Here is a 56,043-nt window from a genome sequence, read left to right on the forward strand (position 1 = left end):
TCGTCGTGTGTGTTGGAGGCGCCGCACATCACGCTCACCTCGGCGCCCGCCGCCGCGAGCTCGAGCGCGAGCGTCGCGGTCTTGGGCTCGAGCACGAGCACCAGTCCGATACGCAGTCCGTCGATCGAGCCGCTCTCGCGCAGCTGGCCGGCGACTCCGCTGGTCACGGGCATGAAGCGCGCAGCCCAGTCGATCTTGTCCTGCCCCTGGCGCCACAGCGACGCGTCGCGGATGCGGCCGCTCACGCGAGCACCTCGAGCGCGAGGGCGCGGTCGGCGCGTGCGCGGAGGTCGGCCCGATCCGCTCCCGGATCGGCCGCGCGGGCCTCGGCGAGCGCGGCGCCGAACGCGGAGCGCAGCTGATCGCGGGTCCGGCGCGCCGACCCGTCGACCACCTCGCGGGCCACGAGCACGAAGGCCTCCCGCGCGGCGCCGGTGATCCGGGCGATACCCGGGCGGCCGGAGGAGGGGTCGGTGACCGCCGTCACGGCCGGCACGTCCTCGGCCGCGTCGACGAGCAGCAGCGGTCCGCCGCCCCCGAGGACGGAGGCGTCGACCGCGGCGTCGAGCTCGCCGGTCGCGAAGGCGAGCACGACGTCGTCGAGCCGGGCTCCGCTCCAGGCCGCGACCGTGAGGCCGAGCTGGGCCAGCTCGACGAGCTCGACCGGGTCGTCGCCGACGACCAGGACCCGGGCGCCCATGGCGGCGGTCCTGGTGGCCAGCTCGCGTGCGAGCGGGCCCGAGCCCAGCACGGCGACGCGGGTGTGGGCGAACGAGAGGTTGCTGGCGGAGGCCGCGGCGCGGACGACGGCCTGAGCCCAGGCCGTCAGCGTCAGCGCGGTGACGACGCGAGACTCGGACGCCTCGACCGGACCGGGCTCCGCGACCCGCTCGTCGAGGAGCACCTGAGTGCGCTCGCGGCGCAGCGGGGTGAGGGTGGCGGACATCGGCGCTCCAGGGGATCGGTGGCTGCTCGCCTCCGCACGGACGCGGCGGTTCTAAGCGGTTAGCGTGCGACCATAGTCGCGCCGTGTTTCGGTGCCGCGCTCGTTTATTACGGCGACGTGAAACATTCGGAGCGGCGCCGGAGGCGCCGTCGTGCGACCGGTCGTCCGGACCCGGTCCGCGTGGAGCCGTGTCCTAGGCTGACCGGATGTCCCCCCGGCCCCGGCGACCGACCCTCGCCGACGTCGCGCGCGCGGCCGGCACGTCGAGCACCGTGGTCAGCTACGTCGTCAACAACGGACCGCGCCCGGTCTCGGCCGAGCTGCGCTCCCGGGTCGAGGACGCCATCTCGGCCCTCGGCTACCGCCGCAACTCGCTGGCGGAGGCGCTCAGCGTCGGCCGCTCGAATCTGGTCGGCCTCCTCGTCCCCGACTCCTCCAACGCCTTCTTCGGCGAACTGGTGCGCCACATCGAGCACGAGGCGCGCAGCCGCTCGCTGCTGACGCTGCTCGGGAACACCGAGTACGACCCGGAGGTGGAGCGGGGCTACGAGCGCACCTTCGCGGACCTCCGCACCGCCGGCATCCTGCTGGTCACGATCGACTCGGCGAGCGCCGCGGACGCGGCGCCGCGCGTCTTCCTGCACTCCTCGCCTCTCACCCGCGAGGAGCCGAGCGTCGTCTTCGACGACGAGCAGGGCACACGGGCCGCCGTCGAGCACCTGCTGGCCCACGGCTACGACGACGTGCACTGCGTCACCGGACCGGACGACTTCGGTCCGTCGGGGCTGCGCGCCCGTTCCTGGTCCGAGACGGTGGCGGAGCCGGCCGGACGCCTGCACCGCGTGCCGATGGACCGCGTCTCCTCCGAGCAGGCGCTGCGCGAGGTGCTCCGCGTCGAGCGCCCGCGGGCCGTCTTCGCCACGACCGACGAGCACGCCCTCGCGGTGCTGCGCGCGGCCTCGCAGGAGGGGATCCGCGTGCCGTCCGAGCTCGCCGTCGTCGGCTTCGACGCATCCGGGAGGCGCTGCTCGGAGGCGTCCGCGTCACGACCGTCGCCGTCCCGGTCCGCGACATGGCGCGCATCGCCTTCGAGCTCCTCGACGAGACCTACACCGACGCCCCGGTCCGCCACGTCCTGCTGCCGACCACGCTGATCCTCGGCGAGACCTGCGGCTGCGCCTCCCCGCGCGGATAGCCCCACCCTCCCCGGTCGAGTGCCTCCACTCCCGCCGGTTCAGCAGCCCCACCCCTGCTGGTCGAGCAGCCCCGGAGGGGCGTATCGAGACCCGCCCCCTCAGAGCATCGGTCGCTCCCGCGCGCTCGAACCGAGTCCCTCTCAGCCCAGCTCCCCCAGCCGCCCGATCACGCCCTCGCCCAGACGCGCGACGTACCCCTCCGGATCCGCCCCTGCGGCGCCAGCTCCACGAGCGTGATCCCGATCGCCGCGTACTCCTCCATCGCCCGCACGAAGCCGTCCGGGTCGCCGATCGGATCCCCGCCGCCGATGATCGTCTTCGTGATCGCGTCGTAGTCGCGACCGAGCTCGTCGCAGTGCCGCCGCAGCACGTCCAGCTTGTGCGCGACCGCCTCGGCACCCGTCGCGAACAGGTTGCACGCGTCGCCGTACTGCGCGACGAGCCGCAGCGTCTTCTTCTCGCCGCCGCCCCCGATCAGGATCGGCGGACCCGGCTTCTGGATCGGCTCCGGGTGGTTCAGCGTCTCGGCCAGCCGGTAGTGCTCGCCCGCGAACGGCCCGTCGTCCTCGCTCCACATCTGCCGGCAGATCCGCAGCGTCTCCTCGAGACGCTCGAACCGCTCCTTCAGCGGCGGGTACGGCACGCCGAGCCCGAGGTGCTCGCGCTCGTACCAGGCCGCGCCGATGCCGAGCATCGCCCGCCCGCCCGACAGCACGTCGAGCGTCGTGACGATCTTGGCGAGCAGCCCCGGGTGCCGGTAGGTGACCCCGGTCACGAGCAGCCCCAGTCGGAGCCGCTCCGTCCGCCCCGCGAGGAATCCGAGCGAGGTGTACCCCTCGAGCATCGGATCCTCGCTCGTCGCGAACTGCTCCATCTGGAAGTAGTGGTCCATCAGCGTGAACCACTCGCAGCCCACGTCCTCGGCCGTCCGCGCCGTGGCCCCGAGGATCGGGGCGATCCCCGCGCTGCCACCCGGCAGCGTGAAGTTCATGAAGTGGATGCCTACCTGCATGCGTGCTCTCCTGTCGTCCGCGAGGCGACGTCCGGATCCGCGCGCACTACGCAGAGCACCCGGAGGTCGGTGTCCTCCGAGCCTGGCACCCCTGCCCTCGCGGAGATCATCGCCCTGACAGCATTCACGGGTGCGCTCCGCACCGCTCTCAGGAAGAGCCGGTCACCGCACCGGCACCGCTCGACCGGCCATCAGTTCGGCAGTCGGTGTCACGCCGTGACGCGGAACCGCCGCCCGCCGATCTCGACGACGTCGCCGACGGCCAGCTGGCGCCCGCGCCGCCGGTCGACCTCGCCGTTCACCCTCACGAGACCGTCGGCGACGGCCTCCTTCACGTCTCCGCCCGTATCGAGGATCCCCGCGAACTTCAGGAACTGCCCGAGGCGGATGGACCCGCCGTCGAGCGGGACGTCCTCGATCGGCTGACGGCCCTTCACGAGCGTCCACCCACGAAAGCATCGGCAGTTTCGTCGTACTCCATCGGCAACTCCATCACCTCGAAGATGTCGGGCGAATACCAGTGCTCCTTTCCTCCACGCCCATGAGTGCCCAGTGACTTGAGCCATCCCCGTGCCTCGGCGTTGCGGATGAGATTCCTCGCTCCCTGGTTCGTGATGTCGAGTCGCATCTGGACATGTCGGACAGTGACGAACGGATTCCGAACGATGATCTCGACAAGTCGCGGCAGGCTCGACCTCTCCTTGATGGCCTCCTCGTAGTAGCGCTCACGGATTCGAATGAGCTTTCGAGAGCGCGCCACCGCATCGTCCGATTGCGCGCGTACGGCCCTGAGGAAGAACATCAGCCATCCGTCCACGTCGCTGGTCTCCCGAACGGCCTGCAAGCGCTCGTAGTACTCCTCGCGATGCGTCTCGAAGAAGTGGGAGAGGTACAGGAGGGGCAGGGGAAGTCGCCTCCGTTCCATGAGGAGCAGGTTGATCAGCAGACGCCCGATCCGCCCGTTCCCGTCGAGGAAGGGGTGGATCGTCTCGAACTGGTAGTGCATGAGACCCGCTTGGATCAACGCGGGGAGGTGGCGGCCGTCGTCGTTCACGAATCGCTCCCAGTCGGCGAGCAGATCACCCAGATGGACAGGTAGCGGAGGCACGAAGGTGGCGGTCTCCGGAGTCGCGCCGACATGCCCGACCCAGACGGGCGACGTCCTGAACTCACCGGGGCTCTTCTCCTCGCCTCGCACTCCCGTGAGAAGCGTCGCGTGCACCGCGAGGATCAGCCGCTGGGTGATGGGAAGGGTCTTCGCCAGCTCGTAGGCCTGGCTCGTCGCTTCGAGGTACCGGTGGACTTCGGCCGTGTCGTCGTTCCGTGAATCCTCATCGATCTCCGACTGGAAGACCTCGGAGAGGGACGCCTGGGTTCCCTCAATGCGGGAACTCGCCAGAGCCTCCCTCCGCAGATACGGCCCGATGAGCTGCCCGGGATCGGTGATGAGCATTCCCAAGCCCTGAAGATGGCCCAGCGCCGCGTCAGCCTCGGAGAGAGCCGAGACGACGTCCGCAGTGAGGTCGAGGGTGCGAGGTATCGGCTTCGGCAGGTAGTAGGTGAACGCCCACTTGTTCCCCGGTTCCCGAGTCGGACATCCGAACGGCGAGTCGGCGAAGCGGTGCTGATCCATGCACCGACGCTACAACGAAACTGCGGTTCGAGTTGGAACTGGCGGTGTTCGACCTAGTGCAGTTGGAGCGTCAACGGCACCCTCCAACTCGGCCTCCTGATCGTGGGAGCGTCAGACCGCCGGGATGTCGGCGAAGCGCGAGAAGTGGCCGTGGAAGCCCACGGTCACCGTGCGGGTCGGGCCGTTGCGGTGCTTGGCGACGATGAGATCGGCCTCGCCCGCGCGCGGGTTGTCCTTCTCGTAGGCGCTCTCGCGGTGCAGGAGGATCACCATGTCGGCGTCCTGCTCGATCGAGCCGGACTCGCGGAGGTCCGAGATCGCGGGGAGCTTGTCGGCCCGCTGCTCCGGTCCACGGTTCAGCTGCGACAGTGCGATCACCGGCACCTGCAGCTCCTTCGCGAGCAGCTTGAGCGCACGCGAGAACTCCGAGACCTCCTGCTGGCGGCTCTCGACCTTCTTGCCCGAGGTCATCAGCTGGAGGTAGTCGATGACGACCATCTTGAGGCCGATGCGCTGCTTGAGCCGGCGGCACTTCGCGCGGATCTCGACGAGCGTGAGGTTGGGAGAGTCGTCGATGTAGAGCGGCGCGTCGTTGATGCGACCGCGGGTCGACGCGATGGTCGTCCAGTCGCGCTGGTCGACGGTGCCCTTGCGCATGTGCTGCAGCGGCACGGAGGCCTCGGCCGAGAGCAGGCGCATCGCGATCTCGCTGCGCCCCATCTCGAGCGAGAAGAAGATCGTCGGCATCTGGTGCTTGATCGCGGCGGCCCGCGCGAAGTCGAGCGCGAGGGTCGACTTTCCGAGCGCCGGTCGCGCCGCGACGATGATCATCTGGCCGGGGTGGAAGCCGTTGGTGAGGTCGTCGAGGTCGGCGAACCCCGTCGGCACTCCGGTGAAGGCGCCGTCCTTGTGCGCGGCGGCCTCGATCTCGTCGATGGCGACGGTGACCGCGTCCGTCAGCGGGACGTAGTCCTCCGCCGCTTCGGATCCCGTGACGTTGTAGATCTCGGCCTGGGCCGTGTTGACCAGGTCGAGGACCTCGCCCTCGCCCTGGTACCCCATCTGCGCGATGCGGGTGCCGGCCTCGACGAGGCGGCGCAGCAGCGCGCGCTCGGCGACGATCGAGGCGTAGTAGCCGGCGTTGGCCGCCGTGGGCACCATCGCGGTCAGCGAGTGCAGGTAGTCGGCGCCGCCGGCGCGCTGCAGCTCGCCCTGCTTGGTGAGCTCGTCGGTCACCGCGATGACGTCGGTCGGCTCGCCGTGCGAGTAGAGCTGCAGGATCGCGTCGAACACGATCTCGTGCTTCGGGATGTAGAAGTCGGTGGCCTTGACGCTCTCGACGACGTCGGCGACCGCGTCCTTCGAGAGCAGCATGCCTCCGAGGGCCGACTGCTCGGCGAGCAGGTCGTGCGGAGGGGTGCGCTCGTGGCGCGGGGAGTCGCCCCGGCCCTCGCCTCGACCCTCGCTCCGTCCGTCCGAGCCGGGAACCGCCAGGTGCGCGATCGTCATGCCTCCTCCTGTCGGGTGCCTCGCGGGAACGCGCGGACCGTCGGCCGAGCCGCGGTCGCGAGCGTCGGATCCGGTCTACCAGCGACCTCCGACAGGGTCGGCGCCGGTGCTCCGGACGCCTCGTCCCGCTCCCCTCGCGGGGCGCTGCGCCACACTACGTACCGCTCGACACCGGGGTCAAACCGCCCTGTGGAGGAGAGTGTGGACAACTTCGGGGAAACGCCGCGCTCCGTGTGAGCAACGTGTGGAGAACCCTGTGGAAACAGAAGCGGAACCGATCTTTTTTCCAGAGCCTGACCAGGGCTTTCCCTCATTCCACAGGCGTGTGGGGAAAAGAGTCTCGAGACCACATTGAAGGTTGCCCGCGCGTTTGGGTGTATGTGGATGAAGCTGTGGAGAACGGGACGACGAAGGGCGGTGCAGCAGGACCCGGGGATCCCGCCGCACCGCCCTTCGAGGCGTGTCTCGCGGCCTTACTTGGCCGCGACCACCTGGAGCTTCACGGTGGCCTGGATGTCGTCGCGCAGACGCACCACGGCCTCGTGCTCGCCGACCGTCTTGATCGCGTTCACGATCACGATCTTGCGCTTGTCGAGCTCGCCGAAGCCGGCCGACGCCACCGCGTTCGCGATGTCGCTCGTCTTCACCGAGCCGAACAGGCGGCCGTCGCGGCCCGCCTTGACGGTGAGCTTCACCCGGTTGGCCTCGAGGACCTGCTTGGTGTGCTGGGCCTCTTCGATCGTCTTGTGCTCGCGCGCGGCGCGGGCCGACTTGATCTGCTCGACCTGCTTCTCGCCGCCTCGGGTCCACGCGACGCCGAAGCCCTGCGGGATGAGGTAGTTGCGGGCGTAGCCGTTCTTGACGTCGACGACGTCACCGGCGGAGCCGAGACCGTCGACCTCGTGGGTCAGGATGACCTTGGACATACCGTTACCTACCTTCCGCTGCCGGCGTAGGGCAGGAGCGCCATCTCGCGGGCGTTCTTGACGGCACGGGCGATGAGGCGCTGCTCCTGAACGGAGACGCCGGTGATACGACGGGCGCGGATCTTCCCGCGCTCCGAGATGAACTTGCGGAGGGTCGCGACATCCTTGTAGTCGATGACACCCACGCGGACCGACTTCGCGGGGGCCGCGTTCTTCGCGCCCTTGCCGCGGATCGGCTTGCGGCGGTCGCCGCTGCTCTTTCCAGCCATAGTGGTTTCCTTAGATTCTGGTTCGCCCCCGCCCGCTGCCGCTCGTGCGGACTGCGGAGGAGGCGTGATTCAGGTGAGGTCGCGTCCGAGCCCGAGGCTCAGAACGGCGTCTCGTCGTTGTAGCTGCCCGGCGTGCTCCAGACGTCGCCACCGGCGGGCGCGCTCGGCGCCCACGGCTCCTCGGCCTGGCCACCGCGGTTGCCTCCCGCGTTGCCGCCGGAGCCCCCCTGGTTGCCGCCGAAGCCGCCCTGACCGCCCTGGCTCCCGCCCTGACCGCCGCCGACCTGGCCGCGTCCACCGCCGCCGCCCGCGCCTCCACCGGAGGCACGCGTGACCTGAGCGGTCGCGTAGCGGAGCGAGGGACCGATCTCGTCGATCTCCAGCTCGATGCTGGTGCGCTTCTCGCCTTCCTTCGTCTCGTACGAGCGCTGCTTCAGGCGGCCGGTCGCGATGACGCGGCTCCCCTTCGTCAGCGATCCCGCGACGTGCTCGGCGAACTCGCGCCAGACGGAGGCCCGGAGGAACAGCGCTTCGCCGTCCTTCCAGTCGTTCGCCTGACGGTCGAAGGTGCGCGGAGTGGAGGCGATGGTGAAGTTCGCGACCGCGAGCCCGTTCTGCGTGTAGCGCAGCTCGGGGTCGGAGGTGAGGTTCCCCACCACGGTGATGATCGTCTCGCCGGCCATGAGCGCTACGCCTTGGGAGCGGCCGAGGCCTTGGCAGCCTTGCGGGCGGCCTTCTCGTCGGCGAGCTTCGCGGCGGCCGCGACCTGGGCGATGCCCTCTTCGGCCCGCAGCACCTTGGTGCGCATGACGGCCTCGGACAGCTTCAGCTGACGGTCGAGCTCGTTCGCAGCGGCGGAGGTCGACGTGAAGTCCACGACGGCGTAGATGCCCTCGGTCTTCTTGTTGATCTCGTACGCCAGACGACGGCGACCCCACACGTCCACCTTGTCGATGGATCCACCATCGGTGCGGATGACGTTGAGGAACTTGTCGAGACTCGGAGCGACGGTGCGCTCATCGATCTCGGGGTCCAGGATGACCATGATTTCGTACTGATGCGTCACTAACCCACCTCCTTCGGACTGAACGGCCACGGTATTTCCGTGACAGGAGGGTATGTAGCATCTGCCCACTCCCGCGGACGCGAGTGCGTCTGGTCGTGGACAACCTGAACACCCTACCATCGCGGCCGTTCCCGCGGTCAGGAGATCCGTGCCCGTTCGGGCGGTGCAGCGCGGCGCGCTCAGCGCGCCGCCCACCACTCCTTCAGCCGCTGCGTCGCGACCTCCTCGCCCAGCGGGCCCTCCTCGAGCCGCAGCTCCAGGAGGAAGCGGTACGCCGCTCCGACCTCGGGCCCCGGCGGCAGGTCGAGGATCCGCATGATCGCGGTGCCGTCGAGGTCGGGTCGCTTGGAGGCGAGCTCCTCCTTCTCGGCGAGCTCCGCGATCCTGTGCTCGAGGTCGTCGTAGGCGTGCGCCAGCCGGTCGGCCTTCCGCTTGTTGCGCGTGGTCACGTCGGCGCGCGTGAGGATGTGCAGCCGTTCGAGCAGGGGCCCGGCGTCCGTCACGTAGCGGCGCACGGCGGAGTCGGTCCACGCGCCGTCCGTGTAGCCGAAGAACCGCAGGTGCAGCTCGATGAGGCGCGCGACCTCCTTGGTCGTCTGATTGTCGAACTTGAGCGAGCGCATCCGCTTGATCGCGAGTTTGGACCCGACCAGGTCGTGGTGGTGGAAGCTGACCGCTCCGCCGGGCTCGAGACGGCGCGTCGCGGGCTTGCCGATGTCGTGCAGCAGCGCGGCGAGGCGCAGCACGACGTCCGGGGTCGCCCCGGGGTTCCGCGACTGCTCGAGCGAGATCGCCTGCTCCAGCACGGTCAGGCTGTGCACGTAGACGTCCTTGTGGTGGTGGTGCTCGTCCTGCTCCAGGCGCAGGGCGGGCAGCTCCGGGAGGAAGTAACTGGCCAGACCGGTGTCGACGAGGAGCTCGAGGCCCGCACGCGGGGACGCGGTCGAGAGCAGCTTCCGCAGCTCCTCCTGCACCCGCTCGGCCGAGACGTCGCGGATGCGCGGCGCGAGCTCGGCCATCGCCCACTCGACCTCCTCCGTGGTGCGGAACCCGAGCTGAGACGCGAAGCGCGCACCCCGCAGCATGCGGAGCGGGTCGTCGCCGAAGGACACCTCCGCGTCGGCGGGGGTCCGCAGGCGCCCGGCCAGCAGGTCCTCCACGCCGCCGGAGGGATCGACGAGGACGACCTCGGGGATCCGCAGCGCCATCGCGTTGACGGTGAAGTCGCGCCGCACGAGGTCGCCCTCGAGGGTGTCGCCGAACTCGACCTCCGGCTTCCTGCTCACCCCGTCGTAGCTGTCGCTGCGGTAGGTCGTGATCTCGACCGTCTCGCCGGCGAGGCGCGCGCCGATGGTGCCGAAGGCGCGCCCGATGTCCCAGTGCGCCTCGGCGATCGGGGCGACGATCCGCACGATGTCGTCGGGGCGGGCGGAGGTGGTGAAGTCGAGGTCGTGCACGCCGTGGCCGAGGAAGGCGTCGCGGACCGGGCCGCCGACCAGCGCGAGCTCGTGGCCCTCGGCGGCGAACGCCTCCGCCAGCCGGGCCACCGTGGGAGTGGCCGCCAGTGCGCGGAGGGTCTCGAGGGCCGCCTGGACGCTGTGCATTCGCACGAGTGTAGTCGCGGCGGGCGACGCGCTCAGGGGCGCTCGAGTGTCTAACCCCTCAGAACGGTTACAGGCCGTCCGGCGACCCCTCCGCCGCCCCCGTCGGGCCTGCACGTAGAATCACCCGCATGGAGGCCGAGTGAGTTCGATGCATCGGCGCGGCCCCACCCTCTCGGATCGATCCCCGGTCCCGCAGCTGCTCCGCGCCGTCGGCGCGGCGGCCCTCGCGGTCGCGCTCGTCGGCGTCGCCCCGTCGGCCTTCGCCACCACTCCGACTCCGGCGCCGAGCACTCTGAGCTCGCCGTCGCCCGACGACCCGGCCGACGGCACCGTCACCGCGACGGTCGGCGCGGCGAACGACGGGATCCTGCTCGCGGGGCAGGACCTCCAGCTGTCGGTCTCGGTGCGCAACGGCACGACCGAGTCGATCGAGGGCGCCCGCGTCGAGGTGACGATCGACTCCGACACGCTCGATTCGCGCGAGGAGCTGGCCGAGTGGCTCGGGGGAGAGGACGACGACGCGGGCCTCCGGATCGGTGACGGAGCGGACGTCCGCCTGCTCCCCTCGAGCTCCGCGCAGGTCTCGCTCACGATCCCCGCGGCCGCCGTGCCGTTCTCCGCCGACCCCGCCGCTCGTGGATCGCACGCGGTCGCCGTCACCGTGACCGGCCCGGGCGGCCCCGTCGCCACGGCACGCACGGCCGTGGAGCTGACCGACGGCGTCCCGTCCGAGCAGGAGACCGGCGTCTCCGTCCTCGTCCCGCTCACGGTGCCCGGCACCGGCGAGGGCCTGATCCCCGCCGAGACCCTGGCCGACTACACGGAGTCGACCGGCACGCTCTCCCGGCAGCTCGACTCCGTGCTCGGCCGCGCGGTCGCGATCGGAGTCGACCCGCGGATCCTCGCGTCCATCCGGATCCTCGGCGCCGCTGCTCCCGACTCGGCGACGGCCTGGCTCGAGCGCCTGGAGTCGGCGCCGAACGAGGTCTTCCCCCTGTCCTACGCGGATGCCGACGTCTCGGCGCAGGCGCAGTCGGGCCTCGCGACACTGCTCGGGCCGACGTCGTTCGAGTACGGCGTCGATCCCACCCGGTTCGCCGAGCCGGCCGTCACCGCCACTCCCGCCGCGCGCCCGAGCCGGTCCCCACCGAGCAGGCGGATCAGGCTCTGCCCGCCCGACCGACCGCGGAGTCGCTGCTCGCGTTCGACTGGTCGCCGACCGTCGGCGCGATCGCGTGGCCCGACGATCTGACCGTGCGCGCCGCGGATCTCGAGGTCTATGCCGCGAGCGGCATGAGCCGCACCGTCGTCGCCTCCGGCAATCTCACTCTGCCCGACGGCACCGCGACCCGGGCCGTCGTCGACGGCCACGACCTCGTCGTCAGCGACAGCGTCCTCTCCACGGCGCTCGACGACGCCGTCACGGCCGGCACCGACTCGGAGTGGCGCGCCCGCATGACCGCTCTGACCGCTGATCTCGCGCAGGTGCAGCGCGAGGCCGAGGTGCCCGACGTCGTCCTCGCCCTGGAGCGCGGAGCGGCTGTCGACGGGGTCCGCCTCGCACAGACGCTCGACGCTCTCGACGCGCTCCCCTACGCGGAGGGGACCTCGCTCGCGTCCGCCCTCACGGTCCCTGCGACGGCGGACGCCGCCGTCGTCGACGCCCCGGAGTCCGAGCAGCGCCTCGAGACCGTCTCGACCCTCCTGGACACCGCCTCCCGCGTCGAGGGGTTCTCGGCCGTCCTCACCGACCCGCAGCTGCTGAGCGGCAAGCTGCGCAACGACCTGCTCGCCGTCCTGGCCGTGTCGTGGCGCGACGACGACGCCGCCTGGGCGGAGGCGGTCACCACGAGCCTCGAGAACGCCGACACCACTCTGGGTGGTGTCTCGATCGAGGCCACGAGCACGCTCAACCAGCTGTCCCGCGACTCCAGCATCCCGGTGTACGTGCGCAACGACCTCCCGTGGCCCGTCACCGTCGAGATCAGCGCCTCCACCTCCAACGCCGTCCTCGACATCGACGAGAGCTCGATCGAGCCGACCGCCATCGACGCGCAGTCGCAGGGCCGCGTCCTCATCCCGGTCAAGGCACGGGTGGGCAGCGGCGAGACGACGCTCCGGATGCAGCTCACCGCGCTCGACGGCACGGTCATCGGCCTCCCCGCCCGCGTCAGCACCAACGTGCGCGCCGACTGGGAGACCGTCGGCACGCTCTCGTTCGGTCTGCTCCTCGTCGTCGTCTTCGGCGTCGGGATCCTCCGCAACATCCGCCGCCGTCGCCGCGGCGGAGCGGCACAGGAGCCGGACGAGGACCCCAACGCCCCCCTCGCGGTCCAGCCCGGACCGGACGATCGACGAACGGACCCGCGTGGCTAGCTTCTCCCTCGGACGCGCGAGCGCCGTCCTCGCCTCCGGCACGATGGTCTCGCGCATCCTCGGCTTCGTCATGTCCCTGGTCTTCACGCAGACCATCGGACTCACGGGTCAGGGCGCGGATGCGTTCACGGTCGCCAACGGCCTCCCGAACACGATCTACGCGATCCTCGCCGGCGGGGCGCTCAACGCCGTCCTGGTGCCGCAGATCGTCCGCGCGGGGCTGCAGGCCGACGGTGGCCGCAAGTACATCGACAAGCTGCTCACCCTGGCGCTGCTCGTCCTCGTGGCCGCTGCGGTCGTGGCGACGCTGGCCGCTCCGCTGCTCATCCAGCTCTCGGCGGGTCGGTACGGCCCCGAGCAGACGCGTCTGGCCGTCACGTTCGCCTACTGGTGCCTGCCGCAGGTGTTCTTCTACGGCCTGTACACGATCCTCGGCGAGGTGCTGAACGCCCGCGGCTCCTTCGGCCCGTTCACGTGGACGCCCGTCGTCAACAACGTCGTGACGATCGGCGGACTGATCGCGTTCCAGCAGCTGTTCGGCTCGGACGGCAAGGGACTCCGGGACGCGACCGACTGGACGCCCGAGATGATCCTCGTGCTCGCGGGCTCGGCGACCCTCGGAGTCGCCCTCCAGGCGATCCTGCTCGTCTTCTTCTGGAAGCGCGTGGGCCTGCGCTACCGGCCCAGCTTCGGCTTCCGCGGGGTGGGGCTCAGCCGCGCCGGCAGGATCGCCGGCTGGACCTTCGCCACCCTGCTGCTGACGGTCGCGGTGGGCTTCCTCGAGAACACCGTCGTGAGCGGGGCATCGGGTGAGGACGCCTCGGCCACCGCGCTGCAGAAGGCATGGCTCGTCTTCATGCTGCCGCACTCGATCGTCGCGGTCTCGATCGCGACGGCCTACTTCACCAAGATGAGCGGACACGCGTCCCGCGGCGAGATGACGGACTTCCGAGCCGACATCTCCACCTCCATCCGCGTGGTCGGCCTGTTCCTCTTCTTCTCGGCCGCGGCGCTCGTGGTCTGCGCGACCTCCTTCGCCACGATCTTCTCCCCGGACGATCCCGAGGCCGCTCTCCAGATGGCTCAGATCATCACCGCTCACGTGATCGTCCTCCCGCTCTTCTCGACGCTCGCGATCGTGCAGCGCGGTTTCTACGCCCTCAACGACGGCCGGACGCCGTTCTTCTACACGCTCGTGCAGACCGTCGTCATCGCCGTCGGCTGCCTGGTCGCCCTCGGGCTGCCGTCCGAGTTCACGACGATCTTCGTCGCCGCCTCGATCTCGGTCGGAGTCGCCGTGCAGGCGTTCCTGGCCTGCTTCCTCCTGCGCCGCAAGCTCGGCGGCTGGGGCGGCACCCGGATCGTGTTCCGCTTCGCGCAGTTCGCGCTGGCCACGCTTCCGGCCATCGGCGCGGGCGTGCTGGTCATGTTCCTCCTCGCGCAGAACGACGGATTCCCCACCGCGGGCTGGCCGCAAGCGCTCGTCTCGATGGTGCTGAGCGGAGTCGCGATGGCTCTCGTCTACTTCGGTGTCCTCTGGGTCGCCCGGAACCCCGAGCTGCGGGCGATGGCCGCTCCGGTCCTGCGTCGCCTCGGCCGCTGACCGGAATCGGGCCGTCCAGGAGAACAACCTGGTCAGCGGCGAGATCCACCGCTGGTCTCCGAATCGCTCGTCCAGACCCTGACCGCGGGCCGAGCGCCCGGATCGGCGCGGAATAGCGCCCGCCTAGGATGTGTTGTAGCCCGTGGAGCCGGGGAACGACCGAGCGACCGGATCCGGGCTCCGCACGATTGTTCAGCACCACGACAGCGCCCCTCCGGCGCCGTCTCCGACCAGCATCCGCTCAGCACAGACCTCGAGGAGTTGCCGTGCGCGACATCGTCATCATCGGATCCGGCCCCGCCGGCTGGACCGCCGCCATCTACGCGGCGCGCGCCGACCTGAAGCCGATCGTGGTCGCCTCCTCGGTCGAGATCGGCGGCGACCTGATGAACACCACCGAGGTCGAGAACTTCCCCGGGTTCCCGAACGGCGTCCTCGGGCCCGAGCTCATGGCCTCCATGCAGGCCCAGGCCGAGCGCTTCGGAGCGACGACCTACTACGACGACGTCACCTCCCTCGACCTCGAGGGCGAGACCAAGACCGTCCACCTCGGTTCGGGCGAGAGCATCGAGGCGAAGACCGTGGTCGTGGCGACCGGCTCCGCGTACCGCAAGCTCGGCCTGCACGACGAGGAGCGCCTGTCGGGACACGGTGTCTCATGGTGCGCGACCTGCGACGGCTTCTTCTTCAAGGGCAAGACGATCGCCGTCGTCGGCGGTGGAGACTCCGCGATGGAGGAGGCGACCTTCCTCACCAAGTTCGCCGAGAAGGTCTACGTCATCCACCGCAAGGACACGCTCCGCGCCTCCAAGGTCATGCAGAAGCGCGCGCACGACAACGAGAAGATCGAGTTCGTGTGGAGCTCCGAGGTCGTCGGCATCCGCGGTGAGAACCACGTCACCGGAGTGAAGCTGCGCGACACGGTCGACGGCACCGAGAGCGCCCTCGACATCGACGGTCTCTTCATCGCGATCGGCAACGACCCGCGGACGCACGTCGTCCACGGCAAGCTCGACCTGACGACCGACGGCACCATCTCGGTGGTCGGCCGCTCCTCCCAGACCTCCGTTCCCGGCGTCTTCGCCGCGGGCGACGTGATCGACCCGACCTACCGTCAGGCCGTCACCGCCGCCGCATCCGGAACGGTCGCAGCCCTCGACGCGGAGCACTACCTCGCTGCGCTCGCCGATGGCACCGCCCACACCGAGGGGGCACCGCAGGTGGCCGCCTCTGTCGAGGCCGAACTCATCACCCGCTGACCCCCCGGTCATCACCAGTGGAACCGGTTCGACCGGTTCGCGAAGGAGAAACTATGTCCACCGCGAAGAGCGTCACCGACGCCTCGTTCCAGTCCGACGTCCTCGACTCCGAGAAGACCGTCCTCGTCGACTTCTGGGCCGAGTGGTGCGGCCCGTGCCGCATGGTCTCGCCGATCCTCGACCAGATCTCGGCCGAGCACGGCGACAAGATCGAGATCGTCAAGCTGAACGTCGACGAGAACCCGCAGACCGCCGCGAAGTACCAGATCACCTCGATCCCCGCGATGAAGGTCTACCAGAAGGGCGAGGTCGTCAAGACCGTCATCGGCGCCAAGCCGAAGCCGGCTCTCGAGGCCGACCTGGCCGCATTCCTCTGATCCACGCGATCCTCTGATCCGGCCGAGTCGGATCGTCGGAGCCCTCGCCCCACCGGGCGGGGGCTCCGAGCTGTTTCACGTGAAACAGGGTCGGGCCACCGACGCCGGAGTGGCGCCGAACGGTCCCGGCCCGGGAGAACAGCCGCCGGATAGTGTGGACGGACCCGGTCGGACGACCGGATCCATCGACGACCGGAACGACGACATCGTGATCAACCGCGGCACCAACCTCGACCCCTGGTACGACTCCTATGCGGAGCGGACGGCCGGTCTGGCCGCCAGCGAGGTCCGAGCCCTGTTCGCCGTGGCCTCCCGACCCGAAGTCGTCTCGCTCGCCGGCGGCATGCCCTTCGTGTCCGCCCTGCCGCAGGACCTCGTGACGGGAGCGATCGACTCGGTCATGCGGGAGCAGGGGCCGGTGGCGCTGCAGTACGGCTCAGGGCAGGGCGTTCCCGTCCTGAGGGAGCAGATCCTCGACGTCATGGCCCTCGAGGGCATCTCTGCCAGCGCGGACGACGTCGTGGTCACCACGGGCTCCCAGCACGCCCTGGAGCTCGTCTCGAAGGTCTTCCTGGACCCGGGGGACGTGGTCCTCTCCGAGGGCCCCAGCTATGTCACAGCGATGGTGATCTTCCGGTCCTACCAGGCCGACATCGAGCACGTCGCCATGGACGAGCACGGCCTCATCCCGGAGTCGCTCCGCGAGCACATCGCACGCGTGCGAGGGGAGGGGAGGAGGATCAAGTTCCTCTACACGATCCCGACCTTCCACAACCCGGCGGGCGTCACCCTGAGCTGGGAGCGCCGGGTCGAGATCCTCGAGATCTGCAAGAACGAGGGGATCCTCGTCCTCGAGGACAACCCGTACGGACTCCTGTACTTCGAGGACGTCCCGCCGAAGGCGATGCGATCACTCGAGGAGGACAGCGTCGTCTATCTCGGCACCTTCTCGAAGACGCTCGCACCCGGCTTCCGCGTCGGCTGGGCGCTGGCTCCCCACGCCATCCGCGAGAAGCTCATCCTCGCCAACGAGGCGGCGGTGCTCAGCCCGTCCTCCTTCAGCCAGCTCGTGATCTCGAAGTACCTCGCGACCGCCGATTGGAAGGCGCAGATCGACACCTTCCGCGGTGTGTACCGGGAACGCAAGGAGGCGATGCTGCGTGGACTCGAGACGCACCTGCCCTCGCTCTCCTGGACGAATCCGAACGGCGGCTTCTACGTGTGGCTCACACTGCCCGACGATCTCGACTCGAAGGCCATGCTCCCCCGGGCCGTGAAGGAGCTGGTGGCCTACACGCCGGGTACTGCCTTCTTCGGCAACGGCGACGGCCGGCAGAACATCCGCCTGTCCTTCTGCTACCCGACGCCGGAGAGGATCGGGGAGGGGATCCGACGGCTCGCCACCGTGATCGACGGCGAGCTCGATCTCCTGTCGACCTTCGCCGGGGTGCGGCCGCGAGGTGTCACCGACGACGAGCAGGCGCCCATCAGCCTCCCCCCGACGGTCTCCTGACCGCTGTCACGAATTGTAAAAGGCCTGGTCATGAGCACTTTCCGTCAGTCCGACACCGCCCTCGACATCGTCGTCGTCAGTGGCGGCATCAGCCACGAGCGCGATGTGTCGCTCCGGTCGGGTCGCCGTGTCGCCGATCGCCTCGCCGCGCTCGGGCATCGAGTGACCACGCGTGAACCGGACGCGGATCTCCTCCCCTTCCTGGCCGCCGGCGTCCGGATCTCGTCTGGCCCGCCGTCCACGGTGCAAGCGGAGAGGACGGGGCGCTGCTCGGGCTGCTCGAGGCCGCGGGCCTGCCCTACGTCGGATCCGATGCCGACTCCGCCAGGCTCGCCTGGTTCAAGCCGACTGCGAAGACTCTGGCCGCGCGGGCGGGGATCCTCACACCCCGATCCCTCACCCTCCCCCGCGATGCCTTCCGCGAGCTCGGCGCCGCGGCGATCCTCGCGCAGGTGCGAGCACACCTGAGCGGCGCGCTGGTGGTCAAGCCCGCCCAGGGCGGTTCCGCCCAGGGAGTCAGCATCGTGGAGGACGACGGCGATCTCTCGCGCGCGATGGTCACCGCCTACACCTACGGAGACGTCGCCTCATCGAGGAGCGGATCCGCGGAACCGAGGTCGCCGTCGGCGTCCTCGATCTCGGAGACGGACCGACGGCGCTGCCCGTGGTCGAGATCGAGCCGATCAGCGGGCCCTACACGTTCGACGCTCGCTACACCGCCGGAGAGACCCGCTTCTACGTCCCGGCGCGCGTGACGTCAGAGGCGCTCTCCGCTGTCTCCGAGGCGGCCGTCGCGATCCACCGACTGCTCGGCCTGCGCGATCTCTCCCGGATCGACTTCGTCATCTCCGCGGATGGACAGCCCTGGTTCTTCGATGCCAATGTCATCCCCGGTCTGACTGAGACGTCACTGGTCCCCCAGCCATCGAAGCCTCCGGCCGTTATCTCGGCGACGTCTATTCGACCTTGGCCTATCAGGCTGTCAAGGCGTATTCACACGGGTCTTAATCAGCCGTCCGACCGTTTCACGTGAAACGGCGAAGAACGAGACCGTCGGCACAGCGTTTCACGTGAAACATCCTTTCGCTGGACAGTCGAATGTCTCGGGCAAAGCGCGACAGTGACTGTGCGCGCTATGACTCCAGACAGCTCGAGTGCGAATCGACTCGAGAAAGTGCTCTGGGGACGGGTTCGATACGGCGCTACGGGCAGCTTGAACGCCGAACTTCACGCGACTCCATGATTCCCTCCGTATCGAACGCACTGTTGGCGCTGCGTCAGGACGATTCGTCGGCGAAGGTTCCAGTCCAACGGAGGAATCAGCTCGTCGGGAGATGCTGAGTTCTCAGCTCTTTCCGGTATCCGGGACGAAGCCCAGCGCCCGCACTCGGCACGACTCGCTAATCACGTGGTTCGCCCGGCGGGCACAGAGTGATCACCTCCGTGCAACCAGTGCGCGGAACACGGTTCTCACCCTTTGCAGCCAGAGATCGACCTGCCGGTACGCCTATCAAGTCGCACGACACAAAGCGTTTCACGTGAAACATCAGCAGCCCGTCCGGCATACGCGCGTCGTCGGCAATGGAGCAACGCTTTCCAGAGTGCGATCTATGCCTGAAGGTCACAAGCTGAGTAGTGATTAGCCTTCCGAGTGCGCGCAGGAGGCTCAGAGTCGGTTGCGGCCAGCTGTTGGGGCGCAAGCCTGTATCGGCGAAGAGATGTGCAGCAGTTCCATGAGTGCGAGGAGCCCTGGACTTTTGCGTCCCGGTCAAGCCATTCGCGTGACCGCTCGTCAGAACCGGCCGTCGCCCGAGCAAGAACCGCCAAATCGCGCTTCTCACAATGAGCTCAGAAACGAGAAAAGCCCCGGAAATGTCCATTCCGGGGCGTTTCACGTGAAACATCAGCACGCACTACGGCGCGAGCGAGACCTCAGTCGGCTCCCCGATCTCAGCGAGAATGCGATTCAGATCCTGGATCGTAGCGAAATCGATCACCATCTGGCCCTTCCGCGCCCCCAGAGTGACCTTGACTCGGGTGTTCAGCCGATCCCCGAGGTGATCGGCGATCGAACTCAGGTGCCCGACGTGGCCCCCGCGCTCCTCCGGCACGGCGCGCACCGAGGTGCGGGGTGCCTTCAACTGCGCGGCAGCGGCCTCCGCAGCTCGCACCGACAGGTCCTCGTTCACGATCTTGTCCGCGAGACGCCTCATCAGCTCGACATCGTCGAGCGAGAGGACCGCTCGGGCGTGGCCCGCCGTGAGCACTCCCGCTGCGACACGAGCCTGCACGTCCGACGGCAGGCGCAGCAGGCGGAGGGTATTCGAGATCTGCGGGCGCGAGCGCCCGAGACGAGTGGCGAGCGCCTCCTGCGTGATTCCGAAGTCGCTCAGGAGCTGCTGATAGGCCGAGGCTTCCTCGAGAGGGTTCAGCTCCGCTCGGTGCAGGTTCTCGAGCAGCGCATCGCGCAGCATGTTCTCGTCGGCGGTGTCCTTGATGACCGCCGGGATGGTCGTCAGGCCGGCCGCCTGCGAGGCTCGGAACCGGCGCTCCCCCATCACGAGCTCGAACTTCGCCCCGCCGCGCCCCGACACCGGACGCACCACGATCGGCTGCAGGACGCCGTACTCGCGCACGCTGTGGATCAACTCGGCCAGTTCGTCCTGGTCGAAGACCGTCCTCGGCTGAGCCGCGTTCGGCACGATGTCCTCGAGGGGGAGTCGGGCGAGTCTCGCTCCGGGGACGTCGAGCAGATCGTCCGCCGACTCGACGTCGACGTTCTGGTCGGGGAAGAACACGTCGACCGGTCGCGACCGCGTCTCATCGCTGGTCGGGATGAGCGAGCCGATTCCCCGGCCCAGTCCTGTCCGCTTCGTCGCCATCAGCGTGCCTGCCCTTCGTTCTCGGTCTTCTCGACCTTCCGTGCGCCCCGCCGGGCGAGTTCGGCCGCCGCTTCGAGGTACGCCAGCGATCCGGACGACTGTGGGTCGTACGTGATGACGCTCTGCCCGTAGCTCGGTGCCTCCGAGATGCGCACGTTCCGCGGGATGACCGCCCGCAGGACCTCTTTGGGGAAGTGCTCCCGGACGTCGGCTGCGACCTGGTGCGACAGATTCGTGCGCGCGTCGAACATGGTGAGCAGGATCGTCGACACCGCGAGATTCGGATTCAGGTGGCGCTCGATCAGATCGATGTTCTTCAGCAGCTGGCTGAGTCCTTCGAGCGCGTAGTACTCGCACTGGATGGGGATGAGCACCTCACGCGCAGCGACGAACGCGTTGATCGTCAGCAGGCCGAGCGACGGCGGGCAGTCGATGAACACGTAGTCGAAGGGGTCGTCCATCGCCTCGAGCATCTTGTCGAGCGCACGGCGCAACCGCTGCTCCCGCGCGACGAGCGAGACGAGCTCGATCTCGGCGCCTGCGAGATGGATCGTCGCCGGGACTCCGTAGAGCGAGTCGAACTCGGGGCTCTTCTGGACGACCTCCGCCAGGGGAGTGTCGTTGACGATGACGTCGTACACGCTGCGGGTGTCGGCGCGGTGCTCGATGCCGAGCGCCGTCGACGCGTTCCCCTGCGGATCGAGGTCGATGACCAGGACCTTCGCCGTTCCTCGAGCCAGGCCGGCGGCGAGGTTCACCGTCGTGGTCGTCTTGCCGACGCCGCCCTTCTGGTTCGAGATCGTGATGACGCGCGTCGACTCCGGCTTGGGGAGCGGCTGTGCACTCAACAGCGCCCGCCGTCGGGTCATGTCGGCGATCTCGCGGGCCAGGGGAGTGGAGGCGTCGAAGCCTCCGGACTGTCCGGCCACATCGGAATCGGGTCGTTTCACGTGAAACCTTCGCTCGGCAATCGGATCAGGGCGGGAGCCACCGGGGCCGACGTTCGAGGATCCGGAACGGATCATCTGCGAAGTCGGCGGATCAACCCACTGTAGCCCGGACCACGCGCGTGACCTCGGAGAGCACGCCGTCGCCCAGCACGACGACCTCGGGAGGAGAGACGCGGAAGCGCCGGATGACCTTCTCAGCCGCCGCGATCTCCTTCTCGGCGTTGACACCCTTCAGCAGGACGAGCTCACCACCGGGACGGAGCAGGGGCGCCGTCAGAGGGATCAGCTTCGACAGAGCGCTGACCGCTCTGGCTGTGACCTGATCCAGCGGCTCGTCGAGCCGCACCTCTTCCGCTCGAGCCCGGAGAACTGAGACATTCTCGAGTCCGAGCTCGGCGACCTGCTCCCGCAGCCACAGGATGCGGCGCTCCATCGGCTCGATCAGCACGAACCGCACGTCGGGCCGCACGATGCCCAGTACGAGCCCCGGGAGGCCGGCGCCACTGCCGACATCACCCACGAGTCCCGGACGCAGCAGAGGGGCCACCAGGGCGCTGTTGAGCACGTGCCTGGTCCAGAGGCGCGGCAGCTCGAGCGGACCGATCAGGCCCCGCTCCTCGCCCTGCGCGGCGAGCGACTCCGTGAACGCACGGAGGACCGGCAGCCGGTCGCCCGCGATCGCCGCAGCGGCCGCGGGCTCGGCCTCGAGGGTCGGCTCCACGGCGGTCAGCCGCGGGTGATGACGGTGTGGCGCTCGCGCGCCTCGCCACGCGACTCCGACACGAAACCGCGCTCGCCCACCATGTCGTGGACGAGCTTGCGCTCGTAGGACGACATCGGGGGGAGCGACGCCGATGTCGCACCCTCCTCGATGCGCTCGATGGCGCGGTCGACGAGCTGCGCGAGCTCGCTCTCGCGGGCGTCCCGCGAGCCGCCGATGTCGAGGATGAGGCGCGAGAAGGCACCCGTCTTCGTCTGCACCGCGAGGCGCGTCAGCTCCTGCAGGGCCTGGACGGCGTCGGGGCGCGACAGGACCCGCAGGTTGGTGTCGCCGGTCGCCGTCACCGACAGGTAGGCCCGGCCGTTGCGCACCTCGATGTCGATGTCGCCGTCGAGATCGCAGATGTCGAGGAACTCCTCGATGTAGTCGGCGGCGACGTCGCCCTCGTCCTCGAGCTGCGCCAGGGTCGACGCCGGAGCCTCGCCCTCCGCCGTCGGAGCGGCGGCAGCGGCCGGCGTCTCGGCAGGCAGGGGAGCCTCGTCGAAGGACGGTGCGAGGGCCGGGGCCGGAGTGGTCTGCGTCTGATCGGTCATAGCGGTCCTACTTCTTTCCGGCTTGCTTCTTGGCGCGGTTCTTGCCGACGGGCTGCTGACGCTGCACGACCTTCTTCTCGACCAGGGTGGTCTCGCCGGCGACGTTCGTCTCCTCGACGAGCTTGCCCTTGCGGCGCAGTCGCTCCTCGCGGGCCTTGGCGGCCTCGCTGCCGGGGGTGGGCATGTTCCGGATGACGATGAACTGCTGGATCATCGTCCAGATGTTCGAGGTCAGCCAGTAGAACATCACGCCGAGGGGGAACGCGAAGCCCGAGAAGGCGAACACGAGCGGGAGGATGTAGAGCAGGATCCGCTGCTGCTTGAAGGTCGGCGAGGCCTTGGCCTCGGGCGACATGTTCTTCGAGACGATCTGCAGCTGGGTGATGAACTGCGACGCGGTCATCAGGACCACCATGATGACGGCGATCACGACGACCAGCTCCTGGCCGCCCTCCTGCAGGGCGCCCTGGATGGACTGGTGCAGCGGCGCGATGCCGAACAGGTTCGCCTCGCCGAACTGGCGGGCGAGCTGCTCGTTCAGCGGGCCGACGCCCTCCTCGCTCCGCTGGGCGTCGTTCAGCACCGAGAACAGGCTGAAGAAGATCGGCATCTGGATCAGCAGGGGCAGGCAGGAGGCGAGCGGGTTGGTGCCCGTCTTCTTGTAGAGCTCCATGGTCTCGCGGGACATCGCCTCGCGGGACAGCTGGTCGCGCTTGCCCTTGTACTTGTCCTGGATCTTCTTCAGCTGCGGCGCCACCTCCATCATGCGGCGCTGGCTCTTGATCTGCTTGACGAAGATCGGGATCAGAGCGGCGCGGATGACGAGGACGAGGCCCACGATCGACAGCACCCAGGTGATGCCGGCCGCCGCCTCCATGCCGGACAGCGTGAGCAGCTGATGGAAGGCGACGAGGATCAGCTCGACGGCCCATTTGAGGGGCCAGAGGATCGTGCCGAGAAGGTCCATGGGAGGGGGTCAGTCCTTTCGAGGGCCCGCGACGAACCCGGATCGCGTCACAGCGAAGCGGGGACGGCCCGGAGCCGGCCGGTGCAGAGGGATCGAGGTCGGTACGTCGTCGACCCCGCCGGCCGCCCACGGGTGGCAGCGGAGGAGGCGACGCGCAGCGAGGACGGAGCCGAGGACGAGTCCGTGGAGCTGGACCGCCTGCAGCGCGTACGCGGAGCACGAGGGGTAGTAGCGGCAGACGTCCCCGTACAGAGGGGAGACGACGGCCCGGTAGACGATCAGCAGCAGGATCCCGATGTTGCGGGGGAGCAGGAGCAGACCCCACGCCGCCCGGACCGGCCACGAGAGCGGTCGGTCGAGGACGGAGGTGGTCACGAGCGGACCTCGGCGGTCCGGCCGGAGCGCGGGTTCCGCGTCATCGCGCCCACGACCTCGCGGCGCAGCTCCGACCAGGGAGCCGTCGCACTGCTCGGCAGCGCGCGGATCACGACATCGGTGCCGTGGTCGGTCTGCCCGACCAGCTCGAACGCGATCGCCTTCAAGCGGCGGCGCACAGTGTTTCGCGTCACGGCCGACCCGACGGTCTTGGCCACGATGAAACCGAATCGCGGGGGAGTCGCCGAGGAGGACCTCCGGACATACGTGACGGTGTGCGGTCCTGTGGACCGCACACCGCGACGGACGACTGTCCGGTACTCGTCACCTCGGACGATGCGATTGGCTCTGGCCAGCACCGCTGGTCGGTACCGCTGGGCTCTACGCCGAGAGCTCGGTGCGGCCCTTGGCGCGACGCGCGCTCAGGATGCCGCGGCCGGCGCGGGTGCGCATGCGCAGACGGAAGCCGTGCACCTTGGCGCGACGACGGTTGTTCGGCTGGAAGGTTCGCTTGCTCATAGTTCAATCTCCACGTACGTGTTCCTCGGTACCAGCGGGGCGTCCGCCGGAGCGGTGCCCCGGTCTCCCGGGAAGAAAGGGTGCCCGGCTCCGATCCGGTGCCGTCCGCGAGGACCGACCGTGCGACCCCGGGCAGGCGTCAACTGATTAAAACTACGGCCTCTCCCGCCACCGGTCAAATACGGTGCGGCCGAAACCTCGATTCTGCCCGGGCCCACGGCGCGTTCCGCGCATTGACACGCGGAGTCCCCTGTGGTGGATTTGTCTCCCGTCGGCTCCTTCGTTACCGTGTTGAGCCGCAGTTATCCACAGGCCGAGACGGCTCCTGCCCGCGTCCGCGCTGGCATCGGCTCCCGCCTGTGGAAGACCCTGTGGAAGACGTCCGTCCCCCAGAAGGGTCGGACGGCCGACGGAACCGCGGGTTCGCCGTCGTGAACGACGCCGCAGGGCGCACAGGATGTCGACAGCGACCGAGGACCGGAGACAGATGCCAGAGGACACGTCGATCGTCGACGCGTGGAAGGTGATCCTCGGGGCCCTCTCGCAGGACGAGCGCATCACCGCTCCGCTCTACGGTTTCGTCTCGCTCGTGGAGCCCAAGGGCATCATGGCGGGCACCTTCTACCTGGAGGTCCCGAACGAGTTCACCCGCGGCATGCTCGAGCAGCGCGTGCGGGTCCCCCTGCTCAGCGCGATCGGCACGCTCGACGACTCGTTCGGCGTGACGACGTTCGCCTTCGTGGTGAACCCGGACATCGAGCACGAGCCGCTGAGCTCGCCGACCTCGTCCGAGTCGATGAACCCGTTCGAGCCGATCACCGCCTCCTCCCCCTCCCTCGCCCCCGTGCGCTCGGTCGACGAGATGCGGACCGTGCCGGCCACCGACACGAGGCTCAACCCCAAGTACAGCTTCGACAACTTCGTCATCGGAGGCTCCAACCGCTTCGCGCACGCCGCAGCGGTCGCCGTCGCCGAGGCCCCCGCGAAGGCCTACAACCCGCTCTTCGTCTACGGCGACTCCGGTCTGGGCAAGACCCACCTCCTCCACGCCATCGGGCACTACGCGATGAGCCTCTACCCCGGCATCCGGGTGCGCTACGTCTCCTCCGAGGAGTTCACGAACGACTTCATCAACTCGATCGCGAACAACCGGGGCAACGCGTTCCACGGCCGGTACCGCAACGTCGACATCCTCCTGATCGACGACATCCAGTTCCTGCAGGGGAAGGCCGAGACGCAGGAGGCCTTCTTCCACACGTTCAACCAGCTGCACGATCACAACAAGCAGGTCGTGATCACGTCGGATCTGCCGCCCAAGGCGCTCACCGGCTTCGAGGACCGCATGCGCTCGCGCTTCGAGTGGGGCCTCATCACCGATGTGCAGGCGCCCGACCTCGAGACGCGCATCGCGATCCTCCGCAAGAAGGCCGTCAGCGAGAAGCTGCTCGTGCCCGACGACATCCTCGAGTTCATGGCGTCGAAGGTGTCGAGCAACATCCGCGAGCTCGAGGGGACGCTCATCCGCGTCACCGCGTTCGCGAGCCTGAACCGCACACCCGTCGACATGTCGCTCGTGCAGACGGTGCTCAAGGACCTGATCACGCTCGACGAGGACAACGTCATCTCGCCGGTCGACATCATCAACCACACCGCCGACTACTTCAAGCTGACCGTCGACGACCTCTACGGCTCGTCCCGCTCGCAGGCCGTGGCCACCGCGCGTCAGATCGCCATGTACCTCTGCCGGGAGCTGACGAACCTGTCGCTGCCGAAGATCGGGCAGCTGTTCGGCAACCGCGACCACACCACCGTGATGTACGCGAACAAGAAGATCTCGGAGCTCATGAAGGAGCGCCGCAGCATCTACAACCAGGTCACCGAGCTGACCACCCGTATCAAGACGAACCGCTAGCCGGCGCCGCCCTCCGTACTGATCGAGGAGCCGCCAGGCGGATCTCTGCTGGTCGAGTAGCCGCGCAGCGGCGTATCGAGACCCACCCTCCCGGACACGGGGATCTCGATACGCGTCCTGCGGCCGCTACTCGATCAGCAAGTAATGGGAGAGGCGCCCCCTCCGCTGGTCGAGCGAGCGCGCGACAGCCCCTTCCCTGCTGGTCGAGTAGCCGCACGGCGGCGTATCGAGACCCACCCTCGACAACTCCGACACGCCGTCGCGCCCACCCGCGTTCGACGGATCGAACGGATTCCGTCGATTTCCACACGTGTGCAGAACCTGTGGATAACTGTGGACAACCGGCCTCGAACTGTGCGGCCGACGGAGCCTCCTGTGGAATCGGGCCGGGGCGCCCGGATCTGTCAACAGGGCGTCCACCGACGCGCTCACACCTCCTCCACAGGGGCGCGGGGTCCGCATGCCAGCAACGAGTAGGCGTCCGAAGCGTTTTCCACAGTTTCCACACGTGTTAACACTGTTAACGCAGTTCTCTCTTTAATCAGGGCGCGAACGACAACCTTGTGGAGGAGCGGACGAGCCGGCAGCGGGTCCACCCCCTTCTGAGCACGTCGAGAGTCACGAGTACGATGGGCGTCGGTCTTCTTCAGCGACTCGTCAGGGGTGTTTTCGTGAGGTTCCAAGCCAACCGCGATGTCTTCAGCGAGGCCGTGTCGTTCGCGGTCAAGCTGCTGCCGCAGCGCACGACCCTGCCGATCCTCTCCGGCGTCCTCATCGAAGCGACGAGCGAGGGCCTCACGCTCTCCTCCTTCGACTACGAGGTCTCGGCGCAGACGCAGATCGCCGCCGACGTCGAGGAGACCGGCACGGTCCTCGTCTCGGGCCGCCTGCTGGCCGACATCGCCAACCGGCTGCCGAACGCCCCCGTGCGCATCGCCACGCAGGAGTCGCGCGTCTCGGTCTCGGCCGGATCCGCCCACTTCACGCTGCTGCAGATGCCGGTCGAGGAGTACCCGTCGATCCCCGAGATCGACGCGTCGACCGGGCTCGTCCCCGCCGACGCCTTCTCCGCCGCGATCTCGCAGGTCGCCGTGGCCGCGTCGCGCGACGACGTGACCCCCGTCATCACCGGCGTGCAGCTCGAGATCACCGAGAACACCATCGGGCTCGTCGCGACGGACCGCTACCGCGTCGCCGTCCGAGAGATCGACTGGGACAACGGCGACAACCCCGCTCCGACCCAGCCCCTGACCGCACTCGTCCCGGCCCGCACCCTGCAGGAGGTCGGCAAGACCTTCGGCCACTCCGGCACCGTCTCGGTCGCGATCACGCAGCGCGACGAGCGCGAGCTCATCGCCTTCACCGCCGACCGCAAGACGGTCACCTCGCTCCTGATCAAGGGCAACTTCCCCCCGGTCAAGCGCCTCTTCCCCGCCTCGGTCGAGAACTACGCGGTCATGGCGACGAGCGACCTGATCGAAGCCACCCGCCGCGTCTCCCTGGTGCTCGAGCGCGAGGCCGCCCTCCGCTTCAGCTTCAGCAGCGACGGCCTCACCCTCGAGGCCATCGGATCCGAGCAGGCGCAGGCGTCCGAGAGCATCGACGCGATCCTGACCGGAGGCGACGTCGTCGTCTCGCTGAAGCCGCAGTTCCTGCTCGACGGGCTCGCCGCGGTGCACTCGGAGTTCGTGCGCATCGCCTTCACGAAGACCGAGAACCCCAACAAGCCCGGTCCGGTGCTCCTCACAGCCCAGACCTCGCGCGACCAGCCCGGCAACGACAGCTACCGCTACCTGCTGCAGCCCAACCTGCTCCTGCGCTGACCCCCGCTCCTCGATCGCACCGTCGCGACCTCTCCCGCTCCCGACGAGCGCCCGCCCGCCGGCTCATGAATCCAGGAAGGTTCACCATGCACATCGGACTCGTCGGACTCGGCAAGATGGGCGACAACATGCGCTCCCGCCTCCGTCAGAAGGGAGTGGAGGTGACCGGCTACGACCGCAACCAGGACGTGTCCGACTCCGCCTCCCTCGACGAGATGATCGCCGCCCTCCCCACCCCCCGCGTGGTGTGGGTCATGGTCCCCGCCGGCGCCATCACGGACAGCGTCATCACCGACCTGTCCGAGAAGCTCGACGAGGGCGACCTCGTCATCGACGGCGGAAACTCGCGCTTCACCGAGGACTTCAAGCACGACGCGCTGCTGAAGCCCAAGGGGATCCACTACATCGACGCCGGTGTCTCCGGCGGCGTGTGGGGCCTCGAGAACGGCTACGGCCTCATGGTCGGCGGCCCCAGCGAGCTCGTCGAGTACGCCATGCCCGTCTTCGACGCGCTGCGCCCCGAAGGCCCCCGCGAGGAGGGCTTCGTCCACGTGGGCGAGGTCGGCGCCGGCCACTACGCGAAGATGGTCCACAACGGCATCGAGTACGCGCTCATGCAGGCGTTCGCCGAGGGCTACGAGCTCCTCGACACGCGCAAGGACATCATCAAGGACGTCACCGGCACCTTCAAGGCGTGGCAGCGCGGCACCGTCGTCCGCTCCTGGCTCCTCGAGCTCCTCGTCCGCGCCCTCGAGCAGGACCCGGAGTTCGAGCACATCGAGGGCTACGTGCAGGACTCGGGCGAGGGCCGCTGGACCATCGAGGAGGCCATCAACAACGCCGTCCCGGTGCCCACGATCAGCGCCTCGATCTTCGCCCGCTTCGTCTCCCGCCAGGAGGACTCGCCCGCCATGAAGGCCGTGGCGGCGCTCCGCAACCAGTTCGGCGGGCATAGCGTCAAGGCCGTCGACTGAGTCGACGGGCTCGGACTGCCTTCGGCAGTCCTCGCGCAGTCGGCTTCCTGAGGCGGTGACGTGTCGCAGAGCCGGTCGCGTCCGGCGACCTGCGGCCCGCCGCCACCGTGAGGCAGAGGATGCTCTCACGGTACCGGCGGGCCTCCGGCCGCCTCCTTCCCTGCTTCCGCGGGGGGCCGCGTCCTTCGGACGGCGGTGATGGGGGTCGATCGCTTGAAGGACTGCGGGAAGCCCGCGTCTTTCGGACGGCGAGGGAACATCCGCTCCTGTCCGGCCTGCACACCTGCGGGTCGAGTGGCCCCGCAGGGGCGTATCGAGATCCACCTGATCCAGGAGTCGGGCGAGTCCGGGGGCCGGGGCCGCGGAGACGTCGCCCCCGGCCTGCTGGTCGAGTAGCTCCGCAGGGGCGTATCGAGACCCGGATGCACCGGAGGTCGGGCCTCGGAGGGGCGCGGCGAGACCGGCGCGGTTCAGGGGAGGGGCGGCGCGCAGGAGGGTCGGGCAGAGTGGAGGAGGAGGTGGTGGCGTGCATGTGACGCAGCTCGCGTTGAGCGACTTCCGGAACTACGCCTCCGTCGACGTCGCACTGGTGCCGGGGCCGAACCTCTTCGTGGGGCGGAACGGGCAGGGCAAGACGAACCTCGTCGAATCGCTCGGGTACCTCTCCACCTTGGGGTCGCACCGCGTCTCGAGCGATCAGGCGCTCATCCGGGCCGGCCGCGACAGCGCGGTGGTGCGCGCGCGCCTGCGCAACGGCGACCGCGAGCTGCTGGCCGAGGTGCAGATCAACCGCTCCTCCCCCAACCGCGCGCAGATCAACCGCGGCGGCATCAAGCCGCGCGAGCTGCCCCGGTTCTTCTCGAGCGTCCTCTTCGCCCCGGAGGATCTCCTCCTCATCCGCGGGGACCCGTCGGCCCGCCGCCGCTTCCTCGACCAGCTCGTCGTGCTCCTCTCCCCCCGCATGAGCGCCGTGCAGTCCGATTACGAGCGCGTGCTCCGCCAGCGCAACTCGCTGCTGAAATCGGCGAGGGCGAGCGGGATCCGCGACGTCTCGAAGCTCGGCACCCTCGACATCTGGGACGAGCGGCTGATCGCGCTCGGCTCCGAGATCATGCAGTCGCGCCTCGCGCTGGTCGACGAGCTCAGCGGTCCTGTCCGCGGCGCCTACGAGGCCGTCGCCGGCGCGGACCAGCGCCCGGTCCTGCGCTCGCGTCTGAGCATCGAGGGAGCCGTCGACGACGACGGGGAGCCGCTCGAGACGTCCGAGCCGGGCTCCCCCGTCGAGCGGGCCGGCCTGAGCGAGGCCTTCGCCTCCGCTCTCCTCTCGGTCCGCCGCAAGGAGCTCGACCGCGGGATCTCGCTGGTCGGCCCGCACCGGGACGACGTGCAGTTCGAGCTCAACGACCTCCCCGCCAAGGGGTACGCCAGTCACGGCGAGAGCTGGTCGTTCGCCCTGGCGCTCAAGCTCGGCGCCGCCGAGCTGCTGCGCCGCGACTCCCCCATGGGCGATCCCGTGCTGATGCTCGACGACGTCTTCGCCGAGCTGGACGCGCGTCGGCGCGAGCGACTCGCCTCCGTCGTGGCCGACTACGAGCAGGTGCTGATCACCGCCGCGGTCTTCGACGACGTGCCCGAGGCGCTGGCCGCGCACACGGTGCGGATCGAGGCCGGCAGCATCGTCGAGCCGGTCGTGAGCGCTGCGCCGCCGTCCGCAGCCGAGGACGAGCCCCCCGCGGCCGAGGACCGGACCGATGGCTGACGGCCGTCGTCCCGCTCCCGCCCCCGATTCCGAGGCGGCCCGCGTCTACAAGCACCTCAAGGAGGTGTTCGGCGGCGACGGTCCGCGCCGGATCCGCAAGACCGTCGAACGCGCGGAGCCCAAGGGCGACGCGGTCCCGTTCGGGAAGGGACGCGATCCGCACGATCTCGGCGACGTGCTCGACGCGCTCACCCGCAAGCTCGACTGGACCGCTCCGCTGGCGCAGGGCGACCTGATCTCGTCCTGGACGGCGATCGCGGGCGAGGAGACCTCGAAGCACTCCACTCCCCTCGGCGTCGTCGACGGCGTGCTGACCGTCGCGTGCGAGTCGACGGCGTGGGCGACGCAGCTGCGCCTGATGCGGATCGAGATCATGAACCACATCGCGGTGAACCACCCCGACGCCGGCATCGTCTCGATCCGTTTCCAGGGCCCGGACGTACCGAACTGGAAAAAGGGCCCCAGGTCGATTCCAGGGCGTGGTCCGCGCGACACCTACGGCTGAGGACGCATTTTCGGTCGACCCCGTCGATCCAGGCCCTCAGATCGCCGCAGAGAGCCGCGGATCGTCCTCCCGCGCGGTAGAATGGAGGGCCGCCGAACCGCAGCGACGCCGCGCCCGAGTCCGTTCGGGAGCAGCGCGATCCACGTCTCGTGGCATCGCGAGCGGAGCGATCTCCAGATCCTCCCCCGCGTCGCGTCGGACCGTCAGAGGAGAACTCCACAGCTATGACACCCGAGCCGAACGACTCCACGTCACCCGCAGCGAACGACCTGGACGCGAACGGCTCCACCGACGCCCCGTCCTCGGGGATGTCCACCAAGTCCTCCGGAGACTACGGCGCCAGCCAGATCCAGGTCCTCGAGGGTCTCGAGGCCGTGCGCAAGCGCCCCGGCATGTACATCGGATCCACGGGGCCGCGCGGTCTGCACCACCTGGTCTACGAGATCGTCGACAACGCCGTCGACGAGGCGCTCGCGGGCTACTGCGACAACATCGAGGTCGTCATGCGCGCCGACGGAGGCGTGACCGTCGCCGACAACGGCCGCGGCATCCCCGTCGACATGCACCCGACCGAGGGCATCTCGACCGTCGAGCTCGTCCTGACCGTGCTGCACGCCGGCGGCAAGTTCGGCGGCGGCGGCTACGCGGTGTCCGGCGGACTCCACGGCGTCGGCTCCTCCGTCGTCAACGCCCTCTCGACGAAGCTCGAGGTCGAGGTGAAGCGCCAGGGCTCGGTCTACCGGATGTCCTTCGCCGACGGCGTGCCCGTGGCCCCGCTCGAGAAGGGCGAGGCGAGCGACGAGACCGGCACCACGATCACGTTCTGGCCCAACGGCGAGATCTTCGAGACGACCGAGTTCGACTACGAGACCCTCCGTGCCCGCTTCCAGCAGATGGCGTTCCTCAACAAGGGCCTGCGGATCTCGCTCACCGACCAGAACGAGGTCGAGTTCGAGGGGGAGGGCGAGGACGAGACCGTCGGCGTCCGCGGCGACGTCTTCCACTACGAGAAGGGCCTCGTCGACTACGTCGAGTACATCAACTCGCTCAAGAAGTCCGATCTCGTGCACTCCGAGATCATCGACTTCGAGAGCGAGGACAAGGAGCGCCGCATCTCGCTCGAGGTCGCCATGCAGTGGACGACCGCCTACACCGAGAGCGTCCACACCTACGCGAACACGATCAACACCCACGAGGGCGGCACCCACGAGGAGGGCTTCCGCGCGGCGCTCACCACCCTCGTGAACAAGTACGCCCGGGCCAAGAACCTCCTGAAGGACAAGGACGACAACCTCTCCGGCGAGGACATCCGCGAGGGCCTCACCGCGGTCGTCTCGATCAAGCTCGGCGAGCCGCAGTTCGAGGGGCAGACGAAGACCAAGCTCGGCAACACCGAGGCGAAGGCGTTCGTGCAGCGCGTGACGGGCGAGCAGCTCGCCGACTGGTTCGACCGCAACCCGAGCCAGGCCAAGGACATCATCAGCAAGTCGATCCAGGCCGCGTCGGCCCGGATGGCGGCCCGCAAGGCGCGCGAGACCGCCCGCCGCAAGGGCCTGCTCGAGGGCGGCGGCATGCCCGGCAAGCTGAAGGACTGCCAGTCGAAGGACCCGTCGGTCTCCGAGATCTTCATCGTCGAGGGCGACTCGGCCGGCGGATCCGCGGTGCAGGGCCGCAATCCCGAGACGCAGGCGATCCTCCCCCTCCGCGGCAAGATCCTCAACGTCGAGAAGGCGCGCCTCGACCGGGCACTCGGCAACAACGAGGTCCAGGCCATGATCACGGCCTTCGGCGCCGGCATCGGGGAGGACTTCAACCCCGACAAGGCCCGGTACCACAAGATCATCCTGATGGCCGACGCCGACGTCGACGGCCAGCACATCACGACGCTCCTGCTGACGCTGCTGTTCCGCTACATGCGCCCGCTGATCGACCTGGGCTACGTCTACCTCGCGCAGCCGCCGCTCTACCGCCTCAAGTGGTCGAACTCGCCGCACGAGTACGTCTACAGCGACCGCGAGCGCGACGCGCTGCTGGCCCACGGCGCCGCGTCGAACAAGCGCATGCCGAAGGAGAACGGGATCCAGCGCTACAAGGGTCTCGGCGAGATGGACTACAAGGAGCTGTGGGAGACCACCATGGATCCGGCCACCCGGACCCTCCTGCAGGTCACGCTCGACGACGCGGCCGCCGCCGACGAGATCTTCTCGACCCTGATGGGCGAGGACGTGGAGTCGCGGCGCTCGTTCATCCAGAAGAACGCGAAGGACGTGCGTTTCCTCGACATCTGATCGGTCATCGCTCACGATGACCGACAGATGTCGAGGTCGAGTAGGCCGCCCGCGGCCGTATCGAGACCTGACCGTCCACCGAGGCGCGACCCTCACTGGGTCGCATCTTCGACTCGAACGCGACAGCGGCCCCCACCCGCCCGCGCACCACCACCTGACACCCAGCGCGACCGCCGCCCCGTCCCACCCGGGGCCCGGACCCACCTGAGAGACCAGAGATCATGGCAGACGAACCCACCACCCCCACCTCTCCCGACGACGGCGAGGACATCGTCACCGAGACCGGTGTGGTGATCCACGGGCACGACAAGATCGAGCCCGTCGACCTGCAGCTCGAGATGCAGCGCTCGTACCTCGACTACGCGATGAGCGTCATCGTGGGCCGGGCCCTGCCCGAGGTGCGCGACGGCCTCAAGCCCGTGCACCGCCGCGTCATCTACGCCATGTACGACGGCGGCTACCGCCCCGACAAGGCGTTCTCGAAGTGCTCGCGCGTCGTCGGCGACGTCATGGGCCAGTTCCACCCCCATGGCGACTCCGCCATCTACGACGCCCTCGTGCGCCTGGTGCAGCCGTGGAGCCTCCGCTACCCGCTCGCCCTCGGCCAGGGCAACTTCGGCTCCCCCGGCAACGACGGTGCTGCGGCACCGCGGTACACCGAGACCAAGATGGCCCCGCTGGCCCTCGAGATGGTCCGCGACATCGACAAGAACACCGTCGACTTCCAGGACAACTACGACGGCCGCACCCGCGAGCCCGCGATCCTCCCCGCGCGCTTCCCGAACCTGCTGGTCAACGGCTCGGTCGGCATCGCGGTCGGCATGGCCACCAACATCCCGCCGCACAACCTCCGCGAGGTCGCGTCCGGGGCCAAGTGGGCGCTCGAGAACCCGGAGGCGTCGCGCGAGGAGCTGCTCGAGGCGCTCCTGCAGCGCATCAAGGGACCCGACTTCCCCACCGGTGCGCAGATCCTCGGCGTCCGGGGCATCCAGGACGCGTACCGCACCGGCCGCGGCTCCATCACCATGCGCGCCGTCGTCTCCATCGAGGAGATCCAGGGCCGCACCTGCCTCGTCGTCACCGAGCTGCCCTACCAGGTGAACCCCGACAACCTGGCGATCAAGATCGCCGAGCTCGTCAAGGACGGCCGCGTCTCGGGCATCGCCGACATCCGCGACGAGACCTCCGGACGCACCGGCCAGCGCCTCGTCGTCGTGCTCAAGCGCGACGCGGTCGCCAAGGTCGTGCTGAACAACCTCTACAAGCACACCCCGCTGCAGGAGAACTTCGGCGCGAACATGCTCGCGATCGTCGACGGCATCCCGCGCACGCTCTCGCTCGACGGCTTCATCCGCGCCTGGGTCGACCACCAGGTCGAGGTCATCGTCCGCCGCACCCAGTACCTGCTCGACGAGGCCGAGGCGCGCATCCACATCCTGCGCGGCTACCTCAAGGCGCTCGACGCGCTCGACGAGGTCATCGCGCTCATCCGCCGCTCCCCCACCGTCGAGGAGGCGCGCGACGGCCTGATGGAGCTGCTCGACATCGACGAGGTGCAGTCGCGGGCGATCCTCGACATGCAGCTGCGCCGGCTCGCCGCGCTCGAGCGCCAGAAGATCATCGACGAGCACGACCGCATCCAGGCCGAGATCGAGGACTACAAGTCGATCCTCGCGAGCCCGGAGCGCCAGCGCAGCATCATCTCGGACGAGCTGGACGAGATCGTCGACCGCTTCGGCGACGACCGCCGCACCGAGATCCTCTTCGGGTTCGACGGAGACATGAGTGTCGAGGACCTGATCCCCGAGGAGGAGATGGTCGTCACCGTCACCCGCGGCGGGTACCTCAAGCGCACGCGCAGCGACTCCTACCGGGCGCAGCACCGCGGCGGCCGTGGAGTGCGCGGGGCCCAGCTGAAGGCCGACGACATCGTCGAGCACTTCTTCGTGACCACCACGCACCACTGGCTCCTCTTCTTCACGAACACCGGACGCGTGTACCGCGCCAAGACGTACGAGCTGCAGGAGGCGAGTCGCGACGCGAAGGGCCAGCACATCGCGAACCTCCTCGCGCTGGAGCCGGGTGAGCAGATCGCCCAGATCCTCGACATCCGCGACTACGAGGCGGCCCGCTACCTCGTGCTCGCGACGCGCGACGGACTGGTGAAGAAGACGGCGCTGTCCGAGTACGACACCAACCGCTCCGGCGGCATCATCGCCATCAAGCTGCGCGAGGGCGACGAGCTCGTCTCGGCACTGCTCGTCGACGAGGACAGCGACGTGCTGCTGGTCTCCCGCAAGGGCATGTCGATCCGCTTCACCGCATCCGACGAGGCGCTGCGTCCGATGGGCCGCTCGACGTCGGGAGTGCGGGGCATGTCGTTCCGCGGCGAGGACCGCCTGCTCGACGCCAACGTCGTCAGCGACGAGGGCTTCGTGTTCATCGTCACCGAGGGCGGCTACGCGAAGCGCACCGCGGTCGACCAGTACCGCCTGCAGAACCGCGGCGGACTGGGCATCAAGGTGGCCAAGCTCGAGGAGAAGCGCGGCGATCTCGTCGGCGCGATCATCACGGGAGAGGACGACGAGGTGCTCGTCGTCCTCGCCGGAGGCAAGGTGGTACGCTCTGCCGTGGCCGAGGTACCGGCCAAGGGTCGCGACACCATGGGAGTCTCTTCGCACGATTCGCAGAGGACGACCGCATCATCGCACTCGCCAAGAACACCGAACGCAATCTCGACGCCCCGGACGAGGATCCCGACGCCGCAGCGGCGTCCTCCGACTCCGACCCGGTGTCGGAGGAGGATGGGTCCGTAGATGAGTAGCACCGTCGCCGAGAAGCTCGCCAGGAAGTCAGCGAAGAGCCCGGCGGCGAAGCAGGTCCGCCTGAAGCTCGTCTACGTCGACTTCTGGTCGGCCGTGAAGCTCTCGTTCCTGCTCGGGCTCACGCTCGCGATCATCACGATCGTCGTCGTCTACCTCGTCTACACCGTGCTCGCGCAGACCGGTGTGTTCGACCAGATCAACGGCCTCGTGCAGGAGATCGCCGGCGCCGACGCGTTCGATCTCAACGCCATCATCTCGCTGCCGCAGATCATGGGCTTCGCGGTCGTCGTCGCTGTGCTGAACACCATCGTCACCACCGCGCTCGGTGCGATCGTGGCGCTGCTGTACAACCTCAGCGTCAAGATCACGGGCGGTCTGCTCGTCGGCTTCACCAACCAGTGAGCCGATCGGGTCCCGCCGCGCGCGGGACCCACGGCCCGATTGGGATTCTGACGCCGCGTCGGGTAGAGTCTCATCTGGCCATTTCGGGGGTATAGCTCAGGCGGTTAGAGCGCTTCACTGATAATGAAGAGGTCCCAGGTTCAAGTCCTGGTACCCCCACCCGTGCCGCTCGGCCCGTCACCTCACGGTGGCGGGCCGTTCGGCTCTCGGAGACGGATCGCCCCGTCTCCGGCCCGGGGCCTTAGCTCAGTTGGTAGAGCGCCTGCTTTGCAAGCAGGATGTCAGGAGTTCGAATCTCCTAGGCTCCACACTCCCCCTCCGTCCTCTCCGCCCGTCGCGTCGAGCAGGGTGTCACGGGCCCTCGCAGGCCAGGCCGAGGAAGTTCTCGACCGAGAGGACCTCGCCCGTCTCGTCGCGGACGTCTCCGACGATGACCTCGCCCACCGACAGGGTGTCGAACTGCTCGGCGTGGAACACGACCGGGCGGGCCGACATCGACCTGTCCTCGGCGTAGGCGCCCAGGGAGTAGTCGACACCGGGGGCGAAGCGCTCGATCACCGTGTCCGCCGGCCAGACCGTGCGGCCGACGAGGTCCGTCGCTCCGAGATCGACCACCGTGTCCGGGGACGCCCACCGGGTGATGCGGCGCAGGCCGTCGCCGACCAGCAGGGGGGCGGAGTCGTCGACCGCGAGATCCAGGCCGTCCACGACTCCGGAGCACACCACGACGATGCCGATCACCTCGCCGCGCTGACCGCCGCGGCCCAGACCCACCGTGGCGCTCGACTCGCGCTCGCTCGAGCAGCCCGAGAGCGCCGGCACGGCGAGGGTCACCACGGCGAGCACGCCGCTCAGGACCGCGAGCCGATGCCGCATGGGACCTCCTGCCGCCACCCTACGGGGCGACGTCGGGCGCGGGGTCCGGGAGGGCGCGCGCCAGGGCGGCGAGGGCCTGGGGGAGCGACGGCGCTCCCTCCGCACGGAACACCGCACGGCCGTCGGCGGTTCGCACGACGACGGTCGGCGTCGAGCGGATGTCCTCCGCCTCCGCCTCGTCGGGCCGGAACGCGACGTCGTACTCCCGCAGCTCGGCCGCGGGGACCAGCTCGACCGCGTGCTCCAGCACGGCGCGCGCAACGTGGCAGGCGCCGCAGAAGGCGGAGGAGTACAGCTCGACGATCACTCCGGGGACAACGCCCTGGACGCACCGCGGATTCCCCGACGGCTCAGCGGACGAGCCACGCCTCGTTCATGCCGAGCGCGACGTCGACGAGTTCGACCCGCTCGAGCGCCTCCACGTCGCCGAGCGGGAACCAGGACGCGGCGTCGGTCGATCCGTCGACCTCGTGCGTGAGCTCGCCGCCCGTGATGCGGGCCCGGTAGACGACGCGGATCGCGTGCAGGGGGCCGGCGGCGGGGTCGCTCCGCCGGTGAGCCGGGATCACGTGCGAGTCGACGCCGATCAGGGCCTCGAGCTCGGCGTGGTACCCGGTCTCCTCGAAGATCTCGCGGACTGCGGCGTCGGCCGGGGACTCGCCCTCGTCGATGCCGCCGCCCGGCAGGGTCCACGCCTGCCACGGGCCCTGGCTCCAGTGCGCGAGGAGCATGCGGTCGCCGTCGATGATCACGCCGTACGCGGCGACCCTGATGTCCACTGCAGAAGCCTATCTCCGGACGATTCCGGGCATGCGGCAGGCCCGGACCCCGCGATGCGGGACCCGGGCCGGACGATGAGGATCAGGAAGCGGTCGAGGCCGCGGACTGAGCGGCGCTGGCCGGCTCGTCCTCGGCGACCCACAGCTCGTCGTCGGCGCGGAAGGTCTGCCAGACGGCGTAGCCGATCCCGCCGACCGCGACGAGCGCGGCGCCGATCGCGAAGACCGTGCCGACGTTCGACTTCTTCTTGGGCGGAGTGGTGAGCTCCTCCCAGCGCGCCTTCGAGATCTCGGCGAGCTTCGCGCGGTTCTTCGAGTCCTTCGCAGCCTCGAACGCGGCGGCGGCAGTGCCTCCGACCGCGGCGAAGGTCGGGACGACCTTGTGCAGAACGGTGTCACGAGCGGAGGAGTACGTGCCCTCGACGGCGTGGACGCCGTTGTCGTAGACGGGCTTCACCCGCGACTGGTACGTGTCCTTCGCGAAGGGGACGAGCTCCTTCTTCGCGTACTTGGCGGCGTGAGCGCGGCTCTTCTCGAGAACGGAGGCGGCGTGCGCCAGCACCTCCTGCTGCTCACTCCAGACCGCCTCGGCGTTCTTGCGGAGGCGCTTGAGATCCTTCTTGTGCTTACGTGACAGACCCATGTGGTCCTCCATCGGCTACGAGCAGCGAACTCCTCAATACTGCCACTCATCGATCCGGCTCCGCATCGCGCACCCAGCGCATTGACACCGGGCACAGGGGACCCCTACATACGTGCTGTGCGACAATCTCCCCATGCCTTTGCACACCGCAGTCGCGACGTTCCACACCAACAAGGGCGACATCGTCGTCAACCTCTACGGGAATCACGCTCCCAAGACGGTCCGCAACTTCGTCGGTCTCGCGACCGGCGACATCGAGTGGACCCACCCGGCCACCGGCGCGAAGACGAAGGAGCCGCTCTACAACGGCACCGTCTTCCACCGCGTGATCCCGGACTTCATGCTCCAGGGCGGCGACCCGCTCGGTCAGGGCATCGGCGGCCCGGGCTTCCAGTTCGACGACGAGATCAACCCCGAGCTCGACTTCACGCAGCCCTACATCCTCGCGATGGCGAACGCCGGCAAGCAGGCGGGCCGCGGCACCAACGGCTCGCAGTTCTTCATCACCGTGGCGCCGACCACCTGGCTCCAGGGCAAGCACACGATCTTCGGTGCCGTCGCCGACGACGCCTCGAAGCAGCTGGTCCAGTCGCTGTCGACCGTCGCCACCGACGGCCGCGACAAGCCGCTCGAGGACGTCGTCATCGAGAGCGTCGAGATCACCGAGGTCTGATCCCCTCTTCCCCCTTCTCCCCGAGGGCCGGATCCGTCTGGATCGGCCCTCGTTCTCCCCGGAGGCGAATCCGTGACCCAGGTCCCGCCGACCAGCGCGTACGCGTGCTACCGCCACCCCGATCGGCAGAGCTTCGTGCGCTGCCAGCGGTGCGGACGCACGATCTGCGGCGAGTGCCAGACGCCCGCCCCGGTCGGAGTGATCTGCCCGGACGACATGGCCCAGCAGCGCGCGGAGGCCCCGCGCACGCGCAGCCCCCTGGTCTCGAGGGTCCGCGCGATGACCCGCGCCGATCAGCCCACGGTCACCTACGCGATCATCGCCCTCTGCGTGCTCCTCTGGATCCTCGAGATCCTCCCCGTCGTCGGCAACCTCGTCCTCGGCGGGCTCGCCTACGTCCCCGCCTACACGCTCCCCGGCTTCGGCGCCGGGTTCGAGCCGTGGCGGATGCTCACCTCGGTCTTCCTGCACAGCACATCGGTCTTCTTCGTCATCCCCTTCCACCTCGCGCTGAACATGTACACGCTGTGGATCTTCGGCATGGCGCTGGAGCGGATGCTCGGTCGCGGCCGCTACCTCGCGCTCTTCCTGCTGAGCGGATTCGCCGGCTCGGTCGGCGTGCTCCTGCTCGCGGGTCCGCTCACGACGGTGATCGGCGCCTCCGGAGCGATCTTCGGACTGATGGGCGCCTACCTGGTGATCCTGCGGCACCTCGGCGGCCAGGCGTCGCAGCTGCTGGTGCTCGTGGGTCTCAACCTCGTCATCGGGTTCCTCCCCGGGATGAACGTGGCGTGGCAGGCGCACGTCGGCGGTCTCGTGGCGGGTGCGCTGATCGGGCTCGTCTTCACCCGGACCCGCCAGCGGTCGCAGCGGCGGACGCAGAACCTGCTCGTCGGCCTGATCGGGCTGGGTCTGGTCGCGATCACGGCGGGGGCCTACGTCCTGGCATGAGCCGAGTGGTGACCTGATGAAGGGGTTACGTCGGAGGGGTGTCCTCGTACCGGTGGTGCCGGTGGGTCTCGATACGCCGCGGTGCGGCTGCTCGACCAGCTGAGGGGCGCGGGGGCGTTGTCGGACGGGCCGCTCCGCCGGTGGGAGTCCTGCTGATCGAGCAGGGCGCGGACCGGCCGTCTCGAGATCCGTCCGACCCTGCACGCGGGGGCGTAACCGGCTCGGAGGGTTCGTCCACAGGTGCTGTGCACAGGTGGGGAGAAAGTTATCCACAGGGTTGTTAACAATGGGGAGAACTACGCGGATGTGATTCCGCGCGAGCCCGGCGACGGATGGAGCGGCCCCCGATCCTGCCGCGTCAGGCCGCGGATCGAGTCGCGCGGCCCCGGGTTCCCGCGGATCCCCGCGGCGCCGCGCTCTCTCCACAGGAGTTTGCACAGCTGGGGATAATTACAGCCGTGTAGTTCGCAGCAGACGCGCGACGACGACTGTCGCATCCCGGTCGTCGTCCGTCAGGACCTGCGTCGAGAAGCCCGAGGCGGTGAACGCGGCAGCACTCGTCGGAGCCTGCTCCCGACCCGACTCGATCACGACCGCACCGCCCGCTGCCAGCCAGTCGCCCGACTCGCGGGCGATGCGCCTGTGGAGTGCGAGACCGTCGCTGCCGCCGTCGAGGGAGACGGCCGGCTCGTGCAGCCGCGCCTCCGGCGGCATCAGAGCGATCGCCTCCGTCGGCACGTAGGGGGCGTTCACGACGACGAGGTCGATCCGCCCGCGCTCAGTGCCGGGCAGGGCGGCGAACAGGTCGCCCTCGAAGACCTCGCCGAACCCGTCGAGGGTGATCCGCGCGGAGGCGACCGCGGTGGGCGAGACATCGGCGGCGAGGAGCCGGAGGTCGCCGCGCTCGCCGGCCAGGGCGCGCCCGATCGCCCCGGAGCCGCAGCAGAGGTCGAGCACCGTCGTGCCCGGAGCGCTCTCCTGGAGCAGGCTCAGCGCCGCGTCGACCAGGAACCCGGTCCGCACGCGCGGCACGAACACTCCAGGATCGACGCGGACGCGCAGCCCCCGGAAGTCGACCCAGCCGAGGATCTGCTCGAGCGGCTCGCCCGACTCGCGGCGCCGCAGCAGGGCGTCGAGCTGCGCCTCGGAGGACGCCTCCGCCTCGATCAGCCGCGCCTCGTCCTCGGCGAAGACGCAGCCGGCTGCGCGGAGCCGGGCCACGGACGACGAACGCCCCGTCCGGGGAGCGGACGGGGCGTCGGTCATGCCGGGGGCGCGGTCAGCGCCAGCGGGTCGTCATCAGGAAGCCGATGAAGGCGATCCCGAAGCCGATGAGGATGTTGAGGTTGCCCAGATCGGGGATCGGCAGCAGGCCCTGGCTCACGTAGAAGACGATGATCCAGGCGAGTCCGAGCAGCATGAAGCCGAACATCACCGGCTTGAACCAGACCGGGTTGGGGGAGTTCTTTCCGGTCCGGGCCTCGTCGCGCTCCGGCTTCGGGCTCTTCGTCGCTCGTGCCATGCCGACCACTGTACCGGGCGGAGCCCTCCGACCGGGAGCAGGCCGACCGCCGGCTCCGTCCGAGACGGCTTCTCGGGGTTCTCCACAGGCCCTGCAGGGCTCTCCCCAGGGTCGCGGGAAGCCGGGGGAGCCGCGGGAGACCGCCGATTAGACTCGACCCATGTCAGCCGAGCAGCCCGTCGAAGCGTCCACGCGGGCGCGATCCCGGCGCCGCGCTGCGCGCCCGCGCCGCCGGCTGTCCTTCTTCGGGGTGCTCGGCGAGCTGCTGATGACGGCGGGCGTGCTCGTCCTCCTCTTCCTCGGCTGGCAGCTGTGGTGGAACGACGCGGTGATCGCCGGTCAGCAGACGAACGAGGCGGCGGAGCTCCGGCAGAGCTGGGGCGAGCCGGTGCCCGCGCCCGCTCCGACGCAGGCCGAGTCCCTCGCCCCGACGGACTTCGGGGCTCCTGTCGTGTCGACGGTCGCGGCGACCGACACCTCGTTCGGCAACCTCTACATCCCCCGCTACGGCGAGGGCTGGGTGCGGACGATCGCCGAGGGGGTGGACGCGGCGAACGTGCTCGACGAGGGCAGCATCGGGCACTACCCGGGAACGCAGATGCCGGGCGAGGTCGGCAACTTCGCTCTGGCGGCCCATCGCAGTGCCTACGGGGGCGGCATGCACCTCATCGATCAGCTGCAGCTCGGCGACGCCATCTACATCGAGACGGCGGACGGCTGGTACACGTACCGCTACCGCAACCTCGAGTACGTGCAGCCCTCGGACGTTCAGGTCATCGATCCGGTGCCGTGGTCGACCGACGTGGCGCCGGCCGACCGGCTGATCACTCTGACCAGCTGCAATCCGCTGTACTCGACCGCGGAGCGGATCATCGCGTACGGCGTGCTCGAGTCCTGGCAGCCGCGCTCCGCGGGTGCGCCGGCCGAGCTCGCTCCGACGCTCGATCAGGAGGGCTGAGGTGTACGCAGCACTGTGGCGCGTCCTGCCCGGACCCTGGTGGGTCCGGCTCGTCCTCGTCCTCGTCCTCGTGGCGGCCGTGCTGGCCGCCCTCGCCGAATGGGTGTTCCCGTGGGTGCAGTCGATCGTTCTCGATCAGAACGTCACCGTCGAGGAGTGACCGGCCGGCGGTCGCCTCGGATCCTCGTCGTCGACAACTACGACAGTTTCGTCTTCACCCTGGTCGCGTACCTCCGCGAGCTCGGAGCGGACGTCGAGGTCGTCGAGGGGGCCGAGCTGTCGCCGGCGGAGGCGGTACTCCGTGCCGAGGCGGTCGACGCGGTCCTCGTGTCGCCCGGGCCGGGCCGGCCCGAGGACGTCCCGACGTCGGTGGCGCTGGTGCGGCACTCCGTCGCGACCGCGCATCCGCTGCTCGGCGTCTGCCTCGGTCACCAGGTGATCGCGCACGCCCTCGGCGGCCGAGTGCGCGAGGCGCCGGAGCTCCTGCACGGCCGCACCTCGCCGTCGAGCACGAGGGCGACGGGCTGTTCGCGGGGATCCCCTCGGGCTTCGAGGCCATGCGGTACCACTCGCTCGCGGTCGAGCGGGAGTCGCTGCCGCCCGAGCTCGCGGTGACCGCGACGACCGCGGACGGCGTGGTGATGGCGCTGCGCCACGTGTCGGTCCCGGTGGTCGGGGTGCAGTTCCATCCGGAGTCGATCCTCACGCCGTCCGGGCGCGTGCTGCTCGGGAACTGGCTCGCCTCCGTCGCCGTCACCGCCGCTCCGTCTCTTCGCGACCCCGGCCCGAGAGACTCGATGTCCAACTGACCCTCGGACGGGGGTCGTCGAGACGCGCCACTCCTCCAGCGGGAGCCGCCGTTGATGCGCTATGACTGTCGGTTAGAGCTGCTGGATCCGCAGAAACACGGCCTTCGGAGATCCTCCGGAACAGCGATGAACTCGCCGGTGGTGGCGTGTTTTGACGGGTCCGCGGCGGAAGGTGCGGTACCCCTTCCCGGCATAATCGGAGGACAGCGGGCAAGGGGATTGACTGCTGGAACGACTCATCCGGGGGCGACGATGGTGGAACAGGTCTCGTGGGAGTACTCCGGGATACGCGAGGTCGAGACGCTGGGACCTCGGGTCGTGGTGAAGCCGGGCACGGTTCCGCGCTTGACGGGGTCGGGCTTCTCGGCGAGCGGCGTGCAGGTGGTCCTGATCACCTCGTCGCCCATGCGCGTGCTCCGGGGGACCTGGAGCGCCGACGACACGTCCGTGCTCACGTTCTCGTTCCTGCTCGAGGGCTTCGTCCGGATGGTCGGACCGGAGCGGACGACGCTCCTGCGGCCCGGGTCGATCTCGTACCAGCCGGGGACGACGACGTTCACGACGGAGTCGACGACCCCCGTCTCGATGCTGCAGATCTCGATCCGGGCCGACGAGATGCGCCGCTACGGCTTCGACACGAACGCGGGCGTCTACGCGCTCGATCCCGATGCCCGGACCACGCGGGCCGCCTCGGCGTTCACGACGGCGTTCGTCCTCGCGGCCGAGTCGGGCACCGGACTCCCCGGTGAGGCCGAGCTCGCGAACTTCGTGCACGTCGTCAAGCAGCTCCTGGTCAGTGCGTTCCTCGCCTCGCAGGGGGCGCGGGCCGGTGCCACGAGCGTCCGCGCGGCGACCCTGGGCCGCGCCAGGACCGTGATCGACCGCACGCACAGGACGCCGCGGTGCACTCCGGAGGCCGTGGCGGACGCGGTGAACGTCTCGACCCGCTCCCTGCAGCGGCTCTTCGAGGACGCCGGCACCACCGTGGCCAGTGAGATCGAGCTCGCCCGGGTCGCCAGCGCCGTCGAGCTCCTGCGTCGCCGTCCGCGCGAGGTGCCGCTCGAGATGATCGCCGCCGCGTCCGGGTTCTCGTCGGCCGACCACCTCCGTCGAGCGCTGAAGCGCAGGGAGGGCCTGACTCCGAGCGACATCCGCGGCGGCGTGCCGTCGTCCTCGGACCGCGTCGTGCGACTCGAGCAGCCGTTGGCCGACGCGCGCCGCGCGTAGGGCACGCGCCGGCGCGGTGCCGCCGGCGCCGCTCGGTGGTCGGGGCGGCTCAGCCCGCGCAGTAGCCGAGCTCGATGGTGGAGCCCTGAGGGACCTCTCCGGGGGCGGAGGACTGCGTGGTCACCGGCGGGTTGGTGCGGCGCACCGACTCGCACGTCTCATCGGGCGCCTCCTCGCCGACGAGCTGCAGATCCTCGTCCTCGAGGGCGGCGAGGGCGGCGCTCAGCGACAGGCCGACGAGGTCGGGCAGCACGACGGTGCCGGAGGAGACGACGAGGTCGACGGGGGTCCCCGGCGCGGCCTGCTCGCCTCCGGACGGAGCGCTCGAGATCACGATGTCGGCCGGCACCGTGGGCGAGTTCGTCCGGGTCTGCGACCCCTCCTCGAACCCCGCCGCGGTGAGGGTGGCGATCGCATCGGAGAGGGCGCTGCCCGCGGTCGCCGGGACCTCGACCGGTTCGGCGCCCTGCGAGACGAAGACGCGGATCACCGTGTCGGGGGCGACGATCGTCCCCGATCCGGGATCGGTGCGGATCACCTCGCCCTCGGGGACGGAGTCGCTGAACTCGTCCACCTCGCTCGGCACGAGATCGAGGGCGGTCAGCGTCGACTGCGCGCTGTCGTAGCTCGTGCTGGTCAGGGTCGGGACCTCCCGCGACTGCGACGGGAGGGTCGTGGACGGCTGCAGGGTGAGCACCCAGATGACGAGAGCGGCCACGATCACGGCGAGGACGACGATCGACGACCAGATCCACAGCACCGGCGGACGGCGCTGCGTGCGGACGATCGAGTTGTCCTCGGCCAGCTGGCGCAGGGCCAGCTCGGAGTCGTTCATCCCGCCCTGGCCGCGGGCGGCGAAGAGGGAGGTGGTCAGCTCGTCGATCGGGCGGTGATCGGCCAGCCGGCCGGAGGCGGCGTCGCGCAGATCGTCGCGGAACTCGGCCGCGCCCTGGAAGCGCTCGTAGCGGTCCTTCGACAGCGCGCGGGCGACGATCGAGTCGAGGGCGGGACTGACCGCGGGATTGATGGAGCTCGGCGCGGGCGGCGTCTCGCTCACGTGCTGGTAGGCGACGGCGACCGGGGTGTCGCCGCGGAAGGGCGCACGACCGGTGAGGAGCTCGAACAGCACGATGCCGGCGGAGTAGAGGTCGCTGCGGGCGTCGACCTGCTCGCCCTTCGCCTGCTCCGGCGAGAAGTAGGCGGCGGTGCCGAGGATCGCGGTGGTCTGGGCGACGGTGGCCGCGGAGTCGGAGACGGCCCGGGCGATGCCGAAGTCCATCACCTTCACCTGACCCGACGGGGTCAGCATGATGTTGCCGGGCTTGATGTCGCGGTGCACCACTCCGGCCCGGTGCGAGTACTCGAGGGCGGTGAGGATGCCCTCGGTGATGCGCACGGCCTCGTCGACGTCGACCGGGCCCTCGGCGATGACGTCCTTGAGCAGGCGCCCCTCGATGTGCTCCATGATGATGAACGGACGCCGCGACTCGGTGCCCTGCTCATCGACGCTGACCTCCTCGCCGGCGTCGAAGACGCGGACGATGGTGGGGTGCGACATGCGCGACGCGGCCTGCGCCTCCTGGCGGAACCGCAGTCGGAAGGCCGAGTCGGAGGACAGCGAGAGCTTCAGCTCCTTCACCGCGACCGTACGTCCGAGGCGGGTGTCGGTGCCGAGGTAGACCTCGGACATCCCGCCGCGACCGAGCCGGGGCCCGACCTGATACCGTCCCGCGATCAGGCGACCCTCTTCCGTCACGCGTACGCTCCCGCCCTGATTCCGTCTGGCAACGGCCCCCGCAGGAGCCACGGCAAGTGTACCCGCGGGCCCGCAGCGATCCCGCGGGGCACGACGGCCGGGACGACGACGGGCCCGGAGGATCGCTCCTCCGGGCCCGTCGCGGACTCGCTCGTGCGGCCTACTCCTCGGGCGGGCTGGAGGGCGACGAGGTGGCCGAGTTCGATCCGGTCGGGGTCGGCGTCGGAGTCGGGGCGGGGGCGTCGACCGCGACCGAGAGGGTCGGCGAGGCGGCCGACTCCGTCTCTCCGCAGATCACCGTGTAGGTGATGTCGATGGCGCCCTCCGCCGGGCCGGCCTGGATCGTGGCGGTGGTGGAGTTCGACGGGTTGGTGCTCGTGACGGAGGCGCCCTCACCGGTCGCCGTGACGCGGTAGCCGGTGACCGAGGTGCCGCTGGGGCACTGGTTGTAGTTGGTCCACGTCACGTTGAAGGTCGCACCGGCGTCGACGCTCGAGGCGGCGGGAGTGACGGTCGGGACCGCGGTGGGAGCATCGGGGGTCGCGACGTCGAGGTACACGGAGACCCGGATCGTGGTGCCCCTCGCGACGTTCGCCGTGGGGGTGAGGGCCGACACCGTGCCGACCTGCTCGCCCGTCGCGGCGTTCGGGCCGTCGACGCGCTCGACGCCCATGCCGAGTGCGCCGAGCTCCGCTTCGACGTCCTCGAAGGGCCGGTCGATGAAGTCGTCCTCGTTGATGGGGACGAGGTTCGAGGTCTGCGTGGGGGTCGGCGTGGGCGTCGGGGTGGGGGTCGGCGCCGGCGTCTGGCTCTGCGTCGGAGCGGCGGTCGGCTCCGGGTCGCCCCCGTCGCCCGTGGTCAGCGCGAAGATCGTGCCGCCGATGACGACGGCGAGGATCACGATGAGGGCGAGGAGCGGCCAGGTCCACGGGCTGCGCTTGCGCTGCTCCTGGAACTCGTCCGGCTCCTCCGCGGCGCCGACGAGGGAGCCGGCCGCGAAGGCGGTGGTCGTGTTCGAGGGCAGGACGGTCGTGGCCTGCGTGGCTCCCGCGGCCGACGGCAGGACCGTGGTCGCCTGCGTGGCCGGGAGGTCGCCCGCGACGGCGGGGACCGCGAGGGCGGCGCCGCGGACGCGCCGGTGCGGAGGGCCTGCGCCGCGCGGGCGAGGTGCGCGGCGGTGGCGGGCCGATCGGCGGGCTTCTTGGCGATGCAGGAGTACACGAGGTTGCGCACCGGCTCGGCGACCGTGACCGGCAGCTCCGGGGGAGTGTCGTTGATCTGCGCCATCGCGATGGCGACCTGCGACTCGCCCGTGAACGGGCGGCGCCCGGCCAGGCACTCGTACGCGACGATGCCCAGCGAGTAGATGTCGGTCGCGGGCGACGCGGGCTGGCCGCTGGCCTGCTCCGGGGACAGGTACTGGACCGTGCCCATGACCTGGCCGGTCGCGGTGAGCGGGACCTGGTCGGCGATGCGGGCGATGCCGAAGTCGGTGATCTTGACGCGGCCGTCGGGCGTGATGAGCAGGTTGCCCGGCTTCACGTCGCGGTGCACCAGGCCGGCCGCGTGGGCCGCGTGCAGCGCCAGCGCGGTCTGCGCGACGATGTCGAGGACCTTGTCGGTCGAGAGCACGCGCTCGCGCTCGAGCACGGTCGACAGGGCCTCGCCGGGGACGAGCTCCATGACGAGGTAAGCCGAGCCGTCCTCCTCGCCGTAGTCGTAGACGTTGGCGATGCCCTCGTGGTTGACGAGCGCCGCGTGCCGGGCCTCGGCGCGGAAGCGCTCGAGGAATCCGGGATCGCCGAGGTACTCGTCCTTCAGGATCTTGATCGCGATGGTCCGGCCGATCACCAGATCGGTCGCCTGCCACACCTCGCCCATGCCGCCGATGGCGATCCTGGACTGCAGCTCGTAGCGTCCCCCGAAGGTGAGGCCTGATGTGGGTCTCATTTGTTCAGCACCGCCTCTAGTACCTGTTGTGCGATGGGTGCGGCGATCAGGTTGCCGTACCCGGTCTGGCCGAGTCCCCCGCCGTCCTCGACGAGGACGGTGATGGCGTACTGCGGATCGTCCGCAGGAGCGAATCCGGTGAACCAGAGGGTGTAAGGGTCGTCCCTGCCGTTCTCGGCGGTGCCGGTCTTACCGGCCACGGTGACGCCTCCTATTGTTGCATTCGTCGCCGCGCCGTCCTCGACGCTGGCGACCATCATCGCCTCGACGGCGTTCGCCGTCTCCTCGCTCACGGCGCGGCCCAACGGGTCCTCCTGGAACTGCTCGAGGACGCTGAGGTCCTGCGAGCGGATCACGTCGACGAGACTCGGGCGCATCACTTCGCCGCCGTTGGCGATCGCCGCCGAGACCATCGCGATCTGCAGCGGGGTGGCGCGCACCTCGTACTGGCCGAAGGCGGTCAGCGCGGTCTGCGCATCGTTCTCGGTCGCGGGGTAGGTGCTGGCCTCGACCGACATCGGGATCTCGAGCTCGGTGTCGAAGCCGAACTTCTCGGCGGTCTCGCGGATCGCGTCGGAGCCGAGCTCGACGCCCATCTCGGCCATCGGCACGTTGCACGAGAGCTTCACGGCCGTCGCGAGAGTGACGGTGTCGCCGGGACCGCAGAGGCCGCCTCCGGAGTTCGTGACCTGCGTGCTGGTGCCGGGCAGCGTGTACGCCTGCTGGTTCGGGAAGCTCGACTCGGGCGTGAAGCGGCCCGACTCGAGCGCGGCGGAGGCGACAACCAGCTTGAAGACGGAGCCGGGCGGGTTCAGCGAGCCGCCGATGGCGCGGTTGATCAGCGGGTTCTCCGGATCGTCGTTCAGCGCCTGGTAGGCCGCCAGCACCTCGTTCGTGTCGTGCGAGGTGAGCGCCGTGGGGTCGAAGGTGGGCTTGGAGACCATCGCGAGGATGCGGCCGGTGGCCGGCTCCGTCACGACGACCGCCCCGGTGTAGTCGCCCAGCGCGTCGAACGCGGCCTGCTGGGCGACCGGGTCGATCGAGAGCTCGACCGACGCGCCCTCGGGATCCTGACCGGAGACCAGGTTGTCGATCTCGTCGAAGAACTGCGAGTTCGAGGTGCCCGAGAGGTAGTCGTTGAGCGAGCGCTCGATGCCGGTGGTGCCCTGGCTCAGGGTGAAGTAGCCGGTGACGCCCGAGTAGAGCGGCCCGTTGGCGTACTGGCGCTGGAACTTGTACAGGTCGTCGCTCGGCACGGAGGAGGCGATCGGCTGGCCGCCGACGAGGATCGCCCCGCGCTCGGTCGAGAAGCTCTCGTAGAGCGTGCGGGTGTTGCGCGAGTCCTCGGACAGCGCGTCCGCCTCAATCACCTGGATCGTGGTGGTGGAGAGGAAGAGGGCGACGAACATCGTCAGGACGACGATGCTCACGCGCTTGAGTTCACGGTTCATCGACGGATCACACCACCAGACGGGGCTGGCTGCGGACTGTGTCCGAGAGGCGGAGGAGCACGGCGACGATCATCCAGTTGGCCACGAGCGACGAGCCGCCGGCCGCGAGGAACGGAGTCGTGAGACCCGTGAGCGGGATGACGCGGGTGACGCCTCCGATCACGATGAAGCACTGCAGCGCGATGACGAACGAGAGGCCGACGCCCAGGAGGCGGCCGAAGTCGTCCTGACCCGCGAAGCCGATGCGGAAGCCGCGCGAGACGAGCAGGAGGTAGAGGCCGAAGATCGCGAAGATCCCGGCCAGGCCCAGCTCCTCGCCGAGGCTCGCGATGATGTAGTCGGACTGGGGGACCGGGGTGATGTCGGGCATGCCCTGGCCCAGGCCCGTGCCGAGCAGGCCGCCGTGCGCGAGGCCGAAGAGGCCCTGCACGAGCTGGAAGCTGCCGCCGGGATCGGCGCTGTAGCGCTCGGCGCTGAAGGGGTCGAGCCAGTTCGAGAAGCGGTTGCCGACGTAGTCGAGGGTCTGGCTGGCGAAGATCGCGCCGCCGAGGAACAGGCCGACGCCGATCAGCACCCAGCTCGTGCGGCCGGTGGCGACGTAGAGCATCACCAGGAAGAGGCCGAAGTAGAGCAGCGCCGTGCCGAGGTCGCGCTGGAAGACGATGACCGACATCGACACGGCCCAGACGACGAGGATCGGGCCGAGGTCCCTCAGCCGCGGGAAGCGCATCCGGAGGAACGTCTTCCCGACCATGGAGAGGGAGTCGCGGTTGCGCACCAGGTAGCCGGCGAAGAACACGGCGAGGGCGATCTTCGCGATCTCGCCGGGCTGGAAGCTGAAGAAGTCGCCGATGCCGATCCAGACGCGCGCGCCGCTCACCTCGCGCCCGATGAAGGGCAGCAGCGGCAGCAGGAGCAGCACGATGGCGACGAAGCCGGCGACGTAGGTGTAGCGGAACAGGAGGCGGTGGTTGCGGATGACGACGAGCACCACGATCGCCGCGACGATCGCCAGACCGCTCCAGATGATCTGGCGGACGGCGACCGACTCCCAACCCGTGGCGCCGTCGGCGATGTCGATGCGGTAGATCTCGGCGATGCCCAGCCCGTTCAGGACCGTGGCGATCGGCAGGAGGAACGGATCCGCCTCCGGGGCCGCGAAGCGCAGCACGACGTGCACGACCAGGACCAGCGCCGAGAGACCGGCGCCGAAGGACACGAGCGTGGTGTCGACGGCGCCCAGCGCGCCGAGCTGCACGAGCAGGATCGCGGAGGTGTCGATCAGGCAGGCGCCGATCAGCAGCAGGAGCTCGAGGTTGCGCAGCTTCTGCGTGAGGAGGCGGGGGCGCCGGCGCTCGGCGGCCGCGGGGGCGGTGGTCGCGGTCACGGGGCTCCGTTCGCGTCGGTCAGGCGCTCGACGATGTCGACCGCTCCGGCGTAGGACTCGGCGTTGATGGTCTGCTCGAGCTGCTCCACGTCGTACTCGCGGAGGGAGTCGAGCGGGATGCCCGTGTCCTCCTTGACGCTCGAGAGCGAGAGCGGGCCCACGGACTGCTGGATGCCCTGGTAGATGATCACCGTGTCGCCGTCGGTGCCGACGTAGAAGCGGGACTGGGTCCAGTCGTAGGCGAGCAGCACGCCGAGGAACCCGGCGATGAGGACGAGCGAGAGGCCGACGAGCCAGGTGATCCGGCGGCGCAGGTGCCGGCGGCGGTCCTCCTCGATCAGCTCGTCGAGGTAGTCCTCGGACGCGGGCTCGAAGTGGGTGGGGCCCTGCGCGGCGGGCGCGCGGGTGTGCAGGCGCAGGCCGGGGATCCGCAGGCGGTTCTGCGAGTCGTCCGTGCTGATCGGAGTGGGGGCCGCGGCGGAGCCGACGATCACCGGCTCCGGGATCGGCACGAGCACCTGGGCGGTGTCGTTCTCGCCCGGCACGTCCAGGATCACGACGGTCACGTTGTCGGGCGCGCCGTGCGCGAGGCTGTCGCGGATGAGGCGGTCGGCGACCTGCTGCGCCGACTCGCCGCGGGACAGCTCCTTGAGGATCTCGTCGTGCGGGACGACGCCCGAGAGGCCGTCGGAGCAGATGAGCCAGCGGTCGCCCGGCTCGGTCTCGAGGGTCAGCGTGTCGATCTCGGGGTTCGTGTGGACGTCCCCGAGCACCCGCATGAGGACGGAGCGGCGCGGGTGCGTCATCGCCTCCTCCTCGGTGATGCGGCCGGAGTCGACGAGGCGCTGCACGAAGGTGTGGTCGGTGGTGACCTGCTCGAGCTTCCCGTCGCGGAGGACGTAGATGCGGGAGTCGCCGATGTGCGCGATGGCGACCGACTCGCCCACCCGGGCGATCGCGCTGACGGTGGTGCCCATGCCGGTCAGCTCGGGGTGGTCGATGACGGCCTCCGCGAGCAGGGCGTTCGCGGCGAGGAGGGTGCGCTTGAGCTCGTCCTCGGCCTCGTACGTCGACGCGTAGGCGCGGTCCGCCTCCGCGATGCGCTTGATGGCGATGGAGGACGCGACGTCGCCGCCCGCGTGCCCGCCCATCCCGTCGGCGACGACGAAGAGCTGCCGGCCCGCGTAGCCGGAGTCCTGGTTGTTGGAGCGGATGCGGCCGACGTGCGACACGGCGGCGCTCTCGCGCGCCGCGCCGACGGCGCTGTCAGGAGTGGAGGTCACGGGCTGCCTACGACCGTCGCAGTTCGAAGGTGGTCGTGCCCACCTTGACCGGGGTGTTCAGCGGCACCTTCGTCGGGGCGCCGACCCGGCGGCCGTCGAGGAACGTGCCGTTGGTGGAGTCGAGGTCCTGGATCATCCACTCGTCGTTCCAGATCAGCAGGCGCGCGTGGTGGGTCGACGTGTAGTCGTCGCGGATCACCAGCGTCGACTCGGAGGAGCGGCCGATCGTGAGCGGCTCGCCGGAGAGCTCGAGCTCGGTGCCGCGCTTGGGACCCGAGGTGATGACGAGTCGCTGCGCCGTGTGGACCGTGGCGACGCCTCCGGAATCGGTGCGCTCGGCCGCGGCCTCGCGGGAGCGGCGGGCCGACGGGGCCTGCTGCTGCACGGGAGCGGGCTGCTGCTGCGGGGCCGACGGCTGTGGCGCGGACTGCACGACGGGCTGGGCGGCCGTGACGAACGGCGCGTCGTCCTGCTGGGCGGTCGGGGGCATCTTGCGCACGCGCTGCCCGAAGAGATCCGAGCGCAGCGCGTAGACGATGCCGAACACGAAGAACCACAGCAGCGCGAGGAACGCGATGCGCAGGAGGAAGAGGGTGAGCTCGCTCATAGCCGGTCGTCCCAGAATCCATCGGAGGCGCGTCCGGAGCGACCGGACGGCGAGCGGTCGGCGCGCGCGGGTGCGGCGCCCTGCACGAGGCGGAACACGATCGACGTGCGTCCGATCGTGATGGTCTGCTCGGGCGAGAGGACGGCCTGCGTCACGGGCTTGCCGTCGAGCTTCGAGCCGTTGGTGGAGCCGAGGTCGTGCACCTGGGCGCGCGAGCCGTCCCAGAGGATCTCGACGTGCTGGCGGGAGGTGCCGGAGTCGTCGACGGTGATGTCGGCGTCGGCACCGCGACCGATGACGGTGCGGGACTTGGTGATCGGGTGGCGGCGGCCGGCGATGTCGACGACCGGCGTGTAGGCGACGGTGCCCTTGACGCTGCGGGAGTCGACCTCGACCATGCCGTCGCTCAGCGAGCCGTCGGAGGCGAGGCGGATGTCGATCGGGCCCGGGAAGCGGTAGCCCTGCTTCTTCGCGTGCTCAGTGGCGACGGTGGTGAGCTCGTCGATCAGGGTGGCGCCCATCCGCTCCATGCGGGCGAGGTCGGCGGCGGACATGCGCAGGGTGAGGCTGTTGGGTACGAGGATGCGGTCGCGCGTCACGACGGCGGCGGTGGTGTCGAGCTCCCTGCGGAGCGCGGACGCGAGCTCGACCGGCTGCAGCCCCGACTTGAAGGTCCGCGCGAACGCGCCGTTGACGACGCGCTCGAGTCCCTTCTCGAAGTTGTCCAGTATGCCCACAGTCTTCCGATCTTCCGTTTCGTCGCCTTCTCGGCGGTCGCGCACGGATCGAGGTGTCTGCGCGCTCACGTGGCTTCCGTTGTCGTCTGCGCCGCGCACGGCTACGGGCATGTTACTGGGATGCTCTGGATACGGGCTCCTCGGGGCGTTTTCGTGGGGTGGGCGGGGGGCGCGGACCGGGTCGCGTCGGTAGGGTGCGCCTCGACCCGTCGCGGACGAACGGTCGTCGGTGCTCATCCGGCGCGAACGGCCGCTGGGGACGCCCGTGAGCGGCCGTTCATGCCGGATCGGCGGAGTGCTGCCTGCGACGCGCAGGTCGGTCGGTGGGGGCGAGTTCACGGGTGGGCGCGGAGGGTGGTAGTCTTTCTCGTCGGTGCTCAGGCATCGTGGTGAGCGCGAGTGGCGGAATAGGCAGACGCGCACGGTTCAGGTCCGTGTGCCCGAAAGGGCGTGGGGGTTCAACTCCCCCCTCGCGCACCAGCAGAAGACGAAGCCCCCGATCGGATGTCCGGTCGGGGGCTTCGTCGTTCGCGGAGCCCGCGCGATCAGGAGTGGCCGCGGACGCGGTGGACGCGGGCGGTGGGTGGGCGGCGGGGTCGAGCGGGCCCTCCTCCGGGAACTCGACGAGGCGGTCGTCCTTCCGTGGCGCACCACGGCGAGGACCCCGCGTGGCGCGTCGTGCGCGGGACCGGCACCTCGCGGAGGGACAGCGGACACCGGGGGACGGGCGGGCGTTCACCGGGCGGACGCCGGCGGGCGCGATGCTCGGCGGGTGATCCCGCTGCGTGCCGATGTGACTCCGCTCGACGCCCTCGCCCTGCCCGTGCTGCTGCGCCGGCTGCGCGGGCACCGGCACGTCCAGGTGGACGCGCAGCGGTTCCTCGCGATCGTCCCGGGGGTGGGCTCGACCCTCGTCACGGCGGGGCCGGTGCTCGTGCTCGACGTGATGACGGAGCACCGGCGGCTGCTGCCGCTCGTGATCGACGCGCTCGAGACGGAGCTGCGGCGCGACGGGTTCGGCGAGCGGATCGCGCTGCGCTGGAGCACGCCGGACATCGTGCCGGTGCCGTTCCGCTGAGGACGCGGCTCGGGTCTCGCGGGAGAGGTCAGCGGCGGGTGAGCTCCACGACGGGGATGACGCGGGTCGTCTTCTTCTCGTAGCCGGCGAAGCCGTCGGAGGCGTCGGTGAAGAGCCTCCAGCCGGCGTCGCGCTCGGCGCCCTCGAGGATGCGGGCCCGGACGGGGACGGTGCCGTGGTCGGGAGTCTCGATCACGGTGCCGGGCTCGGCGACGGGGTTGTGGAACCAGGCGGGGTGCTTCGGCGCGCCCGCGGCGGAGGCGGCCAGGAGCCGGACGTCGTCCGAGGGGTGCAGCGCCATCAGCGGCGCGATGCGCTCCTCGCCGGAGCGGGCGCCGACGTAGTGCAGCAGCACCAGCGAGCGGCCGAAGCCGGCGGTCGTCACCGTTCCGCCGTTCGCGCGGAACTCCTCGATGATCGTCTCGGTGAAGCCGGCCACGACGTTCTCCTTCTTCTGCGGCGAGCGGGGCTCACCGGTCCGGGGCGCCGCGCTCACCAGCGGGCGTCGACGGACGCGGTCGCGGCGACCGGGTCCGGCTCGGGGGAGCCGCCGCCGACGGCTGCGGGATCCG

General features: G+C 69.7%; 56 protein-coding genes, 3 tRNA genes and 3 pseudogenes (2 of these 62 cut by a window edge). 26 read left to right on the forward strand and 36 right to left on the reverse strand.

Annotated features, from left to right (window positions below):
• Positions 1-245, reverse strand: the 5' end (the start) of a protein-coding gene (locus tag B0T42_RS00265) for an adenosylhomocysteinase (protein WP_077221464.1). 1,042 nt of this gene lie to the left of the window's left edge; only the first 245 of its 1,287 coding nucleotides appear in the window; it begins with the start codon at positions 243-245; its stop codon lies off the left edge, out of view.
• Positions 242-946: a hypothetical protein gene (locus B0T42_RS00270; RefSeq protein WP_077221465.1), complete on the reverse strand. Its 705-nt coding sequence runs from the start codon at positions 944-946 to the stop codon at positions 242-244. Before B0T42_RS00270 ends, B0T42_RS00265 begins: the two co-directional genes overlap by 4 nt.
• Positions 947-1,152: 206 nt before the next feature.
• On the opposite strand from B0T42_RS00270, the gene B0T42_RS00275 reads away from it, so the two are divergent.
• Positions 1,153-2,100 carry a LacI family DNA-binding transcriptional regulator gene (locus B0T42_RS00275; protein WP_201788455.1) on the forward strand — a complete coding sequence of 316 codons (948 nt, stop codon included), beginning with the start codon at positions 1,153-1,155 and terminating at the stop codon, positions 2,098-2,100.
• A gap of 208 nt (positions 2,101-2,308) precedes the next feature.
• On the opposite strand, the gene B0T42_RS00280 is transcribed toward B0T42_RS00275, so the two are convergent.
• The 9 genes from B0T42_RS00280 to B0T42_RS00320 form a co-directional block, all read right to left on the reverse strand.
• The gene (locus tag B0T42_RS00280; protein WP_139344360.1) at positions 2,309-3,154 is read right to left on the reverse strand and encodes an LLM class F420-dependent oxidoreductase; all 846 of its coding nucleotides are present in this window, start codon (positions 3,152-3,154) and stop codon (positions 2,309-2,311) included.
• 209 nt (positions 3,155-3,363) lie between these two features.
• Positions 3,364-3,591: an RNA-binding S4 domain-containing protein gene (locus B0T42_RS20400; protein WP_173892261.1), complete on the reverse strand. Its 228-nt coding sequence runs from the start codon at positions 3,589-3,591 to the stop codon at positions 3,364-3,366.
• Positions 3,588-4,787 (reverse strand): Fic family protein, encoded by a 1,200-nt coding sequence (locus B0T42_RS00290; protein ID WP_077221467.1) that lies wholly within the window; start codon positions 4,785-4,787, stop codon positions 3,588-3,590. The genes B0T42_RS20400 and B0T42_RS00290 overlap by 4 nt, the downstream gene beginning before the upstream one ends.
• 111 nt (positions 4,788-4,898) lie before the next feature.
• Positions 4,899-6,296 (reverse strand): replicative DNA helicase, encoded by a 1,398-nt coding sequence (gene dnaB / locus B0T42_RS00295; protein ID WP_055784557.1) that lies wholly within the window; start codon positions 6,294-6,296, stop codon positions 4,899-4,901.
• A gap of 473 nt (positions 6,297-6,769) precedes the next feature.
• Positions 6,770-7,222, reverse strand: coding sequence for a 50S ribosomal protein L9 (gene rplI, locus B0T42_RS00300; protein WP_055784554.1), 453 nt, complete (start codon positions 7,220-7,222; stop codon positions 6,770-6,772).
• Positions 7,223-7,230: 8 nt separating this feature from the next.
• Positions 7,231-7,491 (reverse strand): 30S ribosomal protein S18, encoded by a 261-nt coding sequence (gene rpsR / locus B0T42_RS00305; protein WP_055784551.1) that lies wholly within the window; start codon positions 7,489-7,491, stop codon positions 7,231-7,233.
• 98 nt (positions 7,492-7,589) lie between these two features.
• Entirely contained in the window at positions 7,590-8,174 is a 585-nt protein-coding gene (locus B0T42_RS00310; protein WP_077221468.1) for a single-stranded DNA-binding protein, read from the reverse strand.
• A gap of 5 nt (positions 8,175-8,179) precedes the next feature.
• Positions 8,180-8,557, reverse strand: coding sequence for a 30S ribosomal protein S6 (gene rpsF, locus B0T42_RS00315; RefSeq protein ID WP_055784548.1), 378 nt, complete (start codon positions 8,555-8,557; stop codon positions 8,180-8,182).
• Between the two features lie 179 nt (positions 8,558-8,736).
• Entirely contained in the window at positions 8,737-10,161 is a 1,425-nt protein-coding gene (locus tag B0T42_RS00320) for a CCA tRNA nucleotidyltransferase (RefSeq protein WP_077221469.1), read from the reverse strand.
• Positions 10,162-10,309: 148 nt separating this feature from the next.
• Here B0T42_RS00320 and B0T42_RS00325 point away from each other — a divergent pair, with 148 nt between their 5' ends.
• The 6 genes from B0T42_RS00325 (at position 10,310) to B0T42_RS00355 (ending at position 17,289) form a co-directional block, all read left to right on the forward strand.
• Complete coding sequence (locus B0T42_RS00325) at positions 10,310-11,413, forward strand: DUF6049 family protein (protein ID WP_236720033.1); 1,104 nt, start codon at positions 10,310-10,312, stop codon at positions 11,411-11,413.
• A 2-nt stretch (positions 11,414-11,415) separates the two neighbouring features.
• Positions 11,416-12,537, forward strand: a complete 1,122-nt coding sequence (locus B0T42_RS00335) for a DUF6049 family protein (RefSeq protein ID WP_094742639.1) — start codon at positions 11,416-11,418, stop codon at positions 12,535-12,537.
• Entirely contained in the window at positions 12,530-14,140 is a 1,611-nt protein-coding gene (gene murJ / locus B0T42_RS00340) for a murein biosynthesis integral membrane protein MurJ (RefSeq protein WP_077221473.1), read from the forward strand. The genes B0T42_RS00335 and murJ overlap by 8 nt, the downstream gene beginning before the upstream one ends.
• Before the next feature lie 266 nt (positions 14,141-14,406).
• Positions 14,407-15,399: a thioredoxin-disulfide reductase gene (gene trxB, locus B0T42_RS00345; RefSeq protein ID WP_077221474.1), complete on the forward strand. Its 993-nt coding sequence runs from the start codon at positions 14,407-14,409 to the stop codon at positions 15,397-15,399.
• 53 nt (positions 15,400-15,452) lie between these two features.
• Entirely contained in the window at positions 15,453-15,776 is a 324-nt protein-coding gene (gene trxA, locus B0T42_RS00350; RefSeq protein ID WP_055784535.1) for a thioredoxin, read from the forward strand.
• A gap of 211 nt (positions 15,777-15,987) precedes the next feature.
• On the forward strand, positions 15,988-17,289 hold the full coding sequence (locus tag B0T42_RS00355) for an aminotransferase-like domain-containing protein (protein WP_173892267.1): 1,302 nt from the start codon (positions 15,988-15,990) through the stop codon (positions 17,287-17,289).
• Between the two features lie 6 nt (positions 17,290-17,295).
• On the opposite strand, the gene B0T42_RS20820 is transcribed toward B0T42_RS00355, so the two are convergent.
• On the reverse strand, positions 17,296-17,448 hold the full coding sequence (locus B0T42_RS20820; RefSeq protein WP_236720037.1) for a hypothetical protein: 153 nt from the start codon (positions 17,446-17,448) through the stop codon (positions 17,296-17,298).
• Positions 17,449-17,890: 442 nt separating this feature from the next.
• Between B0T42_RS20820 and B0T42_RS22150 the strand changes: the two genes are divergently transcribed.
• Positions 17,891-18,322 carry a D-alanine--D-alanine ligase family protein gene (locus tag B0T42_RS22150; protein WP_342418184.1) on the forward strand — a complete coding sequence of 144 codons (432 nt, stop codon included), beginning with the start codon at positions 17,891-17,893 and terminating at the stop codon, positions 18,320-18,322.
• 880 nt (positions 18,323-19,202) lie between these two features.
• Here B0T42_RS22150 and B0T42_RS00365 read toward each other — a convergent pair.
• The 8 genes from B0T42_RS00365 to rpmH form a co-directional block, all read right to left on the reverse strand.
• Positions 19,203-20,171, reverse strand: a complete 969-nt coding sequence (locus tag B0T42_RS00365) for a ParB/RepB/Spo0J family partition protein (protein ID WP_077221475.1) — start codon at positions 20,169-20,171, stop codon at positions 19,203-19,205.
• Positions 20,171-21,121, reverse strand: coding sequence for a ParA family protein (locus B0T42_RS00370; RefSeq protein WP_077221476.1), 951 nt, complete (start codon positions 21,119-21,121; stop codon positions 20,171-20,173). Before B0T42_RS00370 ends, B0T42_RS00365 begins: the two co-directional genes overlap by 1 nt.
• Before the next feature lie 91 nt (positions 21,122-21,212).
• Positions 21,213-21,842, reverse strand: a complete 630-nt coding sequence (gene rsmG / locus B0T42_RS00375) for a 16S rRNA (guanine(527)-N(7))-methyltransferase RsmG (RefSeq protein WP_094742640.1) — start codon at positions 21,840-21,842, stop codon at positions 21,213-21,215.
• Positions 21,843-21,847: 5 nt separating this feature from the next.
• The gene (locus B0T42_RS00380; RefSeq protein ID WP_077221478.1) at positions 21,848-22,435 is read right to left on the reverse strand and encodes a Jag family protein; all 588 of its coding nucleotides are present in this window, start codon (positions 22,433-22,435) and stop codon (positions 21,848-21,850) included.
• A 7-nt stretch (positions 22,436-22,442) separates the two neighbouring features.
• Positions 22,443-23,402 carry a membrane protein insertase YidC gene (yidC, locus tag B0T42_RS00385; protein ID WP_077221479.1) on the reverse strand — a complete coding sequence of 320 codons (960 nt, stop codon included), beginning with the start codon at positions 23,400-23,402 and terminating at the stop codon, positions 22,443-22,445.
• A gap of 9 nt (positions 23,403-23,411) precedes the next feature.
• The gene (yidD, locus tag B0T42_RS00390; protein ID WP_077221480.1) at positions 23,412-23,777 is read right to left on the reverse strand and encodes a membrane protein insertion efficiency factor YidD; all 366 of its coding nucleotides are present in this window, start codon (positions 23,775-23,777) and stop codon (positions 23,412-23,414) included.
• Positions 23,774-24,136: a ribonuclease P protein component gene (gene rnpA / locus B0T42_RS00395; protein WP_077221481.1), complete on the reverse strand. Its 363-nt coding sequence runs from the start codon at positions 24,134-24,136 to the stop codon at positions 23,774-23,776. The genes yidD and rnpA overlap by 4 nt, the downstream gene beginning before the upstream one ends.
• Before the next feature lie 22 nt (positions 24,137-24,158).
• Positions 24,159-24,296 carry a 50S ribosomal protein L34 gene (rpmH, locus tag B0T42_RS00400; protein WP_055784512.1) on the reverse strand — a complete coding sequence of 46 codons (138 nt, stop codon included), beginning with the start codon at positions 24,294-24,296 and terminating at the stop codon, positions 24,159-24,161.
• Positions 24,297-24,903: 607 nt separating this feature from the next.
• On the opposite strand from rpmH, the gene dnaA reads away from it, so the two are divergent.
• The 10 genes and pseudogenes from dnaA (at position 24,904) to B0T42_RS00450 (ending at position 37,092) form a co-directional block, all read left to right on the forward strand.
• Entirely contained in the window at positions 24,904-26,208 is a 1,305-nt protein-coding gene (dnaA, locus tag B0T42_RS00405; protein WP_446737339.1) for a chromosomal replication initiator protein DnaA, read from the forward strand.
• Between the two features lie 671 nt (positions 26,209-26,879).
• Entirely contained in the window at positions 26,880-28,031 is a 1,152-nt protein-coding gene (gene dnaN, locus B0T42_RS00410) for a DNA polymerase III subunit beta (protein ID WP_055784504.1), read from the forward strand.
• 86 nt (positions 28,032-28,117) lie between these two features.
• A complete protein-coding gene (gnd, locus tag B0T42_RS00415) occupies positions 28,118-29,005 on the forward strand; it encodes a phosphogluconate dehydrogenase (NAD(+)-dependent, decarboxylating) (protein ID WP_077221483.1) in 888 nt (295 codons plus the stop codon).
• 526 nt (positions 29,006-29,531) lie between these two features.
• Complete coding sequence (gene recF / locus B0T42_RS00420) at positions 29,532-30,764, forward strand: DNA replication/repair protein RecF (RefSeq protein WP_077221484.1); 1,233 nt, start codon at positions 29,532-29,534, stop codon at positions 30,762-30,764.
• Complete coding sequence (locus B0T42_RS00425) at positions 30,757-31,269, forward strand: DciA family protein (protein ID WP_077221485.1); 513 nt, start codon at positions 30,757-30,759, stop codon at positions 31,267-31,269. Before recF ends, B0T42_RS00425 begins: the two co-directional genes overlap by 8 nt.
• 308 nt (positions 31,270-31,577) lie before the next feature.
• Entirely contained in the window at positions 31,578-33,557 is a 1,980-nt protein-coding gene (gene gyrB, locus B0T42_RS00430) for a DNA topoisomerase (ATP-hydrolyzing) subunit B (protein WP_173892268.1), read from the forward strand.
• A 221-nt stretch (positions 33,558-33,778) separates the two neighbouring features.
• Positions 33,779-36,381, forward strand: a pseudogene (gyrA, locus tag B0T42_RS00435) (DNA gyrase subunit A).
• Positions 36,374-36,784, forward strand: a complete 411-nt coding sequence (locus B0T42_RS00440; protein ID WP_077221487.1) for a DUF3566 domain-containing protein — start codon at positions 36,374-36,376, stop codon at positions 36,782-36,784. The pseudogene gyrA and the gene B0T42_RS00440 overlap by 8 nt, the downstream one beginning before the upstream one ends.
• 85 nt (positions 36,785-36,869) lie before the next feature.
• A tRNA-Ile gene (locus B0T42_RS00445) sits at positions 36,870-36,943 on the forward strand.
• Positions 36,944-37,019: 76 nt separating this feature from the next.
• A tRNA-Ala gene (locus tag B0T42_RS00450) sits at positions 37,020-37,092 on the forward strand.
• Between the two features lie 43 nt (positions 37,093-37,135).
• On the opposite strand, the gene B0T42_RS00455 is transcribed toward B0T42_RS00450, so the two are convergent.
• The 4 genes from B0T42_RS00455 to B0T42_RS00470 form a co-directional block, all read right to left on the reverse strand.
• Positions 37,136-37,660 (reverse strand): hypothetical protein, encoded by a 525-nt coding sequence (locus B0T42_RS00455; protein ID WP_077221488.1) that lies wholly within the window; start codon positions 37,658-37,660, stop codon positions 37,136-37,138.
• A 19-nt stretch (positions 37,661-37,679) separates the two neighbouring features.
• Entirely contained in the window at positions 37,680-37,967 is a 288-nt protein-coding gene (locus B0T42_RS00460; protein WP_077221489.1) for a thioredoxin domain-containing protein, read from the reverse strand.
• A 43-nt stretch (positions 37,968-38,010) separates the two neighbouring features.
• Positions 38,011-38,439, reverse strand: coding sequence for an NUDIX hydrolase (locus tag B0T42_RS00465; RefSeq protein ID WP_077221490.1), 429 nt, complete (start codon positions 38,437-38,439; stop codon positions 38,011-38,013).
• Between the two features lie 82 nt (positions 38,440-38,521).
• The gene (locus B0T42_RS00470; protein WP_107573956.1) at positions 38,522-39,082 is read right to left on the reverse strand and encodes a hypothetical protein; all 561 of its coding nucleotides are present in this window, start codon (positions 39,080-39,082) and stop codon (positions 38,522-38,524) included.
• A gap of 133 nt (positions 39,083-39,215) precedes the next feature.
• On the opposite strand from B0T42_RS00470, the gene B0T42_RS00475 reads away from it, so the two are divergent.
• Both B0T42_RS00475 and B0T42_RS00480 read left to right on the forward strand, forming a co-directional pair.
• The gene (locus B0T42_RS00475; protein ID WP_056868835.1) at positions 39,216-39,755 is read left to right on the forward strand and encodes a peptidylprolyl isomerase; all 540 of its coding nucleotides are present in this window, start codon (positions 39,216-39,218) and stop codon (positions 39,753-39,755) included.
• 72 nt (positions 39,756-39,827) lie between these two features.
• The gene (locus B0T42_RS00480) at positions 39,828-40,706 is read left to right on the forward strand and encodes a rhomboid family intramembrane serine protease (protein WP_077221491.1); all 879 of its coding nucleotides are present in this window, start codon (positions 39,828-39,830) and stop codon (positions 40,704-40,706) included.
• A 450-nt stretch (positions 40,707-41,156) separates the two neighbouring features.
• Here B0T42_RS00480 and B0T42_RS00485 read toward each other — a convergent pair whose 3' ends face one another.
• The gene (locus tag B0T42_RS00485) at positions 41,157-41,927 is read right to left on the reverse strand and encodes a putative protein N(5)-glutamine methyltransferase (protein WP_342418181.1); all 771 of its coding nucleotides are present in this window, start codon (positions 41,925-41,927) and stop codon (positions 41,157-41,159) included.
• A gap of 58 nt (positions 41,928-41,985) precedes the next feature.
• Positions 41,986-42,228, reverse strand: a complete 243-nt coding sequence (locus B0T42_RS00490) for a cell division protein CrgA (protein WP_077221549.1) — start codon at positions 42,226-42,228, stop codon at positions 41,986-41,988.
• A 160-nt stretch (positions 42,229-42,388) separates the two neighbouring features.
• On the opposite strand from B0T42_RS00490, the gene B0T42_RS00495 reads away from it, so the two are divergent.
• The 3 genes and pseudogenes from B0T42_RS00495 to B0T42_RS00500 all read left to right on the forward strand — a co-directional run bounded on the left by B0T42_RS00495 (position 42,389) and on the right by B0T42_RS00500 (position 43,995).
• Positions 42,389-43,186 (forward strand): class E sortase, encoded by a 798-nt coding sequence (locus B0T42_RS00495; RefSeq protein WP_077221493.1) that lies wholly within the window; start codon positions 42,389-42,391, stop codon positions 43,184-43,186.
• Position 43,187: 1 nt separating this feature from the next.
• Complete coding sequence (locus tag B0T42_RS20405; RefSeq protein WP_173892266.1) at positions 43,188-43,346, forward strand: hypothetical protein; 159 nt, start codon at positions 43,188-43,190, stop codon at positions 43,344-43,346.
• A pseudogene (locus B0T42_RS00500) lies at positions 43,343-43,995 on the forward strand (anthranilate synthase component II). The gene B0T42_RS20405 and the pseudogene B0T42_RS00500 overlap by 4 nt, the downstream one beginning before the upstream one ends.
• Positions 43,996-44,231: 236 nt before the next feature.
• Here the strand turns inward: B0T42_RS00500 and B0T42_RS19785 are convergent.
• A complete protein-coding gene (locus B0T42_RS19785; protein ID WP_158077991.1) occupies positions 44,232-44,450 on the reverse strand; it encodes a hypothetical protein in 219 nt (72 codons plus the stop codon).
• On the opposite strand from B0T42_RS19785, the gene B0T42_RS00505 reads away from it, so the two are divergent.
• A complete protein-coding gene (locus B0T42_RS00505) occupies positions 44,443-45,222 on the forward strand; it encodes a helix-turn-helix domain-containing protein (RefSeq protein ID WP_158077992.1) in 780 nt (259 codons plus the stop codon). The two genes, B0T42_RS19785 and B0T42_RS00505, sit on opposite strands and share 8 nt — an antisense overlap.
• Before the next feature lie 49 nt (positions 45,223-45,271).
• Here B0T42_RS00505 and pknB read toward each other — a convergent pair whose 3' ends face one another.
• From pknB to B0T42_RS00540, 7 genes and pseudogenes are all read right to left on the reverse strand, one after another.
• A complete protein-coding gene (gene pknB, locus B0T42_RS00510) occupies positions 45,272-47,029 on the reverse strand; it encodes a Stk1 family PASTA domain-containing Ser/Thr kinase (protein ID WP_342418182.1) in 1,758 nt (585 codons plus the stop codon).
• Between the two features lie 109 nt (positions 47,030-47,138).
• Positions 47,139-48,928, reverse strand: a pseudogene (locus tag B0T42_RS00515) (protein kinase domain-containing protein).
• Positions 48,925-50,379 carry a peptidoglycan D,D-transpeptidase FtsI family protein gene (locus B0T42_RS00520; RefSeq protein WP_077221496.1) on the reverse strand — a complete coding sequence of 485 codons (1,455 nt, stop codon included), beginning with the start codon at positions 50,377-50,379 and terminating at the stop codon, positions 48,925-48,927. Before B0T42_RS00520 ends, B0T42_RS00515 begins: the two are co-directional and overlap by 4 nt.
• A 7-nt stretch (positions 50,380-50,386) precedes the next feature.
• Positions 50,387-51,766: an FtsW/RodA/SpoVE family cell cycle protein gene (locus tag B0T42_RS00525; RefSeq protein ID WP_077221497.1), complete on the reverse strand. Its 1,380-nt coding sequence runs from the start codon at positions 51,764-51,766 to the stop codon at positions 50,387-50,389.
• A complete protein-coding gene (locus B0T42_RS00530; RefSeq protein ID WP_077221498.1) occupies positions 51,763-53,049 on the reverse strand; it encodes a Stp1/IreP family PP2C-type Ser/Thr phosphatase in 1,287 nt (428 codons plus the stop codon). The genes B0T42_RS00525 and B0T42_RS00530 overlap by 4 nt, the downstream gene beginning before the upstream one ends.
• Positions 53,050-53,056: 7 nt before the next feature.
• Positions 53,057-53,656: an FHA domain-containing protein FhaB/FipA gene (locus tag B0T42_RS00535; protein ID WP_077221499.1), complete on the reverse strand. Its 600-nt coding sequence runs from the start codon at positions 53,654-53,656 to the stop codon at positions 53,057-53,059.
• Entirely contained in the window at positions 53,653-54,393 is a 741-nt protein-coding gene (locus B0T42_RS00540; RefSeq protein WP_077221500.1) for an FhaA domain-containing protein, read from the reverse strand. The genes B0T42_RS00535 and B0T42_RS00540 overlap by 4 nt, the downstream gene beginning before the upstream one ends.
• 393 nt (positions 54,394-54,786) lie before the next feature.
• Between B0T42_RS00540 and B0T42_RS00545 the strand changes: the two genes are divergently transcribed.
• Positions 54,787-54,873: transfer RNA gene (locus B0T42_RS00545), tRNA-Leu, on the forward strand.
• 292 nt (positions 54,874-55,165) lie between these two features.
• Complete coding sequence (locus B0T42_RS00550) at positions 55,166-55,471, forward strand: hypothetical protein (protein WP_077221501.1); 306 nt, start codon at positions 55,166-55,168, stop codon at positions 55,469-55,471.
• Positions 55,472-55,499: 28 nt separating this feature from the next.
• On the opposite strand, the gene B0T42_RS00555 is transcribed toward B0T42_RS00550, so the two are convergent.
• Positions 55,500-55,967 carry a nitroreductase/quinone reductase family protein gene (locus B0T42_RS00555; protein WP_201788456.1) on the reverse strand — a complete coding sequence of 156 codons (468 nt, stop codon included), beginning with the start codon at positions 55,965-55,967 and terminating at the stop codon, positions 55,500-55,502.
• A protein-coding gene (locus B0T42_RS00560; RefSeq protein ID WP_077221502.1) for an ROK family transcriptional regulator crosses the window boundary here: on the reverse strand, positions 55,964-56,043 show its end. 1,153 nt of this gene lie beyond the right edge of the window; 80 of the gene's 1,233 nt are visible here — the last part of the coding sequence; its start codon lies beyond the right edge, outside the window; its stop codon occupies positions 55,964-55,966. Before B0T42_RS00560 ends, B0T42_RS00555 begins: the two co-directional genes overlap by 4 nt.

It is taken from the genome of Rathayibacter rhapontici, from assembly GCF_001995175.1.
In the GTDB taxonomy this organism is placed as follows: domain Bacteria; phylum Actinomycetota; class Actinomycetes; order Actinomycetales; family Microbacteriaceae; genus Rathayibacter.

What these genes read in the sequence shown, in the direction of transcription:
- B0T42_RS00270 (WP_077221465.1), bottom strand. Translation starts at nt 946, where the DNA reads ATGTCCGCCACCCTCACCCCGCTGCGCCGCGAGCGCACTCAGGTGCTC.
- B0T42_RS00275 (WP_201788455.1), top strand. Translation starts at nt 1,153, where the DNA reads ATGTCCCCCCGGCCCCGGCGACCGACCCTCGCCGACGTCGCGCGCGCG.
- B0T42_RS00280 (WP_139344360.1), bottom strand. Translation starts at nt 3,154, where the DNA reads ATGCAGGTAGGCATCCACTTCATGAACTTCACGCTGCCGGGTGGCAGC.
- B0T42_RS00290 (WP_077221467.1), bottom strand. Translation starts at nt 4,787, where the DNA reads ATGGATCAGCACCGCTTCGCCGACTCGCCGTTCGGATGTCCGACTCGG.
- dnaB (WP_055784557.1), bottom strand. Translation starts at nt 6,296, where the DNA reads ATGACGATCGCGCACCTGGCGGTTCCCGGCTCGGACGGACGGAGCGAG.
- rplI (WP_055784554.1), bottom strand. Translation starts at nt 7,222, where the DNA reads ATGTCCAAGGTCATCCTGACCCACGAGGTCGACGGTCTCGGCTCCGCC.
- rpsR (WP_055784551.1), bottom strand. Translation starts at nt 7,491, where the DNA reads ATGGCTGGAAAGAGCAGCGGCGACCGCCGCAAGCCGATCCGCGGCAAG.
- B0T42_RS00310 (WP_077221468.1), bottom strand. Translation starts at nt 8,174, where the DNA reads ATGGCCGGCGAGACGATCATCACCGTGGTGGGGAACCTCACCTCCGAC.
- B0T42_RS00320 (WP_077221469.1), bottom strand. Translation starts at nt 10,161, where the DNA reads ATGCACAGCGTCCAGGCGGCCCTCGAGACCCTCCGCGCACTGGCGGCC.
- B0T42_RS00325 (WP_236720033.1), top strand. Translation starts at nt 10,310, where the DNA reads ATGCATCGGCGCGGCCCCACCCTCTCGGATCGATCCCCGGTCCCGCAG.
- trxA (WP_055784535.1), top strand. Translation starts at nt 15,453, where the DNA reads ATGTCCACCGCGAAGAGCGTCACCGACGCCTCGTTCCAGTCCGACGTC.
- B0T42_RS20820 (WP_236720037.1), bottom strand. Translation starts at nt 17,448, where the DNA reads ATGCCCGAGCGCGGCGAGGCGATCGGCGACACGGCGACCCGACCGGAG.
- B0T42_RS00365 (WP_077221475.1), bottom strand. Translation starts at nt 20,171, where the DNA reads ATGGCGACGAAGCGGACAGGACTGGGCCGGGGAATCGGCTCGCTCATC.
- B0T42_RS00380 (WP_077221478.1), bottom strand. Translation starts at nt 22,435, where the DNA reads ATGACCGATCAGACGCAGACCACTCCGGCCCCGGCCCTCGCACCGTCC.
- yidC (WP_077221479.1), bottom strand. Translation starts at nt 23,402, where the DNA reads ATGGACCTTCTCGGCACGATCCTCTGGCCCCTCAAATGGGCCGTCGAG.
- rpmH (WP_055784512.1), bottom strand. Translation starts at nt 24,296, where the DNA reads ATGAGCAAGCGAACCTTCCAGCCGAACAACCGTCGTCGCGCCAAGGTG.
- dnaA (WP_446737339.1), top strand. Translation starts at nt 24,904, where the DNA reads ATGGCGGGCACCTTCTACCTGGAGGTCCCGAACGAGTTCACCCGCGGC.
- gnd (WP_077221483.1), top strand. Translation starts at nt 28,118, where the DNA reads ATGCACATCGGACTCGTCGGACTCGGCAAGATGGGCGACAACATGCGC.
- B0T42_RS00425 (WP_077221485.1), top strand. Translation starts at nt 30,757, where the DNA reads ATGGCTGACGGCCGTCGTCCCGCTCCCGCCCCCGATTCCGAGGCGGCC.
- gyrB (WP_173892268.1), top strand. Translation starts at nt 31,578, where the DNA reads ATGTCCACCAAGTCCTCCGGAGACTACGGCGCCAGCCAGATCCAGGTC.
- B0T42_RS00440 (WP_077221487.1), top strand. Translation starts at nt 36,374, where the DNA reads ATGAGTAGCACCGTCGCCGAGAAGCTCGCCAGGAAGTCAGCGAAGAGC.
- B0T42_RS00455 (WP_077221488.1), bottom strand. Translation starts at nt 37,660, where the DNA reads ATGCGGCATCGGCTCGCGGTCCTGAGCGGCGTGCTCGCCGTGGTGACC.
- B0T42_RS00470 (WP_107573956.1), bottom strand. Translation starts at nt 39,082, where the DNA reads ATGGGTCTGTCACGTAAGCACAAGAAGGATCTCAAGCGCCTCCGCAAG.
- B0T42_RS00475 (WP_056868835.1), top strand. Translation starts at nt 39,216, where the DNA reads ATGCCTTTGCACACCGCAGTCGCGACGTTCCACACCAACAAGGGCGAC.
- B0T42_RS00490 (WP_077221549.1), bottom strand. Translation starts at nt 42,228, where the DNA reads ATGGCACGAGCGACGAAGAGCCCGAAGCCGGAGCGCGACGAGGCCCGG.
- B0T42_RS00495 (WP_077221493.1), top strand. Translation starts at nt 42,389, where the DNA reads ATGTCAGCCGAGCAGCCCGTCGAAGCGTCCACGCGGGCGCGATCCCGG.
- B0T42_RS00520 (WP_077221496.1), bottom strand. Translation starts at nt 50,379, where the DNA reads ATGAACCGTGAACTCAAGCGCGTGAGCATCGTCGTCCTGACGATGTTC.
- B0T42_RS00535 (WP_077221499.1), bottom strand. Translation starts at nt 53,656, where the DNA reads ATGAGCGAGCTCACCCTCTTCCTCCTGCGCATCGCGTTCCTCGCGCTG.